Source organism: Synechococcus sp. W60.1 (genome assembly GCF_047461575.1).
Taxonomy (GTDB): domain Bacteria; phylum Cyanobacteriota; class Cyanobacteriia; order Thermostichales; family Thermostichaceae; genus Thermostichus.
In genome coordinates this window covers 1-57671 of sequence record NZ_JANSHL010000012.1, presented here as the reverse complement: position 1 = coordinate 57671, position 57671 = coordinate 1, and the positions used below count along the sequence as shown (strand labels likewise).

General features: G+C 58.9%; 48 protein-coding genes, 2 tRNA genes and 1 pseudogene (1 of these 51 running past the window's edge). 27 read left to right on the top strand and 24 right to left on the bottom strand.

Going from position 1 to position 57671, the window contains the following annotated elements; all coding sequences use genetic code 11:
• The 6 genes from NW805_RS10865 to lysS form a co-directional block, all read left to right on the top strand.
• Window positions 1-257, top strand: partial view of an AMMECR1 domain-containing protein gene (locus NW805_RS10865; protein WP_414422488.1) — the 3' end only. The gene continues 478 nt to the left of window position 1, outside the view; the window shows 257 of its 735 coding nt (coding positions 479-735); the start codon falls outside the window, past its left edge; its stop codon occupies window positions 255-257.
• On the top strand, window positions 247-1011 hold the full coding sequence (locus NW805_RS10860; RefSeq protein WP_414422487.1) for a pantothenate kinase: 765 nt from the start codon (window positions 247-249) through the stop codon (window positions 1009-1011). Before NW805_RS10865 ends, NW805_RS10860 begins: the two co-directional genes overlap by 11 nt.
• Before the next feature lie 53 nt (window positions 1012-1064).
• On the top strand, window positions 1065-2201 hold the full coding sequence (aroC, locus tag NW805_RS10855; RefSeq protein WP_414351901.1) for a chorismate synthase: 1137 nt from the start codon (window positions 1065-1067) through the stop codon (window positions 2199-2201).
• Between the two features lie 12 nt (window positions 2202-2213).
• Window positions 2214-3608 (top strand): DNA repair protein RadA, encoded by a 1395-nt coding sequence (radA, locus tag NW805_RS10850; RefSeq protein WP_414422486.1) that lies wholly within the window; start codon window positions 2214-2216, stop codon window positions 3606-3608.
• Window positions 3609-3970: 362 nt separating this feature from the next.
• A complete protein-coding gene (locus tag NW805_RS10845) occupies window positions 3971-4780 on the top strand; it encodes a Uma2 family endonuclease (protein WP_414381847.1) in 810 nt (269 codons plus the stop codon).
• Window positions 4781-4834: 54 nt separating this feature from the next.
• Window positions 4835-6370: a lysine--tRNA ligase gene (gene lysS, locus NW805_RS10840; protein WP_414422485.1), complete on the top strand. Its 1536-nt coding sequence runs from the start codon at window positions 4835-4837 to the stop codon at window positions 6368-6370.
• 93 nt (window positions 6371-6463) lie between these two features.
• Here the strand turns inward: lysS and NW805_RS10835 are convergent, their stop codons facing one another.
• The 5 genes from NW805_RS10835 to NW805_RS10815 form a co-directional block, all read right to left on the bottom strand.
• On the bottom strand, window positions 6464-10231 hold the full coding sequence (locus NW805_RS10835; protein ID WP_414422484.1) for a tetratricopeptide repeat protein: 3768 nt from the start codon (window positions 10229-10231) through the stop codon (window positions 6464-6466).
• A gap of 157 nt (window positions 10232-10388) precedes the next feature.
• The gene (locus tag NW805_RS10830) at window positions 10389-11981 is read right to left on the bottom strand and encodes a copper resistance CopC/CopD family protein (RefSeq protein ID WP_414422483.1); all 1593 of its coding nucleotides are present in this window, start codon (window positions 11979-11981) and stop codon (window positions 10389-10391) included.
• A 17-nt stretch (window positions 11982-11998) separates the two neighbouring features.
• The gene (locus NW805_RS10825; RefSeq protein WP_414422482.1) at window positions 11999-12562 is read right to left on the bottom strand and encodes a YcnI family protein; all 564 of its coding nucleotides are present in this window, start codon (window positions 12560-12562) and stop codon (window positions 11999-12001) included.
• Between the two features lie 62 nt (window positions 12563-12624).
• Window positions 12625-12972 carry a hypothetical protein gene (locus NW805_RS10820; protein ID WP_414422481.1) on the bottom strand — a complete coding sequence of 116 codons (348 nt, stop codon included), beginning with the start codon at window positions 12970-12972 and terminating at the stop codon, window positions 12625-12627.
• Window positions 12972-13313 (bottom strand): c-type cytochrome, encoded by a 342-nt coding sequence (locus NW805_RS10815; protein WP_414413566.1) that lies wholly within the window; start codon window positions 13311-13313, stop codon window positions 12972-12974. The genes NW805_RS10820 and NW805_RS10815 overlap by 1 nt, the downstream gene beginning before the upstream one ends.
• Before the next feature lie 159 nt (window positions 13314-13472).
• Between NW805_RS10815 and dnaG the strand changes: the two genes are divergently transcribed.
• Window positions 13473-15413: a DNA primase gene (gene dnaG, locus NW805_RS10810; RefSeq protein WP_414422480.1), complete on the top strand. Its 1941-nt coding sequence runs from the start codon at window positions 13473-13475 to the stop codon at window positions 15411-15413.
• A gap of 147 nt (window positions 15414-15560) precedes the next feature.
• Here dnaG and alaS read toward each other — a convergent pair whose 3' ends face one another.
• Window positions 15561-18215: an alanine--tRNA ligase gene (gene alaS, locus NW805_RS10805; RefSeq protein ID WP_414422479.1), complete on the bottom strand. Its 2655-nt coding sequence runs from the start codon at window positions 18213-18215 to the stop codon at window positions 15561-15563.
• Between the two features lie 273 nt (window positions 18216-18488).
• Between alaS and NW805_RS10800 the strand changes: the two genes are divergently transcribed.
• Entirely contained in the window at window positions 18489-20132 is a 1644-nt protein-coding gene (locus tag NW805_RS10800) for a protein kinase domain-containing protein (protein WP_414422478.1), read from the top strand.
• A gap of 240 nt (window positions 20133-20372) precedes the next feature.
• Here the strand turns inward: NW805_RS10800 and NW805_RS10795 are convergent, their stop codons facing one another.
• Entirely contained in the window at window positions 20373-20876 is a 504-nt protein-coding gene (locus NW805_RS10795; protein WP_414381821.1) for a hypothetical protein, read from the bottom strand.
• Between the two features lie 49 nt (window positions 20877-20925).
• Here NW805_RS10795 and NW805_RS10790 point away from each other — a divergent pair.
• Window positions 20926-20999, top strand: a tRNA-Asp gene (locus NW805_RS10790).
• Window positions 21000-21175: 176 nt separating this feature from the next.
• On the opposite strand, the gene NW805_RS10785 is transcribed toward NW805_RS10790, so the two are convergent.
• Window positions 21176-21918, bottom strand: a protein-coding gene (locus NW805_RS10785; protein WP_414421273.1) for an IS5-like element ISSoc13 family transposase whose coding sequence is annotated in 2 segments (ribosomal slippage) — window positions 21176-21600 and window positions 21600-21918 — 744 coding nt in all. Because the reading frame shifts where the segments join, the coding sequence is not laid out codon by codon here.
• A 71-nt stretch (window positions 21919-21989) separates the two neighbouring features.
• Between NW805_RS10785 and NW805_RS10780 the strand changes: the two genes are divergently transcribed.
• From NW805_RS10780 to NW805_RS10770, 3 genes are all read left to right on the top strand, one after another.
• Entirely contained in the window at window positions 21990-23171 is a 1182-nt protein-coding gene (locus NW805_RS10780; protein ID WP_414422477.1) for an aldo/keto reductase, read from the top strand.
• Window positions 23172-23305: 134 nt separating this feature from the next.
• Window positions 23306-23575, top strand: a complete 270-nt coding sequence (locus NW805_RS10775; RefSeq protein ID WP_011433139.1) for a DUF4258 domain-containing protein — start codon at window positions 23306-23308, stop codon at window positions 23573-23575.
• Window positions 23572-23826 carry a DUF2283 domain-containing protein gene (locus NW805_RS10770; protein WP_011433140.1) on the top strand — a complete coding sequence of 85 codons (255 nt, stop codon included), beginning with the start codon at window positions 23572-23574 and terminating at the stop codon, window positions 23824-23826. The genes NW805_RS10775 and NW805_RS10770 overlap by 4 nt, the downstream gene beginning before the upstream one ends.
• Window positions 23827-24124: 298 nt before the next feature.
• On the opposite strand, the gene NW805_RS10765 is transcribed toward NW805_RS10770, so the two are convergent.
• The gene (locus NW805_RS10765; RefSeq protein WP_414342279.1) at window positions 24125-24583 is read right to left on the bottom strand and encodes a gamma-glutamylcyclotransferase family protein; all 459 of its coding nucleotides are present in this window, start codon (window positions 24581-24583) and stop codon (window positions 24125-24127) included.
• Window positions 24584-24672: 89 nt separating this feature from the next.
• Between NW805_RS10765 and NW805_RS10760 the strand changes: the two genes are divergently transcribed.
• Window positions 24673-27021 (top strand): AAA family ATPase, encoded by a 2349-nt coding sequence (locus NW805_RS10760; RefSeq protein ID WP_414422476.1) that lies wholly within the window; start codon window positions 24673-24675, stop codon window positions 27019-27021.
• Window positions 27022-27248: 227 nt separating this feature from the next.
• Here NW805_RS10760 and NW805_RS10755 read toward each other — a convergent pair.
• Window positions 27249-27322: transfer RNA gene (locus NW805_RS10755), tRNA-Pro, on the bottom strand.
• 290 nt (window positions 27323-27612) lie between these two features.
• Between NW805_RS10755 and rpsB the strand changes: the two genes are divergently transcribed.
• The 4 genes and pseudogenes from rpsB (at window position 27613) to queG (ending at window position 31985) form a co-directional block, all read left to right on the top strand.
• Window positions 27613-28407, top strand: coding sequence for a 30S ribosomal protein S2 (gene rpsB / locus NW805_RS10750; RefSeq protein ID WP_414351880.1), 795 nt, complete (start codon window positions 27613-27615; stop codon window positions 28405-28407).
• Between the two features lie 159 nt (window positions 28408-28566).
• Window positions 28567-29211: pseudogene (gene tsf, locus NW805_RS10745) on the top strand (translation elongation factor Ts); the annotation flags it as partial.
• Window positions 29212-29565: 354 nt separating this feature from the next.
• The gene (locus tag NW805_RS10740) at window positions 29566-30981 is read left to right on the top strand and encodes an amidohydrolase (RefSeq protein ID WP_414422475.1); all 1416 of its coding nucleotides are present in this window, start codon (window positions 29566-29568) and stop codon (window positions 30979-30981) included.
• Between the two features lie 2 nt (window positions 30982-30983).
• Complete coding sequence (gene queG / locus NW805_RS10735) at window positions 30984-31985, top strand: tRNA epoxyqueuosine(34) reductase QueG (protein ID WP_414422474.1); 1002 nt, start codon at window positions 30984-30986, stop codon at window positions 31983-31985.
• Window positions 31986-32696: 711 nt separating this feature from the next.
• On the opposite strand, the gene dnaN is transcribed toward queG, so the two are convergent.
• The 4 genes from dnaN to pyk all read right to left on the bottom strand — a co-directional run bounded on the left by dnaN (window position 32697) and on the right by pyk (window position 39474).
• Window positions 32697-34073: a DNA polymerase III subunit beta gene (gene dnaN, locus NW805_RS10730; RefSeq protein ID WP_414422473.1), complete on the bottom strand. Its 1377-nt coding sequence runs from the start codon at window positions 34071-34073 to the stop codon at window positions 32697-32699.
• A 740-nt stretch (window positions 34074-34813) separates the two neighbouring features.
• Window positions 34814-37096, bottom strand: coding sequence for a RelA/SpoT family protein (locus NW805_RS10725; protein ID WP_414422472.1), 2283 nt, complete (start codon window positions 37094-37096; stop codon window positions 34814-34816).
• Window positions 37097-37246: 150 nt separating this feature from the next.
• A complete protein-coding gene (locus NW805_RS10720; protein WP_414422471.1) occupies window positions 37247-37477 on the bottom strand; it encodes a DUF4327 family protein in 231 nt (76 codons plus the stop codon).
• A gap of 137 nt (window positions 37478-37614) precedes the next feature.
• On the bottom strand, window positions 37615-39474 hold the full coding sequence (pyk, locus tag NW805_RS10715; protein WP_414383314.1) for a pyruvate kinase: 1860 nt from the start codon (window positions 39472-39474) through the stop codon (window positions 37615-37617).
• 170 nt (window positions 39475-39644) lie between these two features.
• Between pyk and NW805_RS10710 the strand changes: the two genes are divergently transcribed.
• Window positions 39645-39887 (top strand): hypothetical protein, encoded by a 243-nt coding sequence (locus tag NW805_RS10710; RefSeq protein WP_414422470.1) that lies wholly within the window; start codon window positions 39645-39647, stop codon window positions 39885-39887.
• Between the two features lie 87 nt (window positions 39888-39974).
• On the opposite strand, the gene NW805_RS10705 is transcribed toward NW805_RS10710, so the two are convergent.
• From NW805_RS10705 to NW805_RS10695, 3 genes are all read right to left on the bottom strand, one after another.
• Window positions 39975-40637: a hypothetical protein gene (locus NW805_RS10705; RefSeq protein ID WP_414422469.1), complete on the bottom strand. Its 663-nt coding sequence runs from the start codon at window positions 40635-40637 to the stop codon at window positions 39975-39977.
• Between the two features lie 143 nt (window positions 40638-40780).
• Entirely contained in the window at window positions 40781-41527 is a 747-nt protein-coding gene (locus NW805_RS10700) for a GvpL/GvpF family gas vesicle protein (protein WP_011433160.1), read from the bottom strand.
• Window positions 41505-42626: a sugar phosphate nucleotidyltransferase gene (locus NW805_RS10695; RefSeq protein WP_414329069.1), complete on the bottom strand. Its 1122-nt coding sequence runs from the start codon at window positions 42624-42626 to the stop codon at window positions 41505-41507. Before NW805_RS10695 ends, NW805_RS10700 begins: the two co-directional genes overlap by 23 nt.
• A gap of 284 nt (window positions 42627-42910) precedes the next feature.
• Between NW805_RS10695 and hisG the strand changes: the two genes are divergently transcribed.
• The 4 genes from hisG to NW805_RS10675 all read left to right on the top strand — a co-directional run bounded on the left by hisG (window position 42911) and on the right by NW805_RS10675 (window position 47142).
• Entirely contained in the window at window positions 42911-43618 is a 708-nt protein-coding gene (gene hisG, locus NW805_RS10690; RefSeq protein ID WP_011433162.1) for an ATP phosphoribosyltransferase, read from the top strand.
• Window positions 43619-43726: 108 nt separating this feature from the next.
• Window positions 43727-44521, top strand: a complete 795-nt coding sequence (locus NW805_RS10685) for a photosystem II manganese-stabilizing polypeptide (RefSeq protein WP_414383318.1) — start codon at window positions 43727-43729, stop codon at window positions 44519-44521.
• Window positions 44522-44888: 367 nt separating this feature from the next.
• Complete coding sequence (locus NW805_RS10680) at window positions 44889-46073, top strand: NAD(P)/FAD-dependent oxidoreductase (RefSeq protein WP_414422468.1); 1185 nt, start codon at window positions 44889-44891, stop codon at window positions 46071-46073.
• Window positions 46074-46170: 97 nt separating this feature from the next.
• The gene (locus tag NW805_RS10675; RefSeq protein WP_414416277.1) at window positions 46171-47142 is read left to right on the top strand and encodes a GDP-L-fucose synthase family protein; all 972 of its coding nucleotides are present in this window, start codon (window positions 46171-46173) and stop codon (window positions 47140-47142) included.
• Here NW805_RS10675 and NW805_RS10670 read toward each other — a convergent pair.
• From NW805_RS10670 to NW805_RS10660, 3 genes are all read right to left on the bottom strand, one after another.
• Window positions 47139-47876: a DevA family ABC transporter ATP-binding protein gene (locus NW805_RS10670; protein WP_414383324.1), complete on the bottom strand. Its 738-nt coding sequence runs from the start codon at window positions 47874-47876 to the stop codon at window positions 47139-47141. The genes NW805_RS10675 and NW805_RS10670 overlap by 4 nt on opposite strands.
• A gap of 225 nt (window positions 47877-48101) precedes the next feature.
• On the bottom strand, window positions 48102-49286 hold the full coding sequence (devC, locus tag NW805_RS10665) for an ABC transporter permease DevC (protein WP_011433169.1): 1185 nt from the start codon (window positions 49284-49286) through the stop codon (window positions 48102-48104).
• Window positions 49287-49295: 9 nt separating this feature from the next.
• Complete coding sequence (locus tag NW805_RS10660) at window positions 49296-50447, bottom strand: ABC exporter membrane fusion protein (RefSeq protein WP_414329074.1); 1152 nt, start codon at window positions 50445-50447, stop codon at window positions 49296-49298.
• 343 nt (window positions 50448-50790) lie between these two features.
• Here NW805_RS10660 and murC point away from each other — a divergent pair, with 343 nt between their 5' ends.
• From murC to NW805_RS10645, 3 genes are all read left to right on the top strand, one after another.
• A complete protein-coding gene (murC, locus tag NW805_RS10655) occupies window positions 50791-52227 on the top strand; it encodes a UDP-N-acetylmuramate--L-alanine ligase (RefSeq protein WP_414422500.1) in 1437 nt (478 codons plus the stop codon).
• 29 nt (window positions 52228-52256) lie between these two features.
• Window positions 52257-53243, top strand: coding sequence for a UDP-N-acetylmuramate dehydrogenase (murB, locus tag NW805_RS10650; protein WP_414351862.1), 987 nt, complete (start codon window positions 52257-52259; stop codon window positions 53241-53243).
• Window positions 53244-53347: 104 nt separating this feature from the next.
• The gene (locus NW805_RS10645; protein WP_041436475.1) at window positions 53348-53614 is read left to right on the top strand and encodes a hypothetical protein; all 267 of its coding nucleotides are present in this window, start codon (window positions 53348-53350) and stop codon (window positions 53612-53614) included.
• 58 nt (window positions 53615-53672) lie between these two features.
• Here the strand turns inward: NW805_RS10645 and NW805_RS10640 are convergent, their stop codons facing one another.
• Window positions 53673-54323 carry a cadmium resistance transporter gene (locus NW805_RS10640; protein WP_414422467.1) on the bottom strand — a complete coding sequence of 217 codons (651 nt, stop codon included), beginning with the start codon at window positions 54321-54323 and terminating at the stop codon, window positions 53673-53675.
• 4 nt (window positions 54324-54327) lie between these two features.
• Window positions 54328-54690: a hypothetical protein gene (locus tag NW805_RS10635; RefSeq protein WP_414422466.1), complete on the bottom strand. Its 363-nt coding sequence runs from the start codon at window positions 54688-54690 to the stop codon at window positions 54328-54330.
• A 52-nt stretch (window positions 54691-54742) separates the two neighbouring features.
• On the opposite strand from NW805_RS10635, the gene NW805_RS10630 reads away from it, so the two are divergent.
• Window positions 54743-55552: a DUF3598 family protein gene (locus tag NW805_RS10630; protein ID WP_414422465.1), complete on the top strand. Its 810-nt coding sequence runs from the start codon at window positions 54743-54745 to the stop codon at window positions 55550-55552.
• Here the strand turns inward: NW805_RS10630 and NW805_RS10625 are convergent.
• Both NW805_RS10625 and NW805_RS10620 read right to left on the bottom strand, forming a co-directional pair.
• Window positions 55518-56324, bottom strand: coding sequence for an alpha/beta hydrolase (locus tag NW805_RS10625; RefSeq protein ID WP_414422464.1), 807 nt, complete (start codon window positions 56322-56324; stop codon window positions 55518-55520). The genes NW805_RS10630 and NW805_RS10625 overlap by 35 nt on opposite strands.
• A 44-nt stretch (window positions 56325-56368) precedes the next feature.
• Window positions 56369-56875, bottom strand: a complete 507-nt coding sequence (locus NW805_RS10620) for a ZIP family metal transporter (RefSeq protein ID WP_414422463.1) — start codon at window positions 56873-56875, stop codon at window positions 56369-56371.
• Between NW805_RS10620 and NW805_RS10615 the strand changes: the two genes are divergently transcribed.
• Entirely contained in the window at window positions 56868-57086 is a 219-nt protein-coding gene (locus NW805_RS10615; RefSeq protein ID WP_414422462.1) for a hypothetical protein, read from the top strand. The genes NW805_RS10620 and NW805_RS10615 overlap by 8 nt on opposite strands.
• The last annotated feature ends 585 nt before the right edge of the window (window positions 57087-57671 follow it).

The window sequence follows — 57671 nt, the reverse complement described above, 5'->3', positions numbered from 1 at the left end:
CCATTCAGGTAGCCATTGTGCGGCGGGTGGTGCCCATTGCGTCGGCGGGACGGAGTCCTTTTGCCGCTGTGGAGCAGGTGGATCCCACCCGCATGGGCCTATTTGTCCGCTCTGGAACCCGGGGAGCGGTGTTGCTGCCGGGAGAGGCTTTGACGACAGAATGGCAGCTTGCTACCGCTAAGAGGTTGGCCGGGATCCCTGTCGACCAGCCGGTGGAGCTGTTTCGCGTGGAGGCAGAGCTGCTGCATGAGTTTTGAGGAGGGGGCAGATCTCAGCGCTTCGCACCGCTGTCGTGAATGGCTGGCAGCCGTGCTGGGCAACACTCACGTGCGCTGGGGCTGGTTTGCGGGGGAGACCCTGGTGAAGGTGGAGCAGTTTCCTGCCCACCAGCCCTTGTCCTGGCCGGAGCAGACAGAGCTGTGGCTGGCTCCTGTGGGCTCTGCTCCCCTGCCGCCGGAATCCCCTTGGGTGCATCGATTGGAGCTATCGCAGGTGCCGCTGCGGGATCCCTACCCAGGGCTGGGGCTGGATCGGGCCTTGGCCTTGTGGGCTGCTGGGATCCACTACGGCTGGCCCTGTTTGGTCATCGACGCGGGTACTGCCCTGACCCTCACAGGAGCTGACTCTGAAGGATCCCTGGTGGGAGGGGCCATCTTGCCCGGCCTGGGGTTGCAGGCGCAGGCGTTGGCTGATCACACAGCCCTGCTGCCCAAAGTGCAGTGGGATCCGCAGGATCCCTTGCCCCCTCGCTGGGCCAACGACACCGTGGCTGCCATCCGCAGCGGCATCCTCCACACCCTCTTGGCTGGCTTGCGCGAGTTCATTGCCGACTGGCGTCGCCGCTTTCCCCAAGGCCCCCTGCTGCTGACCGGCGGGGATGGGAAGTGGCTCCACCCTCACTTGGGCCCGCTTGACCCAGAGCTGCGCTGGGATCCCCACCTGGTGTTGCGGGGAATTGCCGGCTGCCGCCAGCTGCACCGCACTGCCCGCCACTCCCCTAGTGCAGAATAGAAAACAGTCTCTCCCAGCCGCCTGCGAGTAACGGCTTCTTGCTTGGGGATCCCATGGCCAACGGCAACTCCTTCGGTGTCCTGTTTTGCGTGACCACCTATGGCGAGTCCCACGGGGGGGCGGTGGGGGTGGTGGTGGATGGCTGCCCGCCGCGGCTGCCCTTGAGCGAGGCCGACATTCAGGCAGAGCTGGATCGGCGGCGTCCTGGCCAGAGCCCCATCACGACGCCCCGCCAGGAAGCGGATCGCTGCCAGATCCTCTCCGGGGTTTTTCAGGGCTTTACGCTGGGCACCCCCATCCACATCCTGGTGCGCAACCAGGATGCCCGCCCCCAGGACTACCAGGAGATGGCCACCACCTTCCGCCCTTCCCATGCCGATGCCACCTACCAGGCCAAGTACGGCATCCGCAACTGGCAGGGGGGCGGACGGGCCTCAGCGCGAGAAACCATTGGCCGGGTGGCTGCCGGGGCCATTGCCAAGAAGATCCTGCGCCTAGCGGCAGGGGTGGAGATCCTGGCCTACGTGCAGCGGGTAAAAGACGTGGAAGCCCAGGTGGATCCCAGCTCGGTAACTGCAGAGCAGGTGGAGGCCAATATCGTCCGCTGCCCCGATCCCCAAGCGGCGGCGGCCATGATCCAAAAAATTGAGGAGGCGGCGCGGGAAGGGGATTCGCTGGGGGGAGTGGTGGAGTGTGTAGCCCGCCGGGTGCCGCGCGGGCTGGGATCGCCGGTGTTTGACAAGCTGGAGGCCGACTTGGCCAAGGCGGTGATGTCCCTGCCAGCCAGCAAGGGGTTTGAGATTGGCTCGGGGTTTGCCGGCACCTACCTGACGGGCAAGCAGCACAACGACGAGTTTTACATGACCCCCGGCGGCTGGCGCACCCGCAGCAACCGCTCCGGCGGCATCCAGGGGGGCATCAGCAACGGCGAAGACATCGTCCTGCGGGTAGCCTTTAAGCCCACTGCCACCATTCGCCAGCCTCAAAACACCGTCACCCTCAATGGGCAAGAGACGGTTTTGGCGGCGCGGGGACGCCACGATCCCTGTGTCTTGCCGCGGGCAGTGCCGATGGTGGAGGCGATGGTGGCCCTGGTCCTCTGCGACCATCTGCTGCGCCACCACGCCCAGTGCGGATCCCTGGTCTTGCCGGAGGTGCCCCTTCCTGTCGCCGCTGCTCCCCAGGCCTAGGAGTCCCCGGCTATGGCCAAGGCCAAAACCGTCTGGGAGTGCAGCCAGTGCGGCGAGCGCTATGCCAAGTTTTTGGGCCGCTGCGACCATTGCGGCGCCTGGAACACCCTGACGGAAGTGGTCGTCGCCCCAGCGGCCAAGTCCCCACGGGCCCAAGCCCTCGCTCCTAGGTCCAACCGCGCCAATGGGATCCCCCAGTCGGCCCTCCCCCTCTCCCAGGTCTCCTCAGATCGCCACCCTCGCCTCTCCTCCGGCTATGGCGAGTTTGACCGGGTGTTGGGAGGTGGCATTGTGCCGGGATCCCTGGTGTTGATTGGCGGGGATCCGGGCATTGGCAAGAGCACCCTGCTGCTGCAGAGCGCTGCCCACCTGGCCAAGAGCGGGCCCATCTTATACGTGTCGGGGGAAGAATCAGCCCAGCAGATCAAGCTACGCGCCGAGCGGCTGGGGGTGGAAAGCGAGCAGCTCTACCTCTTGGCCGAGACCGACCTGGAGGCCATCGTGGCGGAGATCCAGGCTCTGCAACCGCAGGTGGCGGTGATCGACAGCATCCAAGCCATCTTCTGGGGGCAACTCACCTCGGCGCCGGGATCCGTTTCCCAGGTGCGGGAATGCACCGGCCTGTTGATGCGAGTGGCGAAAAAGTTGGGGGTGGCCCTGCTCATTGTGGGCCATGTCACCAAAGATGGATCCCTGGCCGGGCCGAAGGTACTGGAGCATCTGGTGGACACGGTCTTGTATTTCGAGGGAGATCGCTTCCAAAGCCACCGCCTGTTGCGCGCCGTCAAAAACCGCTTTGGGGCAGCCCAGGAAATGGGTGTTTTTGAGATGACCGCCTCTGGCTTGGTGGAGGTGGAGAACCCCTCGCAGCTTTTTTTGAGTAGCCGGGATCAGGCCATGCCCGGAACAGCCACCATCGTTGCCTGCGAGGGCACCCGCCCCTTGGTGGTGGAAGTGCAGGCCCTAGTCAGCCCCACCAGCTACAGCTCCCCCCGCCGCACCTCCACCGGCATTGAAATCAACCGCTTTTTGCAGATCTTGGCTGTGCTGGAAAAACGGGTGGGGATCCCGCTTTCCAAATACGATGCCTACATCGCCTCTGCCGGCGGTATTCAGGTAGCCGAGCCAGCTGCCGACTTGGGGGTAGCAGTGGCCGTGGCCGCCAGCTTCCGGGATCGCCAAGTGGATCCTTTTACAGTCCTGATTGGCGAGGTGGGACTGGGGGGGCAGGTGCGCCCGGTGGCCCAGTTGGAGCAGCGCTTGAAAGAAGCCAGCAAACTGGGGTTTCGCCACGCCATCATCCCCAACAGCCCTGTGTTGTCGGATCACGGCCTGCGCCTGAGTCGGGTGCAGCGGGTGTTGGAAGCCCTGCTGGTGGCTGTGCCCGGTTCCCAGAGCGCAGAGTGAACATCCCCTTGCCTTCCACCCGTCGCCGGCTGCTGGGCTCTGCTGCGCCTATCTCCAAAGGCCAAGCAAGGACTCCGTCCCGCTAACGCGATTGGACTCCGTCCCGCTAACGCGATTGGACTCCGTCCCGCTAACGCGATTGGACTCCGTCCCGCTAACGCGATTGGACTCCGTCCCGCTAACGCGATTGGACTCCGTCCCGCTAACGCGATCGGCATCCGCTGCTTCGGTGGCATGTCCATCATGTTCCCGAAAACTTTTGTTACCCTCGAAAAAGGCTACGCCTGCTGGGCAAACAGCTCAGCAGCCTTAGCTGAGCCCTAGTCCGTAGTTAGCAACACCAGCAAGGGATCCCGGTGAGCATGGTTTCTGCACTCTCCAGCCCAGTCCAGCCCTCGATGCCGGAGGCGGCATTTCCTCTGCCAGAGCCACCGGATATTAGTGACCTGGTCATCGAGGACGATGAGCCTGTGGACAGCATTCACTCGGAGAAGCTGCAGCGCCTGCTCACCGGTGCCCTCTACACCTCATTCCAGCCCAAGGCCAAAGACACCGGGGAACCGATCCCCTTTTTGGCCACGGCCAATGTCGGTCTGTTCTATGCCCTCAAACTGCCTCCCCTGGTGCCCGATGTGATGCTCAGCCTGGAGGTGGCTCCCCCCGCCAGCTTTGAGCGCAAGGAAGATCGCACCTACCTGGTCTGGGAGATGGGTAAGCCGCCGGATGTAGTCATCGAGATTGTCTCCAACCGCAAAGGGGAAGAGCTGGGCCGCAAACTCAAAGACTATGCCCGTGCCGGCGTGAGCTACTATGGGGTCTACGATCCCTTGCGGCAACTAAGGGAACTGCAGGGATCCCCTCTGGCCCTTTTTCAGCGGCGGGGAGGTGAATTTGTCCCCTTCGAGTCCACCTGGCTGGAGGATATCGGGTTGGGCTTGACCCTCTGGCAGGGATCCTTCGAGGGCGTGAACACGGAATGGCTACGCTGGTGTGATCGGGAAGGGGAGGTGTTGCCCACCGGGGAAGAGAAGGCTGCTTTGGAACATCAACGGGCCGAAAGAGAACGCCAACGGGCCGAGGCAGAGTATCAACGCGCCGAAAGAGAACGCCAGCGGGCTGAAGCCCTTCTGGAGCTGCTGCGTTCCCACGGGATCGCGCCGCCGGAAGCCTGAAAAGGGGATCCCGCCCCTGATGGGGCTTTCATTGTCCATTGCCTATCCACTGCCATGTCCACTCTCCCCAGCAGCAGCGAAGTTGCCCAACGGGCCGCCCGCCTGGAAAAAGCCCAACACCTGCGGGAACAAGGGATCCCGCCCTATGCCTATTCTTTTCCTGTTACCCATCTGGCTGCCGAGCTGCAGGAGCAATTTGCCGACCTAGAGCCCGGCGGCGAGCGGGAGGATGTGCAGGTGGCGGTGGCCGGGCGGATCCGGGCGCGGCGGGTCATGGGCAAGCTGGCCTTCTTTACCCTGCAGGATCGCTCTGGCACCATTCAGCTTTATCTAGACAAGAAACGGCTGACGGAGCATATGGGGGAGTTGGCCTTCAAGAACTTGGACAAGCTCATCGACGTGGGCGATTGGCTGGGGGCCAAGGGCTGCCTCAAGCGCACCGAAAAAGGGGAATTGTCGGTGCGGGTGGACGAGTACCAGGTGCTAACCAAGGCGCTGTTGCCGCTGCCGGACAAGTGGCACGGCCTGCGGGATGTGGAGAAACGCTACCGCCAGCGCTACGTCGATCTCATCGTCAACCCTGAGGTCAAGCAGACCTTGCTCGACCGCGCCCAGATCATCCGCTCCCTGCGGCAGACTCTGGAAGAGCGAGGTTTTGCGGAAATTGAGACGCCAGTGTTGCAGGTGATCCCCGGCGGGGCGGAGGCGCGGCCTTTTGTTACCCACCACAACGCCCTGGATCTGGATCTCTACTTGCGCATTGCCACCGAGCTGCACCTGAAGCGGCTGGTGGTGGGCGGGATCGAGCGAGTCTATGAAATTGGGCGGGTCTTTCGCAACGAAGGCATCTCCACCCGCCACAACCCGGAGTTCACCTCTCTAGAGGCCTATCAAGCCTTCGCCGACTACCACACCATGATGGAGCTGACGGAAACCCTGGTCTGCAACGCCGCCCTGGCAGTGCGGGGATCCCTGCAGCTCACCTACCAAGGGGAAGCCATCGACCTCACCCCTCCCTGGCGACGGGTGACGATGCAGGAGCTGGTGGAGGAGGCCACTGGCATTTTCATCGATGTGGAAAAGGGATGCCCTGAAGAGCTCTTGCCGGCCTTGGCCGCCCAAGGGATCCCCGATCTCTCCCCCCAGGACTCCCCTGGCAAGTTGCTGGTCAAAGCCTTTGAGCACTGCTGCGAGAGCCGCCTGCGCCAGCCCACCTTTGTTCTGGACTACCCCCTGGATGTGTGTCCCCTCACCAAGCCCCACCGCAGCAAACCGGGGTTGGCCGAGCGCTTCGAGCTGTTCATCGTTGGGCGGGAGACGGCCAACGCCTACTCAGAGCTCACCGATCCGGTGGATCAGCGGCAGCGGCTGGAGGCCCAGGCAGCCCTGAAGGCAGCCGGAGATGAGGAGGCCCACTTTCTGGATGAAGACTTCCTCACGGCCTTGGAATATGGCCTGCCCCCCACCGGCGGCCTGGGCGTGGGGATCGACCGCTTGGTGATGCTGCTGTGCGACGCTCCCAGCATTCGCGATGTCATTGCCTTTCCGCTGCTGCGGCCCGAGACGGGAGAAGTGGCGGAGGAGGCTTGAGCCGATCCCTCTAACTGTCCATTCAAATCCCATCGATTTCTAAGAGAGGTTGGAGGTGGCCGCGGCGACGGCGCGGAGCCTTTGGGAAGTGTCTCAACCTATTTTGAAATAACTAGCGATAACGTCTTCCAAAAGCCGACCTTCGTACCCTTGCATCTGGAGGGCAGCCTGGAAATCCTGGCAGGCTCTCTGCCAATCCCCAAGGGCAGTCCGGGCCAGGGCGCGGTTGAGGTGGGCCTTGAGGTGGCAGGGATCCCTATCGCTCGCGTCAGCAGTGCAGAGTGTTATGGCTTGGTCGTAGTCGCGGATGGCCGCCGAAAAATCCCCCTGTTGGGCGTAGGCCCAGCCGCGGTTGTTCAAAACCCAGACCCGCTCCTGGGGATCCAGCTCCAGTTGCAGCAGTCGGGTGTAGTCTTCTATCGCTTTGTCCGTCTGTCCCGCGCGCTCCCACAAGAGAGCTCGGCAGAGCAAAGCAGGGCGCTCCTGAGGGTTCAAGGCTAGGGCCCGCGTGTAGTCGGCAATGGCCAGCTCAGGGCGATTGGCCTGCCGGTGCAGATCCCCCCGTTGACGGTAGGCCAGGGCAGCATCGGCCACCCCCCAGTTCTGGTCGAGGCTCAGAGCTTGGTTGAGATCCGCCAATGCCGCCTCTTGATCCCCCAAAGCCAGATGCACCCTTGCCCGCAAAGCAAAAGCCTGAGAAGCCTGCGGTTGCTGCTGGATCAGCGCCGTGAAATCGGCCAACGCCCCAGCCAGATCCCCCCTCTCTTGGCGACACAAGCCCCGATACAACAGGGCTTCGGTGACCAGCACTTCTGGATCCCCTGGGCTGGCCAGCTCCAAGACCCGATCCCAATCGGCTATTGCCCCCTCCAGGTTGTGGCGCAGGCGGCGGATGTGGGCCCGCTTCAGGTGGGCCTCCAGATAGAGCTGCCGGGACTGTTCCCCGTCTTGGGCTTGTTCTTGGATGACTTGGTCGAAGTCGGATTCGGCCTGCTCCAAGGCTACGCCCGCTGCAGGAACGGTGCCGCGCACCGCCAACGCCAACAACAGAGAGCCGCGGGCCAAGCGGGCCATCCTGTGTTGGGGATCCCGCTGCAGCAGACGGTTTAGATCTTGCAAGGCCGCTTCGGTCTGACCCAACTGCTGCAGGGCCTGTGCGCGGTGCCACAGCGCTTCCCTGTGGTCAGGATCCTGCTGCAAAACCCGGCTGAGATCCTGAAGGGCGGCAGCCCAGTTGCCCACCTGTCCATGGGCCATGCCCCGTCCCAGCCAAGCCGTCCAGTCCTGAGGATCCTGCCGCAACACCTCGTCGTAGTCGGCAATGGCCTCTGGCCACCGGCCCAGCTGTCGGCACAACTCAGCTCGCTCTTGGCGCAGATCCCGCCGTTCCGGCTGCAAGCGCACCGCCTCGTTCAACTGCTCCAAGGCCGCCTGCAGATCCCCTGTCTGGATTTGGGCCCGCGCCAGATCTCGGCGGATATCCGCCTCGGCCACTGCCACCCCCAGCGCCAAAGCCTGGTGGTAATCCTGGATGGCCCCCAGCCCATCTCCCAGAGCAGCCCGCACTTGGCCGCGATGGAAATAAGCCAAGCCCGACTGAGGATCCCCTTGCAGAGCTTGGTCGAAATCGGCCAGCGCTCCCTGCCAATCCCCCAACCGTTGCCGTGCCATACCGCGGCGCAGATGGGCATTAACCAGCAGCTCCGGCCCGCGTGGGATCCCAGGCCTCGCCGCCCACTGCAACACCTGCGAGAAGTCCTCACAGGCTGCCGGCCAATCTTCCCGCTCAACATGGAGTTGGCCGCGGTTGAGGTAGAGCTGAGGGTTCTGCGGATCCCGCTCTAGGGCAGCTGTATAATCCCGCAGAGCCGCTAGGGGATCCCCCAACAGCCAATGGATTCGCCCGCGGCTGCTGTAGGCACTGGCATCTTGGGGATCCAAAGCAATGGCCTGGTTCAAGTCGGACAAAGCCGCTTCAATGTTGCCCAAGTCCAGGTGGGCAATGCCCCGGTTGAGGTAGGCTTTGGCCATTTGGGGATCCAGCTCCAGGGCGCGGTTGAAGTCTGCCAGAGCGCCGCCGGGATCCCCCAGCCCCTGGCGAGCCAAGCCCCGGCAGAGATAGGCCCGCGACAGGTTGGGATCCAGGCGGAGAGCCTGTTCACAATCCGCCAGCGCCGACTCCAGGGCGTTGCTGCTCAGGTAGGCCATGGCCCGCTGCAAGTAGAGATCCGCCTGGGCTGCCGCCTCTGCCTCAGGTAGCTCAGTGGCCTCAGCAGACCGTAGGGATAGGGCCTGAGAAAAATCTTCAACGGCCCCTTGGGGATCCCCCAACGCTTGCCGGGCCAGGCCCCGGTGGTAATAGGCTTTGCCGTGGCGAGGATCCAACTGCAGCGCTTGGGTGTAGTCCTCGACGGCCCCTTGCAAATCTGACAACTGGACCCGCGCCACTCCCCGGTTGAAGTAGGCTTCCCCGTCCTGAGGGTCCCGCTTGATCACCTCGGAAAAATCGGCTGCTGCCCCCTGCGCATCTCCCAGATGGCCGCGCACCACGCCGCGGTTGAAATAGGCCCGCACATCTTCCGGGTTGAGCTCAATGGCCCGCGAATAGTCTTCGATGGCCTGCTGCTGCTGATTGAGTTGCCGGTAAGCATTGCCACGGTTGTAGTAGGCCACCGCCCATTGTGGGTTGAGGCCGAGAGCCTGGGTGTAGTCGGCAACAGCTCCCTCGTAGTCCTCCAGCCGGTAGCGGGCAATGCCGCGGTTGAAATAGGCGCGGGCGTCCCCTGCCAGTTGAATGACTTGGGTGTAATCTGCGATGGCCCCTGCCAAGTCCCCACTTTTGTAGCGGGCGCTGCCCCGCTGGCTGTAGGCGCGGCTATTTTGGGGATCCAATTGAATGGCCAACGTACAGTCGGCAATCGCCCCCTGGAAATCCCCTTGGCGGGCTTTCTCCTGTGCGCGGGCCAACAGGCGCGTCACCAAAACCTGATCCACCGCAATATCCCGAAGCGTTGACTCCTGGGGAAAAGGCAACAGGGGCCGCAGCGCCTCCAACACCTCAGCAGCCGATTGGAAACGCTCTTGCCAGTGGGGGCAGATCAGGCGATCCAAAATCTCGGCCAGCTCCTCGCTGACCTGAACCAAATCCCGCCAGAGCAGTTGGCCGGTGCGGGGATCGTCCCGGATCTTATGGGGAGGACGACCGGTGAGGGCTTGGATGGCCAACACCCCCACAGAGTAAAGGTCGCTGCAGGGCTGGGGCTTGCCGTTGAGCTGTTCGGGCGCCATGTAGCCAACCGAGCCAATCACCGTCGCCAACTGAGTTTGGCCGGGGGCATGGCTGACCAACCGCCCCACTTCCTTGACTGCCCCAAAGTCGATCAACACCAACTTGCCATCGGCATCGCGGCGCATCAGGTTGGCCGGCTTGATATCCCGATGGACGATCTGGTGGGCGTGTACATGGCGCAGGATCTCCAAAATATCCCACAACAGTTGCAAAACCTCGGCCTCGCTCAGCGGCTTGCCCGGGATCAGCTCCTGGCTGAGATCATGCCCGGCAACAAACTCTTGCACCAAGTAAAAATCCTGATCCTGCTCGAAGTGGGCCAAAAGGCGGGGCACCTGGTCGAAGTGGTTGAGCCGGTTGAGAACCTTGGCTTCCCGTTCAAAGAGCTTGCGAGCCGTGGCCAGTGTATAAGGATCCGTGGAGAGGGGGCGAAGGCGCTTGACGACGCAGGGGCTATCGAAGGTGTCTTGATCCACCGCCTTGTAGGTTATGCCAAATCCCCCTTCCCCGAGGGGATGGAGAATGCGATAGCGTCCCCTGAGCACACTTCCCGCTCTGATCTTGTCTTCCATGGCCAAGTCAGTCCCTGAGCGGCGCAGCCTTTTGCCACTGCAAGCTGGCTCGATTCTGCCACAGGCGGACGCCCTTGGGCGGAGCAATCCACAGCTCCTATCCAGGGTCTTTTTCTGCTTTTTCTTTTCGCGATCTTCAATGTCTGTAACAATTCAGTCAGAGAGAAACCGCGATCTGACCTCGCCGCTCTTCAAAATCGCTGATCAGCAGTCTCACCTCGATCTGCCATTCCCCCGCCAGGGCTAGGGGCACATTTTCCACCACAAATTGGCCAGGCCCATCCGGCGCTACAGTGCGGCGTAGAGGGGGGATCCCCTGTTCTGGCAGGGAAAACCCAAGGGTCAATTCCTGGGCCGGGACTCCCTTCACCTCAGCCCGAATTTGATTTTCCCCAGGACGGCAGGGCAGAATCTTCAGGTGCAGGCTGCCTTCCGGCCAGTTCAAGCTCTCTTCACAACTGGTCTGCCAACCTGATTCCAGGGGGGATCCCATGCCCTGCCTCCCATGACTGGGGGGAGCCTGGGCCACCAGGAAGCTGGTCAAGCCCAGCACCAGCATCAGCCCCACCAACTCCAGGCGGACGATCCGGCGCAGCGACCGGCCCGCGGCCTGTCCACCTTGCTGTAATCCCGGCACCAGCCGAAACTTGTTGTGGGCGCCCAGCCCCACCATCATCAGCACCAGCAGCAGCTTGGCCCAGAGATACTGGCCGTAGGGATGATCCCAGTCCCAGCCGCGGTGGATCCCACCCATCCCCACCCCCGCCAGGATAAGCCCCGGTACCGCCCAGGTGGCCACGTCAGAAAACCGTTGGATGATGCCTACAGATGGGTAGGGAGCAGATTCCTTGCCCAGCAGGCGCTCCAGCCCCCACAACCCTCCCAACCAGAAAGCTGAACCGGCCAGATGCAGCCCCAGCAGCGCCATTGTCCCCATCGGATGCTCACTGGTGAGAGCATGGCCAATGGGCAAAAAGGAGCCGAGCACCAACACCGACCCCATACCGCTGGCCCAGACGGCACCTCCCTCACAGGCCCAGATCAGGATCCCTAGCCCCACCAGCCGCAGCCCTGTACCCCAACCGTAGGGAGAAAGCATCACACGCAGCAGCTCTCGCCCATTAAAGTAAGGGTAGAGCTGGGCCAAATGCAGACTGAAGGCCACCACGGTCAAGCTGAGGGTGATCCAAGCTGTCGCAAAAGCCCAAGATCCGGCCTCGGCGTTTAACCGCCCCCGCAACAGTCGCCACCAGCCCAGCACCCCCACCACAAAAAGGCTGCCCAAGTAGATCCCCCAGCGCCCCCCCACCCGCGGCCAGTACAAGGGATCCCTTCCTTGAAGCTGGGTCGCCCTCACCGTCTGAACTCGCTCCGGATCCGCTCCCACCAGGAAAACAAACGAACCGCTTACCGGATGAGAATCGGCAGAAATGGCCCGCCAGCTGACAATGTAAACCCCCTCTGGGATCTCCTGGGGCAGATCCCCCTGCGGCGCGTTGCCGGTGCTCACCACGTTTTCCAAAGCTAGCGCCCGTCCGCTGCTACCTAAAACCTGGAGTTGCGTGATCCGCACCGGCTCATTGAAGACCAGCCGCACCTGTGTCGGCGCTTCCTGCAGCACCGCCCCATCCTCTGGGAAGGTGGATAGCAAGCTGGCATGGGCAAAAACGGGCTGGATCCCGGCCACCCACAGCAAGGCGCAGAGGATCCCAGCCCAAATCCCAGCAAAACCCCCCCTAGGATAAGACATGATCCCAACCAGGCCGCCTAGCGGGTACCGTGACCCTGTCCACTGTCTCCACCCGTCAGCTTCAGCAGCGGAGCCGGCTCCGGCAAACTCTTGGGATCCTCGCCAGGCTGAGCCACCTGAATCCAGCGGTACATGCCCTGCTCGCACTCCTGGATTGCCGGGATAGCTACAGTCTCACCAGGGCGATCCGGCAGCTTCACACCAATGCTGAACTCGTCCATGAGCCCGTCTGGCAGCGAGCCGCCGCTCCAGATCACCTCAGAAACCGTTTCAGTGATCATCTTTCCGTGCATCTCGTAGGGAGTTGCCAGGGGCTTTTTCACGGTTTCAACTTTCCAGAGGGGGTGAACCACCGGCTTCACAGAGACAAATCCCTCCGGGATCTGCACGCGCAGACGAACGGTTGGAGATCCATCACATCCGTGGGACACTCGAAAGGTAAGCTTAACAAAGCTGCCCGCCGGGGCCTCTTTGGGATGGACGGTAACATGGGCCCAGGCAGAGGAAAGGGGTAAAAAACTCATTCCCAGGGCCAGCAGAGATTTCTTGGCCAGGGTCAAGTAACTTTGCAGACTGAACATTCGCAGATGCTCCTTACAAGCCTGTAGAGAAAGAGAAAAATGCAGTGTTTGTTGGTCAAAACCTAGGGGTGGTGATGGGATCCGTGGGATTCCGTTATGCTCATGCTGTGCTGTCCCCAACTGGCTAGGCCCATCGACACCAGGCCGGCGCTGGCCAAACCCATCGACACCAGCCCGAAGGAGAGCGCCCCCATAGCCACTAGGCCAATAGAGAGGATGCCGTGGGTCACCACGCCGATGGCCACTACCCCATGGGCAGAAATGCCCACCGCCACCAAGCCATGTGCTCCCACGCCAACCGACAAGATTTTGCGGCGGGATCCCTGTCCTTCACATCCCTGCTCGTGAGGCAGCCGCTCCGCCGGGCTTTCCTGCAGCAAGGCTGGATCTTGAGTCTTCTCTTTGGCCACTAGCCTCTACTCCAGTTGTGCTCAGCGCGATCCAAAACGTAGGCCGCCACCGCCTCGATCTCCTCCGGCTTGAGGATCTTGGCAAAAGCCGGCATGGCTCCTTTGCCGTTTCTCACCTGGGCCTGGATCAGCTCAGGGGTATCCACGTGGTACTCATGAAGAGCCGCCAGAGAAAGGTTTTTCGCTGCCACCAAAGTGTTTCGCCCGTTCAAGTGACAGCCCACGCATTTGGCCTGAAAGACCTTAGCTCCCAAGGCCAAATCCGGCTCGGCAGAAGCCGCTTGCGGGCTCAAAAAGAGGGCAGAGACTGCCAACAAAAGCCCTATAAAAAGGTTGATCATTCGCATTTTCATCTCAGAGATTGACCCAAAACTAGCCTTCGTGCTTTGCACCGCTAACGCGAACAAAGCTGGCTTATTGTCCCAAGCCCGTTGGGCCAGGTCAAAAGACGGCCTGTCGAGCTTCCCCCGGCTACCATAAGGTCAGGATCCCCCGAAGCCATGAGCGGTCTGCCCCCCGATTTCATTCAGTTGGTGCGCCAAAAGGCCGACCTCGTGGAAGTGGTGGCCGAAAAAGTGGTGCTGCGCAAGCAGGGAAAGAACTTCGTTGGGCTTTGCCCTTTCCACAACGACCACAAACCCAGTTTTCAGGTCAGCCCCAGCAAGCAGATCTACAAGTGCTTCTCCTGCGGGGCAGGGGGAGATGTGCTGCGCTTTGTCATGCAGACCGAGCATCTCTCCTTTGCCGAGGCCGTGCGCCACTTGGCCCGGCGATACCACATCCCTCTGCCCACTCGCCACACCGAGACACAGCCCTTGGGATCCCTCTATGAGCGGGAACTCTCCCACCGGGAAAAGCTGCTGGAGATTTTGGCCATGGCCGCCGATTTTTATCGGCATGCCCTCCGATCCCAGCTAGGATCCGCCGCCCGCCAGTACCTGCACAGCCGCCACCTGAGCGAAGAAACTTTGCAAAAATTTCAAATCGGCTTTGCTCCCCCCAGCTGGCAATCTCTCTACGAATACTTGGTCAACCACAAGCGCCAACCGGTCAAACTTTTAGAAGAGGCTGGATTGCTGGTTCCCCGCCAGCAAGGATCCGGCCACTACGACCGCTTTCGCAACCGGATCATGCTGCCCATTTTCGATGTGCAGGGGCGGGTGATCGGGTTTGCCGGCAGAGCCTTGGGGGAGTCAGGACAGCCCAAGTACCTCAACTCTCCAGAAACAGAGCTCTTCAACAAAAGCCAGGTGGTCTATGGCCTCAACTTTGCCCGCGATGCCATTGCCAAAGCCGATCAAGTCCTGGTGGTGGAAGGCTACTTCGATGTCATCGCCCTGCATCAGGCGGGGGTTGCCTATGCCGTAGCCGCTATGGGCACCGCTTTGACGCCCCACCAGGTGAAGATCCTGCTGCGCTACACCCAATCGAAGCGACTGATTCTCAATTTTGATGCGGATCGGGCCGGTTTGAACGCCGCCAACCGAGCCATTGAAGCCGTTGAAGAACAAGCGCGGCGCGGAGAAATTGAGCTGCGCATTCTCACCCTTCCTGAGGGCAAAGATGCCGACGAATTTTTGCGGGAGCACAGGGGCTCCGCCCCGCTGACACCAGCGGTTTCTGAACTGCAAACCCTGATTGAGCAGGCCCCCCTGTGGCTGGATTGGCGAATTGAACAGGTGTTGGCCGGTCGGGATCTGAGCCGGGCCACCGATTTTCAGCAGGCCCGTCAAGCCCTTGTGCAACTGCTGGCCGGTTTGGGTGGACAATGGCGCTCTTTGTATTTGCACAAAGTGGCAGAATTGCTCAGTCGGGGCAATGGTCGCCTCAGTCGAGATTTGGAAGAAGACCTGCGCCGAGCCGTGCGGCAGTACCGCTGGGCCAAACCCCAGCAATCTTCCCTCAATAAGGGATCCAAACTCTTGCAATCTGAGTCCCATCTTTTGCAGATCTTTCTGCATTTTGGCGAGTATCGCCACGAAATTCGCCAAACTTTGCTGGAGCGGGAGCTGCAATTTAGCTTTCGCCCCCACCGGGAGCTGTGGCAGCGGATCTTGGAGCTGATCTCGGCTCAGCCGGAGCTGGAAGACCGGGGAGAGACTTTGCTGACGGCTTTGCGCACCCTCTGTGCCCAAGATGAGCAGCTCAACGAGCGCCTCAGCCATCTGCTCTGGTTGGACGAAAATACCCGCGTAGCCCTGATGCGTCCACGGATGGTGGTGCGGGCCGCCATTGCCAACATGGAGCTGGAAATTCGCCAGAAGCGCTACCGCTACTGGACCCAACTGTGGGATCAAGCCTTTTCCGAAGGCAACACTGCCCTGGCCGCCCAGTACCAGGCCAGCATCCAGCAGGAATACCAGGCGATTCAGGCGCTGCAGCGGCAGGTGCAACTGAGCCTGGAAGACATGTCGGAAACCCCACTGGCCGAAGATTTATAGTCATTTCGATTCAAACTAGGACACTAAACCCATAACCCCATACGCGGCCAGAAGGCTTCTCTCTATAGCCCGAGTGTCTCACCCTAAACTGAACAGACTGTAGTGGCTGATGGACGGCCTGTTGCTGCTCAAAAGGGCTTCGCTCCCCTAGCGCGAGATCAGCTCCGCTTGCAACCGCTCCCGGGCCACCTGCAAAGCCTCTGCCAATTTCTCCGGCTGTTTGCCCCCAGCTTGGGCCAAGTTGGGCCGTCCGCCGCCGCCCCCTCCGGTGAGTTTGGCAATCTCGCCGATGAAGGATCCCGCCTTCAGGCCAAGTTGCTGCACAGCAGGGCTAAAGGCAGCCACCAGGCTGACCTTACCGGCTTCCGGCACCGATCCCAGCACCACTGCCCCTTCCCCCAGCTTGTGGAGCAGATGCTCGGCAGCGGTTTTGAGGGCCTCAGGGGTGGTGGATCCCAGTTCTGCCACCAACACCTTGAGATCTGCGCCGGCAACCGCTTGGGCCAGCAAACGTTCGGCCTGCACCAAGGCCAACTGGCTGCGCACCTCCTCCAGCTCCTTCTGAGCAGCTTTCAGCTCCGCCTGTAGGGCAGCAACCCGCTCCGGCAGTTCCTGGGGCTTGGCTTTGAATTGGGCGCTCAGCTCCCGCACCACCCTGTCCCGCTCGTTCAGGTATTCCAGTACAGCCGGCCCGGCCACGGCCTCGATGCGACGGATCCCGGCAGCCACCCCGGTCTCGGCGATGATCTTGAACAGGCCGATCTCGGCGGTGTTGTTGACATGGGTGCCACCGCACAGCTCCATCGACACCCCCGGAAAGTCGATTACCCGCACCTCGGCGCCGTATTTTTCCCCGAACATGGCCACGGCACCTCTGGCTTTGGCCTCGGCCAAGGGCATGATCGCCACCTGAGCAGCATGGGCCTCGGCAATCCAGGTGTTCACCAAGTTCTCGATCTGTTCCAGCTCCTCAGGGGTGACTGGCCGGGATAGGGTGAAATCAAAGCGCAGCCGGTCAAAGGCCACCAGGGATCCCGCCTGACCAATCGAGGGATCGACAATTCTTTTCAGGGCCGCCTGCAGCAGGTGGGTGGCGGTGTGGTGGGCTTGGGCGCGCCGCCGACAGGCCAGGTCAATCTGGGCTTGGACGGGATCCCCCACCCGCAGGATCCCGCGTTCCACACGGCCAAAGTGAACGAACAGATCCCCTTGCTTTTGCACATCTTCAATCCGCACCAGCAGGCCGTCCCCAGAAAGGTAGCCCCGGTCGCCAATTTGCCCGCCGGACTCGGCGTAGAAGGGCGTGCGATCCAAAACGATCTGCACCGCTTGCCCTGCCTCCACTTGGGGCACCGATTTCCCCTCGACCAACAGGGCCTCGACCACGCCGCGGGCGGAAGATTGGCTGTACCCCAAAAACTCCGTTTGGCTGAGGAAATCCGCCAACTCGTCCAGGGATCCCTGGGCTGTGAGGTCGATGGTTTGGTGGGCGGCGCGGGCCCGCTGCCGCTGTTTCTCCATCTCTTGCTCAAAGCCCTCCAGATCCACGCTGAAGCCGTGTTCCTGGGCAATTTCTTGGGTTAGCTCCAGCGGAAAACCGTAGGTATCGAAGAGCTTGAAGGCGTCGGCGCCGGAGATCTGCTTTGGCGAGCTGCTGTCACGGCGGGAAGATTCGACGGCAGTAAACAAATCCAGCAGCAGCCGTTCCCCCCGCTCCAGGGTTTTGAGAAACTGCTCTTCCTCCCGTTGCAGCTCGGTCTTGATCAGGGTTTCTCGCTCCCGCACCTGAGGATAGGCAGCCTCGGCCAACTGAATCGCGGTCTCGATTACCGGGATGGTGAAGGGCTCGCCAATCCCCAGCAATCGCCCGTGGCGCACCATTCGCCGGATCAGCCGCCGCAGCACATAGCCCCGATCCACATTGGAAGGAAGCACCCCATCGGCAATCAAATGCATCACTGCCCGCGCGTGATCCCCGATCACCTTCAGGGAGATTTGCTGCTCCGGGTCGGCCTTGGAGTAGTTCAGCCCGGCGATCCCAGCCGCCGTCTGAATGATGGGAAAGATCAAGTCTGTCTCGTAGTTGTTGGGCACCCCCTGCAACACCTGGGCCAACCGCTCCAACCCCAGGCCGGTGTCGATGTTTTGCTTGGCCAGCGGCATCAGGTGACCTTCGCTATCCCGGTTCAGCTCCATGAACACCAGGTTGTAGATCTCCAGAAAGCGGGAGTCATCCTCCAAATCGATCCGCTCATCCCCCAGCTCCGGCTTGAAGTCGTAGTAAATCTCAGAACAAGGGCCACAGGGGCCGGTGGGGCCGGCAGCCCAGAAATTATCCGCCTCTCCCATGCGCTGGATGCGGTGGGCCGGGATCCCTATCTCATCTCGCCAGAGGGCAAAAGCCTCCTCATCTTCGCGAAAGACGCTCACCACCAGCCGTTCCGGGGGCAGGCCGAACACCTCCGTCACCAGCTCCCAGGCCCAGGCGATGGCCTCCTTTTTGAAGTAGTCGCCAAAGCTGAAGTTGCCCAGCATCTCGAAGAAGGTGTGGTGGCGCGCCGTTCGGCCCACGTTCTCGATGTCGTTGGTGCGCACACATTTCTGGGCCGTTGTAACCCGTGGGTACTCCGGATCCCGTTGCCCCAGGAAAATGGGCTTAAAGGGCAACATGCCAGCAATGGTCAGCAGCACCGTTGGATCTTCTGGCACCAAGGAGGCGCTGGGCAACACCTGGTGGCCCCGCTGAGCGTAGAAGTCCAGAAAAGTTTGCCGAATGGCGGCACCGGAAAGCGCTGGAAACATGACAGGCGAAGATGGCTGTATTCATCAATTCTAAGTTTTCCATCCAGCCCTTGCTGCCCTCGCTTCGTTTCACCCAACCCCATCCGCCGAAAACCTAAGCGATTTGTCCGATGAACCTCAGGGCGGGCAGACGCTAAGATCAGCTTATTTGAGGCAGTTGTGCAAGATTTGTTTCTTCTTGGTCTAACCTGTATGTATCTCTCACAACTTGCCTGCCGACTTCTTGGCTCCGTCTCGGTTGTCCGGATCGCCAGCCGGTAACCCCAAACTGGTATGCCCACTTGCTACTGCCTTAACCCTGCCTGTTTGCACCCGGAAAACCCGGCGGATGCCTCTACCTGTGCCTCTTGTGGCCATCTCCTCCTGCTGCGCAATCGCTACCGGGCCTTCAAGCGCATCGGCCAGGGGGGATTTGGCTCTACCTTTTTGGCGCGGGATGAGGACATGCCCTCCAAACCTTGGCGGGTGATCAAGCAGTTGCGCCCGGTCGAGGGATCCCCGCAACTGGCCAAGCTGGCGGAGGAGCTCTTCAATCGCGAGGCCCAAGTGTTGGAGCGCCTGGGCGAACATTCGCAGATCCCCAAGCTCTACGCCCACTTTCAGGAAGGCGGCAAGTTCTACTTGGTGCAGGAATTTATCCAGGGCACCACCCTCTCCCAAGAAATGCGTCGCAATGGGCCCTTTTCCGAAGAACAAACCCGGCAGGTGATGCAGGAGGTGCTGCTGATCCTCAGCTATGTCCACAGCCACAACACGGTTCACCGAGACATTAAACCCGCCAACCTGATTCGTCGCAAAGAAGATGGCCGATTGGTGCTGATCGACTTTGGGGCCGTCAAGCAGCTCGGCCCGGGCCAGGATTCGGCAGAAGAGGCGACGGCCATTCGCTCGCTGGGCTTTTCTCCCCCAGAGCAAGTAGCCGGCCAGGCGGTCGGTCCCTCTAGCGATCTCTATGCTTTGGCGGCTACCTGCATCAACTTGATGACGTTGGAATCTCCGGCCAAGTTTTATAACCATGAAACGGGGCAGTGGGATTGGTCGGATGAACTGCAGCTTAGCCCTGAATTCGACGCCATTTTGCACCGCATGTTGCAGCCGGCCATCAATCAGCGCTTTGCCACCGCCACCGAGGTCTTGCGGGCGCTGCAAGGGATCCCGGTGGAAGAAGCACCGATTGTGTTGCCCAACTCCCCCCTGTCTGCCAATCCCAGCACATCGGTGATCTCCGGCTACTGGGCCAAGCGCCGCTCGGGTGGTTTCGTGCCCACACCCCTCCCTCCGTCCACCGCAGGGGGAATGACAGCCAGCAGCCCGGTATCCATCCCCTCTGAGTGGGGGAGCACCACCGGTTTCACCCAACTGGGCCGAGCCAGTAGCATCACAGGCGGCGGACGGATCAAGCCGGCCACCCCACCGCGGATCCCCTCCATGGCGGGAGCGGATCTGCGGGGAAAGTCCTTTGCCAACCAAAACCTAGCCGGCTATGATTTGCGCCAGGCCGATCTGCGGGGGGCCGATTTCTCAGGGGCCAACTTGCAGGGGGCGGATCTGCGCGGGATCCTCTTCAACACCCCTCAACCCCATTGGCTACGGGTTTTGAGCCAACTGTCTGGATCGGCCAAAACATTGGGAGGGATCCTGACAGGCTTGGGGGGGCTGCTGGGCTCAGGGATCCTGGCCTTTTTGCTTGTCCGCCTGACCACGGGCAATTTGGTTTATGCGTTAGGAGCGGCTGGGATCGCCTTGGTGGTGGCCAGCTCGGTGATCTGGTCGATGGCCGGTGGGGTTCGTTTGGCTCGATACCCAGAAGAAAAGAGCAAGCGCTTTACCAACTTTTGCAAAGCGGATCTGCGGGGGGCGCGGATGGACGAGAAGCTACGGAAGTTTGCCCGTCGGCAGGGAGCCATTTTGAGCTGACGCAGGGCGGACTGCGGATCTGGCGGATCTGGAATTTTGCGTTGCGATCTTTAACTTTATAGATCTTTAAGATCTTTAATAGTTTTATAGTTGTTTCAGGTTAGGATGAGACGTCTGGGCTACTGATCGCGCCGGCGGGACGGAGTCCTTAGAAAAGCCTTCTGGCCCTCCGCATTCAACGCTTTGTCCTAGTTTGAATCGAAATGACCACAAAACCATAAAAGAGAAAAGTTCAAGAGCTCAAGCCATTGAAGGGGGTGGAGAGGCCCATCTGCGAAGCGATTGATTGACCTGTTCCATCAAAGCTCGGCAGGCTACGGTTTTGCCCTGTTGCCGATCCCCAGCTTGGTCGTAAAAGACAATACCATCGGCCCGAGAAAGGCCCAACGCCAAGAACAACAGCTCCAAGACCCCAAAAGAAGCGGTCTCCAGCTCCGGCGATCGCTCCTTGAGCTCTGCCAGTGTGGTGTGGGCATCTTCCAGGTGGCCGAAGGCCGGGATCCACAGATGAGTCGTCGGCTGGGATCCCTCTGAGGATGAGTCGCCAGCAGCAGGATCCTCGACCACCCGCACCGTCAGCCAGCCGCCATCGGGGTAGCGCAAGGTGGTGTATTGCAGGTGATCCAGGTGTTGGGCCACCTGAGTGAGCACATCCGCCACCTGTTGCATCGCCGCCGTTGGGATCCCATTTTGCGGAGCGGTATCCACAAGGGTTGCGGCCTGTGCTGCCAGACTAACCACCATGATTGACAACAATCCTCGTCCACATCCAGAATAGATATTCGCAGCGATTGGGGCTGTAGTTCAATTGGTTAGAGCACCGCCCTGTCACGGCGGAAGTTGCGGGTTCGAGCCCCGTCAGCCCCGTACTCCTAAAACACTCTAGCTTAGTCGCTCCCCTGCAGCCCTCACATTTCCAGACTGATCTGATTTCTTGATTTCTGACGGTGACTGCTGCACAATGCGGCCGGCTCAGGGTTCAAGTTTCGGCGGTGGGGTATGGAAAGCCCGCCCTAAAATGGGGCTTAGGTTGTGTTGATCTTTCATTTGAGCCAAAAGAGAGCACTGACGAGATAGAGAAAACTCAAGAAGTTCCTGGCCAATTTGTCAAAACGAGAACATAGATGCCGGTACTGCTTTAACTTATGAAAAAAGCATTCGATTAAATGCCTCTCTTTATACAGATGCTTGTCATAATGCCGCTGCGTCTTTCTATTCCTTTTAGGCGGAATAACCGCTTGAGCTTCCCCTATCTTCTTAATCAACTTATCCGCATCATATCCTTTATCCCCAATTACTTTGGTATCCTTTCTCTGCCAGCCCTCTATCAATTCTTCCCCTTGAGTAATATCGCTCTTTTCTCCGCCAGTTATTCTCAATTCCAGCGGATTTCCCAACCCATCTACACTCACATGAATCTTGGTGCTGTATCCGCCTCGGCTTCTCCCCAAAGCTTGCTCCCCTTTTTTCCGGCAGCACAGGAGTGCGCTCGAACCGTGGTTGAATCAATAATGAGATGCTCTAAATCAGGGTCGTCAATAAAATACTTGAACATCCGTTCCCACACTCCAAAACGACTCCACCGGTGGAATCTTTGATAGATGGTGTACCATTTGCCATATCCTTCTGGGAGGTAGCGCCAAGGAGCACCGGAACGGGCTATCCAAAGAACTGCTTCAATAAACTGTTTGCAGTTTGCTTCTTTCCCAATGTTAACTCTCTCTTCTGTCTGTAAAAAAGCCAATATCTTCTGCCATTTGTTTTCATCTAAAAAAACCAACTTCATCCTCTTTCCTCTATAAATTACTCTCTCTATCCTAACATAAGATCAACACGACCTAGTCCAGGGGAAAAACCATGCAGTATCGCAGATTTGGGCGTACCGAGCTGCCTATGCCTGTGCTGAGCTGTGGTGGCATGCGCTATCAACACAGTTGGCAAGATACTCCTTGGTCAGGGATCCCAGCGGCAAGCCAGCAGAACCTGGAGGCGACGATTCGCCGGGCCTTGGAGGTGGGCATCAACCACATCGAAACTGCCCGCGGCTATGGCACTTCTGAAATGCAGTTGGGCCGCATTTTGCCGCTCTTTCCCCGGCAAGATCTGATTGTGCAGACGAAAATTGGCCCCAGCGCCGACCCGCAGCAGTTCCTGGCCAAGTTCGAGCAATCGATGAGCTACTTGAACCTCGATTATGTGGATCTGCTGGCCATCCACGGGTTGAATACCTGGGAAGACTTGGAGCACAGCCTGCGTCCAGGGGGGTGTCTGGAGGTGTGTCAGCGCCTGGTACGGCAGGGGCGGGTGCGTTTTGTCGGCTTCTCCACCCATGGGCCGACGGAGTTGATCGTGGAAGCCATACAGTCAGGGGGCTTCGATTACGTCAACCTGCACTGGTATTTTGTCAACCAGACCAACTGGCCTGCCATTGAGGCCGCCGCTCAGCAGGATATGGGGGTATTCATCATCAGTCCCTCGGATAAGGGGGGCAAGCTTTACGATCCGCCCGCCAAGCTGGTGCAGTTGTGCCAACCCCTCAGCCCGATGGTCTTCAACGACCTGTTCTGTCTGTCCCATCCCCAGGTTCACACCCTCAGCATTGGGGCAGCTCGACCCAGCGATTTTGATGAGCACCTGCGGGCGGTGGAGCTGTTGGATCGGGCTGATGAGCTGTTGCCGCCGATCCTGGCCCGCCTAGAGCAAGCTTTGATCGAGCAGGTGGGGGAACACTACGCCAAAACTTGGCACCAGGGCCTGCCTCGCTACGACCAAACCCCCGGACAAGTGAATATCCCGTTCATTCTGCTGCTGCGCAATTTGGTCTTGGCCTATGACTTGGTGGACTATGCCAAGAGCCGTTACAACCTGTTGGGCAATGCCGGCAGTTGGCTCCCCGGCCAGCGGGCAGACAAAGTGGATGCCGAAGCCCTGCGACCTTATCTTATCCACAGCCCCCACCGCGACCGGATCCCGGCTTTGTTGCAAGAAGCCCATCGCCTGCTCTCTGGAGCTGAGGTGAAGCGCCTATCTCAGAGCTAGCTTGCTCAGGGATCCCCCCGTTTGACGGTCGAGATCCGGTGGAGAAGATGATATGGCAAGGTTTACTCTTTAACCGCAGGAAAAAAAGAGTTGTCAGCTCCCGCCAGCGGCTCCTTATCTCATTTGGGTAGCTCGTGTTAGAGTCTGAGCACTTTCGGCTATCTGAGCATGCGTTGAGACGGCTGCAGCAGCGACAAGAGATCGCAAGCCAGTGGATCGAGAGAGTTCTGAGCTGCCCTGACTACGTACAAGTGGATCCCAAAGATCCTCAGCTCAAGCAAGCCTATGGTCGAATTCCGGAGTACGGCAATCGCCTCCTGAAGATTGTTTACGATGAATCAACGGATCCTTGGACAGTGGTGACTATCTTTTTTGATCGAACAATGGGGAAAAAGCTGCCATGAGACCTTTCATCGAGTTTGATCCTGATGTGGATGCTGGATATATTCGTTTGACAACAGCTCAAGTCCAAAGCTCAGAGGAGATTGCCCCTGGGGTTGTTTTGGATTTCGACAAGGAAAATCAACTGGTTGGAGTTGAGGTTCTCTCTGTTCATCGACAAATGGATAGCGACATTAAAATGCTTCCGCAAGAGATTCAAGACTACATCGTTTTATTGAGAAACTCCGTGTTGCAAGAACAGTTACTGAGTTAGATGAGAGTCTGGCAACACTAGCCCCACCGCATCTGTAGACGCAAGAGGAGTACCATTGCGATGGCCAGCCTTTTACTGTGGCCTGTTTGGCATGGTTGTAGGTGATTGAGATAACAGTCGCCGACCTTTCGGATTGCCAACGGATGTGCCGTCACTTTTATCGGATAGGCCGCACTCTCTTGGATCTGGACGCTGCCAAAACCGTTCGGGATCAACCCACCTGGTTTGAGACTCCATCTTAAGGTCAGGGGCAGGAACCTGTTTGCCAGCAGCCTCAATCCCCTTGGACAGAGTGCTCTCAGCCACCCAACCCCATCGCTTCAATTTGATGAATGTAGTCGGGGGGAAGCCCATGCTCTCGTGCCCCCTTCAAGATTCCTTGAAGATATCCCTCGCTTGGGATCAATGAATCATCAATGAATGAATCTCCCGCCACGTAAGTCATTGCTTCGATCACTTCACCCTCATCGCTTCGAACCTGAACCTGCTGGCGACGGTAATGACCTCCCGGAATTCCTTCATACCGATCCATCCTCTCCAGCCTGTCCGAGCTGCACAGATAGGCAACTCCCCACACAACCCCAGAGGGATCCCGGACAATGTTGGCCTTGCCGGTTCCATCGTTGCCGCGCTTGTTGAACGTCAGGCGGTATCCCTGCAAACGAGCACGCCTAGCTTCCTTGAAATCAACAGCACGGTGTCCCATCTGCTGGGCATCTAGGTTACTTCCGTATGCAAAATACCACTGCTCACTCATCTCTAGTTCCCTTGGTGTCGGGTGAACCCGCCTACCCAGAATTACACTGAGATATTGAGCACATTAGCATCACGGGATCCCGCCCCTCCATGAGCTACTTGGTTATCGACACCGAGGGCAACCCCAACCTGGAAGAGATCGCCCTTATCGACAGCAGCGGCAAGCTTATTTACCATGCCTACACCCAAGAATACTCGACCCACCACCCCCAGCCCAAACCTTTGGCCCAAATCGTTGCTGACCTGCGGCGCTTGGCACAAGGCAAGACTCTTGTTTTCCACCATGCAGATCACGACCTAAAAATCCTTAAACAAGCCTTTGACCAAGTTAACCAAGATTGGCTTCCTAACCCCATCTTCTGTACTTGGTCAGCCGCCAAGCAATGTTTTCCCAACCTTGCCGGTTACAGCCTAGAGTATCTCAGCAAACATCTCGGGATCCAACTGGAGAGCGGTTACTTCAACTCCAAACTGGCCCACGACGCCAGCTACGATGCCCTCTTTACCTACCACCTCTATCGCCACCTCACCCACGCTCAGCTCAAAGCTCAGAATATTCCCAACCCCTTTGCCAGCAGTAGAGTTGACAATCCCTTTCAGAGTTACCCCGACGAGGCTACCATCTATCAGTCTCAGTACCAGCAACTCACAGCCGTTCTCCAGGACATTCAACGGGATCCCAACCACCAGAGCCGGGGCGTTGTCCTACTGGGGGAACCTGGATCCGGCAAGACTCACCTAATCATGCGGGTGGCCCAAAACCTGCTGCGCCACAACCGTCTCCTGTTTATCCCTCAGCCCACCCATCCCGACAACATCTATCACCACATCTACAGCCACACCCTGGAATCCCTGCGAGAACAAGTTGATGCTCGTCACCATACTCAGCTTGATTATCTCGTTGCCAAAAGCTTTGTGGAAATCTTGAAAACTTCCCACCAAACTTCAAAAAATGAGGAGCTTCTCTCTATTCTCACTGCGGATCCCCTTAATCTCTTTCATCGCCTAGGAGCAGAAGGCAGCGAGCGTCGTCGTCAGCAATGGCAAGCCATTGAAAAACTGGTTCTGCGCTGGTGGGCAGAGCAAAACTTCCTTACCGGTTCCACCGAAAACATTCTCAAGGGCATCATCAAATACTGCAGCTACAGGGATCCCAACCGCCGTCATCAGATCATCCGCTGGCTCAGCGGTACCGACCTGGATCCCGAGGATACCGGCTTGATTGGGTTGCCCCCCTGGAGTGCAGATCTCGACCGCAACACCTTTGCTCTAGAAGGAATGAAAGTCATCGGTAGGCTCTCGCTGCTTGACCGACCTCTCATTATTGTCTTTGACCAATTGGAAGCTTTGGGCCGAGAAGAAAATCGAGATATCCTCCTCAACTTGGGCGATGCCCTGAAAGAGCTTTTTACCCGTATCCCCAACAGTCTGTTTATCCTCAATCTGTTCCCCGACCGTTGGCAACATTTCCAAACCCAATTTGACCGGGCCACCGTTGATCGTCTCTCCCAAACCGTTCTCTCTCTGGATCCCCCACCTGCTCCCCAGCTTCAAACCCTTCTGCAAACCCGTCTGCCCTCAGGGATCCACCTCCAAGCTCTCTTTACCGCCGATGACCTCAGCGATATCCTCAGCCAACCCTCCATCCGCGCCATTCTCAACCGAGCCTCAGCCTACTACCGCCACTACATCAACGGGATCCCTCTCCCTCCCCAGGTGCAAGTTGTACCCACTGCCAGCAATCTAGCCGCCCGTGTCCAGCGGCTCGAAACTGAGCTGCAAACCCTCAAACAACTGCTCATCCCCCTTCTTCCTGCCCAGAGTCTCCTTGCTGTAGCTCCGCCTCTCCAGCCACCCAGCCTCTCTGAGGATCCTGCCGAAGTCTTGGAACCCTACCTCCGTGATACCGAGGCCCAGCTTCGTGCCAGCTATCCCCAAGAGGCGATTATGGACAGCACAGCCGATATCGGCAAATTGCGCACCATCGGCAATGCCCTACAAGGGATCCATCCTGTCCCCATGAGCACCCTGAAGCTGGGCAAACGCAAACTTCCAGATCACCTCTATTTCTCCGCCCAGAAGCGGGTGATCGCCTTTATCCAAGTGGATCCCGGCAGCATGTGTGGACAGCTCAATAACTTCAACCAATTGGTGATTGCTCACCCTGAGCTTCAGTTTCTTTTGCTACGGGATGCCCGCCTTAAGCCTCCTTCCAAAAAGGCTACCGCCACCAAAGCGGCCTTGGCCGCCCTCAACAACAGCCCCAATGGCAAGTATGCTCTGCTCACCCAAGACGACCGCATCCATCTGGAGCTTATGCACAGGATGATCACCGACATCCAAAACCGCGACCTGGAAATCGACCTGACCCAAGCCGTTCGGTATTATCTTGACCACAGGGATCCCCCCCTTATTGCCTGGATCCTGGGCCGTGATTAAGCGCTCCAGATCCGTCGAAACCCCATGTTGTTCAAGGTCGGCTCCGCATCGGGATCCAGCACCGTAAAACCGGGATCCCATATTGTCCGGCCAAGCTTGTGACCTGATTCTTAAGGCTGCCGATCAACGGAGCCAATGGCAAGGGATTGACAGCGGAGCCAAAGTACCTCAAAGTTTCCGGCATAGTGGGCTTTGTCCGGCTCAAGCCCTCCCCTGATTACTCAGTATCGGAGCGGCGGGATTTGAACCCACGACCCCCACTACCCCAAAGTGGTGCGCTACCAAGCTGCGCTACGCCCCGACGCACTTACGGGTAGAAGCCCATGAAGTGCCTAGCTAGTTTAGCATCGGATCGCCGCCAGAGTTAACCCCAAGCTGCGGGATCCTGCGAAAAACGTGCTAGCCTGGTTGAGCTGTTAAAAAATCACACGCCTGAACCACCGGGTGTCCTAACAGCCCTTTCGCGGTTTGCTGCAACAGCTCCTGAGTTCCTTGCCAATGGGGGTAGAGCGCTCTGTGCAGGTAACCGGCGGGAAGGCCGTAACTGGGATCCGTTCGGGCGGAGGCTAACCCGTAGGAGAGGAAAAACTCATGAGCGTAGTCAGTTTGCCTCAACTGTTGGAGGCAGGGGTTCACTTCGGCCACAAGGCCAGCCGCTGGAACCCGAAAATGCGGCCCTACATTTTTACCGAGCGGAACGGCATCCACATTATCGATTTGGTGCAGACGGCCCGCTATCTGAACGAAGCCTACGAGTATGTGCGGGATGCTGCTGACAGGGGTTGGCGCTTCCTGTTTGTGGGCACCAAACGGCAAGCTGCCGGGATTATCGCTCAAGAGGCTCGTCGCTGTGGCAGCTACTACGTCAACCAGCGCTGGTTGGGGGGTATGCTCACCAACTGGGCCACCATCAAAACCCGCATCGACCGCCTCAAAGAAATTGAGGAGATGGAGAGCAGTGGCCTTCTGGATCGCCTGCCCAAACAAGAGGCCAGCCGTCTGCGGCGAGAGTTGGCCAGGTTGGAAAAGTACTTAGGCGGCATTAAAACCATGCGCAAGCTCCCCGATGCGGTGATCATCGTCGATCAGCGGCGGGAGGCCAACGCCGTTCAGGAATGTATCAAGCTGAACATCCCGATCATCTCACTCCTGGACACCAACTGCGACCCCGATCTCAGCGATATCTTCATTCCCTCTAACGACGATGCCATCCGAGCGATTAAGCTGATTGTAGGCAAGCTGGCGGATGCCATCTACGAAGGGCGGCATGGGCAGCTCGACACCGTTGAAGAGGATGAGTACGACTACGAAGGGGCCATGGATCTGGACGACGACATGCTGGAGGATATGGAGGACGAAGAAGAAGGAGAAGCCGACGAAGGCTAGAGCAAGGGCAGGGATCCCGTGCAATCCGGACGCCTCCCTGCCTATTCCCCATTCAGAAGCCTGTATTCTAGAAATCTAGGTTTACAATTCTACCGAAGCCCGCTCATTCTCACTCATATCCCGCCACATTCTTCCCGTTCTTTCATTCGAGGAGCCCTCATGAGCATTGATGCCAAACTGGTCAAAGAGCTGCGCGAAAAGACGGGCGCAGGCATGATGGACTGCAAAAAAGCCCTGGAAGATTCCGGTGGCGATATGGAGAAAGCCATCACCTGGCTGCGACAGAAAGGGTTGGCAGGGGCAGCCAAAAAGGCCAGTCGCGTCGCGGCAGAGGGGGCAGTTGACAGCTACATCCACTTCGGCAATCGAATTGGGGTGTTGGTAGAGGTGAACTGCGAGACGGACTTCGTGGCCCGCAACGAAGATTTCAAGAAATTGGTGCAAGACATCGCCAAGCAGATTGCCGCCTGCCAAAACGTAGAATACGTCAGCGTTGACCAGATCCCTGCTGAAGTGGTGGAGCGGGAAAAAGCCATTGAAATGGGCAAAGAAGATCTGGCCAATAAGCCGGAGAACATACGCGAGAAGATCGTGCAAGGTCGCATCGAAAAGCGCCTGAAAGAGTTATCCCTGTTGGATCAACCCTTTATTAAAGATTCCTCGATCACGGTGGAGGAATTGGTCAAGCAGCACATTGCCAAACTGGGGGAAAACATTCGGGTGCGGCGGTTTGTGCGCTTTGTCCTGGGAGAGGGGATCGAGAAAGAAGAAGTGGATTTTGCTGCTGAGGTTGCCGCTCAAGCCGGTCTCAAGCCGGCAGAGGCCCCCAAAGTGGAAGAGACTCCACCCGCTCCTCCTGAAGAACCTGCACCAGAACCGGCCCCTGCTGCCGAGAGCAAGCCGGCCAAAAAAGGCTCCGCCAAGAAAAAGAAATAGCCGGTCAAGGCTGAGCTGTAGGGCCATGTCGGCGGTGCAGAGGCGTTGAAACTGCGTTATGGAGAGTGTGGGCACCTCTATGTCGGCAGTTCTATAACCACTACGCTTGGGTATCCCTTGGGGGAAAGGCTAGGTTATGCATGCAAATGTTCTGATCCTCCCGCCTTGGCAGGGTTAACTCCAGCACGCTAAGGTAGCAGGCGGCCTTTTTGGATCCCGGGCATGAGTTTTATCTTGCGCAATGCGTTAATTCCCACCGCCACCGGCTACGAAACCGCAGATGTGCGAATCGAGGGGGAACGGATTGCTGCCATAGGCAGAGGGTTACCCGCAACGGGCGCAGACAGCCTGGAACTGGATGCCAGTAACCAACTCTTGCTGCCGGGCTTTGTCAATGCCCACACCCATTCTTCCGAAATGTGGCAACGAGGGATCATACCGCCCTATCCGCTGGAGCTGTGGCTGGCACAACTGCACGAGTATGCGCCGCCGGATCCGGAAAAAATCTATCTCAGCGCGCTGGGGACGGCGGTGGAAACCCTGCTGACGGGGGGCACCTCGGTGGTGGATCATCTGGCGTTGATCCCAGGCCAAGAGTTGGCCACCATTGAGGCGGCGGTACGGGCCTACCGAGAAGTCGGGATCCGCGCCTTCGTGGGCCCCTTGATCCAGGATCAGGCTCTCTCTCGGGGGTTGCCCAGCAGCTCCTCTTGGGATCGGGAGCCGGAAACCTATCCCCTCTCCACAGCAGAGGTGCTGGCCATTGTGGAAGAGGCGGTGCAGCGCTTTCACCGGCCAGAAGAGGGCATTACCCTCATGGTGGCTCCCACAGGGATCCAACTGTGCTCAGACGAGCTGTTCAAGGGCTGTGCGGAGTTAAGCCAGAAGTATGACCTACCCCGCCACGCCCACCTGTTGGAAACCCGCGCCCAGCAGATGTTGGCCCAGGAAAAGTACGGCTGTAGTGCTGTGGAGCATCTGGAGCGCTTGGGCTACCTAGACCGGAAAACTTCCTTGGCCCACTGCGTCTGGCTCAGCGATGCCGATATTGAAATCCTGGCCCGTACCGGCTCTACGGTTGTTCACAACCCCTTGAGCAACCTGCGCCTAGGCAGCGGCATTGCCCCCATCTTGAAATACCGCCGGGCAGGGGTGAACGTGGCCTTTGGCTGCGATGGATCCGCCAGCAACGATTCCCAGGATCTCCTGGAGGCCATCAAAATCGGCACCATCCTGCACAACATCACCGATCCCGACTACCGCCACTGGATTTCTCCCCGCGAGAGCATCGAGATGGCAGCCCGAGGTGGGGCCATTGGCCTGGGGCTAGGGGAGGAGCTGGGATCCCTGGAGGTAGGCAAGCAGGCAGATCTGGTGCTTTATGATCTCACCCCGCTGTCGCTGCTACCGCGCACGGATCCCATTGGGCTGCTGGTGTTGGGCCGGCCTACCCAGGCAGTCCACAGCGTCTGGGTGCGAGGAAAACAGGTGGTGGCCGACGGAGCTGTAACGACGGTGGATGTGGCTAATCTGCGACAGGAGTTGTTTGCTTGTAGCTCCTGGGATCCCTCCCGCCGCTCCCAGCAGGTGGCACAGCTGGAGGCCCGCTACCGCCGCGTGATGGGTTTGCCGGCATAGCCATGGCAGGAATCCCTGCGGGTTCAGAGGTCGACTGGGCCAGAGCCACTGCGCAGGTGAAACGACAGGCCCTGGCCCTGGGTTTTGACAAAGTCGGCATTGCCAGCATAGAGGATCCCCCCGACTTGCGGGGTCTGCAAGCTTGGCTGGCTGCGGGCATGGCCGCCGACATGACCTGGATGGCCGATCCCCGGCGAATGGATCCAGAGCGGGTGCTGCCAGGGGTGCAATCTCTGGTCTGTGTGGCCTTGAATTACTACACTCCCATCCGCCACAGCCAGGATCCCGGCAAGGGCAAGATCTCCCGCTACGCTTGGGGTCGAGATTATCACCGCGTGTTGGGACGGCGGCTCAAACAACTCCACCTCTGGATGCAAGCCCAGTTCCCAAATCATACGGGTCGATTCTACGTGGATACCGGCCCGGTTGCGGAAAAGCCCTGGGCCATGCAGGCGGGCTTGGGTTGGATCGGCAAAAACAGCCTGTTGCTCACCCGCGAGTACGGCTCCTGGGTGTTTCTGGGAGTGATCCTGACCACCCTGCCGTTGCTCCCTGACCAGCCCCACACCGCTCACTGCGGCACCTGTACCCGCTGCCTAGAGGCTTGCCCCACGCAGGCCATCGTCAGCCCAGGGGTGGTGGATTCCCGCCGCTGCGTTGCCTACCACACTCTAGAAAGCCACGCCGAGCGGATCCCTGCAGAAATTGCCCAGAACCTGCACAACTGGGTGGCCGGCTGTGACATCTGCCAGGAGGTCTGCCCTTGGAACCAACGCTTTGCCCAACCCAGCCGGATCCCGGATTTTCAGCCCTACTCTTGGAATGTTGCCCCTGATCTCCAGGAGCTGGCCCGGATCGATGATCGGGAATTCGACCACAAGTTTCCGGCCTCTGCCCTGCGCCGGCTCAAGGCCCACCGCCTGCGCCGCAACGCCCAAGCAGCCCTGGAAGGCAATTCCAGCTCTGCAGCTGGCAGCAACGATTTGGAAGCCCCCTCTACTTAACTTGGATACGCTTTCCTAGCAGGATCTTGCGGCCTCGAGGCCGGCGCCAGAAAATGGTGGAGCTATTGTCTCTGGGCCAGGGACGCAAGCTAACATACATGCCCTACCCTCTTTCTGAGGCCACAGTGCTGGGCCGCCATGGTCTTGCTCTCGTGGGAGCGGTTTTGCGCAAAGGACGTGTGGACTTGGTGCAGGAGTTTACCCACCGCTTTGTTTGAGCTGGATCGACTCAAACACAGTAGCCCCACCTAAAACACGGTCATTTCAAGCTAGATTAGGACACTGATACATTCACGCTGAACTCTCCTGAACATGGTTCAGGAAAGAAGCAATCGCATCCTGCCTATCTCTGAGCAGGAAGGCGGTATCCCGCAAAGCCCTGAGGAATACCCCCCGAGCGCTTTCCCCCTTCACTTCCCGGCAACCGTTGCGGTGGACTCAAGGATCAGAGGGAAACTTGGTCTACTATATCCCTCTCAATGACTTTTGCCAAACCGCCTAAAGCTCAGTAAATTCAGCAAAGTTCAGGGTTTTGGGGGTTAGAGGCATGCTCCCTGAACGCTCGGCGCCGCTTCCGCGACCATCCCTGGCTCCTTTCCCTCTGGGAGAGGGGGCAATGCAAACAACTGTAGATTTGTACAAACAACTGTAGATTTGTACTGAGATGACCTTGAGAGTTTTGGACTAGAGCTGGGTGGAGCTCTCCTAAGACTAGGTAGCCCGTAGCTGCACCGGCATAACCAAATAACAGAGCCGCATTGCCCCAAGGGGCTTCCAGATGGCCGGCTGCGTGGCGCCGTTTAGCTCCAGGCTCACCTGCTGCGTATGAAACACCCTGAGGGCATCCAGCAGGTAACGCACATTGAAGGCCAGCTCCAGGTCAGGACCAGACATCTGCACTGGCAACGATTCCTCGCCACTGCCCACATCGGGCGCCTCGGTGCTGATGCGCAGGGTTTGGGTTGCGGCAGAAAGATTGAACTTGACGATGTCGTTTCTTTGGGCAGCAAGTACTCCCACCCGCTCCAGCGACTCCATCAAGGGCCGACGCTCCAGGGTTACCTGCCGCTCAAATTGCTTGGGAATTAGGCGGTTGTAGTCGGGATATTGGCCCTCCAAGAGACGGCTGGTAATCCGCTGTTGGCACTGGGTTTTGCCGGCGCGAGGGGGCAGGACAAACTGCACCTGGGATCGGTCAAACCGCAATTCCACCGTAGAGGCCGCGGTCTGGGTGCCGAGGATGCGCTCCACCTCTCGCAAAGTGCGAGCGGGAATGGTGAAATCCAACCCTATTTCCCCATGGGCCGAAGCAACCGGGATCCCTTCGGCCTCCACCTGCACCATCGCCAGACGATGCCCATCGGTGGCTGCAAACTCCAGGCAAGGGGGATCCCCTGGCAAGAGCTTGACATGCACTCCTGTGAGCACCTGCTTGGTCTCATCTCCAGAGGCCGCAAAAAGGGTTTGGCCGATCCCCTGCAACAGGCTCTCGATGGGCAGCTCCAGGGCCTGAGCTGTTGGGCTTTCCTCCCCCACAAAATCGCCATCTGCGTCGGCGGTGCGGAGCGATATTTCCGGTAGGGTGGGGTACTCTTCAGCCGACATGCTGCGCACTTGGTACTGGCCGGCTGCCGACATGAGAATCACAGGGGCACTCTCCTGGGCTTGGCTGCTCGCGTCAAGAGTCACTGGGCCGCTGGGCAGACGGCTAACGATGTCGCTGAGCAGCTTGGCCGGCAGGGTGGTGCGACCGGATCCCCTGACCTGAGCCTCGAACTCGCTGCGAATGCACAAGTTCAAGTCAAAGGCGGTCAAAGCAACCCGCTGAGTTTCCGCGTCGGCCTCCACCAACACATTGGCCAAAACGGGCAGGGCGGGGCGGCTGGCCACAGCCCGTCCAACGGAAGTGAGGTGGTGGCTGAGATCGGCTTGCTCGCAGGTGAAGCTGAAACCCTCCGGAGACGAGTCCACGGCCCCGTCAAGGTATCCCTCCCCACGCTGAGGAGCTACAGTCTTACTGCTGCGCAACACTGCCGCAAATGACTCGGCCTCGAGTTCTCGATCCACAGGACGTTGAGCTTGCACCATGGGGGGCACTTGAGGGCTGCACACGCAGATCCTACACCGACTGCCCCGGTTGGATCCCTCCCCTTGCGGTCGAGTTTTGGAAAATTTGCCTCGCGCGTAGGACAGATCTGAAATTTCGATCCCTGCCTAATTTAATTTTTTGATCTAGTAGTAGTAGGGGCTGTGGAAACTGTGGAAAGTGATCGTCAACACCTTGCGCCATGAGCTTTTGAGCTTATTCCCCACCTGTGGAAAAACTGTGGATAACTTGGCCACTTTTCCACAGAGTATTTATACCTGTTAATAACTTGGGGGGTTTTTCCACAGGTTTTCCACAAATTTTTCAGGTTTTTCCACAGGTTTTCCACAGGCTAATGTTGTGATTTCCTGACAAATTCATAAAAATTAACACACAGTCAGTGTAGGATCCCGTAATGTAGTGAGTCCTCCCCCTAGATATGGCTGAGGATTCCACCGGAGCTGGGGCGGGCTTCGCTGGATTTCCACAGGTTTTCCACAGGCTGTCGAAGAAAGCCTGGGATATTGCTCTGGGCTTGTCGGCCTTGCCTGGCCACCTGTGAGCTGACACGGAATTTTTGGCAAGACCCCAGAGGAGCGGGAAAGCGCTCTGCGCACCAGAAGCAGCAAAGGAGGTCAGGATGAGGATGGGACAGCGCCTGACCCAAAATTGGGCTGCTGCAGGAGCGAGTCGCAATAGGGATGCGGTCTAGAGTCCGTACCCGCGAAGGGCCAGGCGTAGGTCAACGGGATCCGTTTTGGTGATGGCGGGAGCGCAGCACGATCACGTCAGAAAGCTGGCGCAGTTGACTTTGAACCTGGGTGAGCTGTTTTTTATCACGTACATCGATACAGAGATCGATCAAGGCGGTGCGGTTGGCAAAAGTTTGTACCTTGGCATTGCGAACATTGATACCTTGATCCGATAGGCGGGAAAGGATGTCCCGCAGCACCCCGACGCGGTCGATAACCTCCAGATGCAGTTCTACCGGGTAGATCTGGGTGCTCTGCCGCAGTTGCTCTTCGTTCCATCGTACCGGCACCAGCCGTTCCCCCGAAACCTGGGCTACCCTTGGGCAATCCCGGTGATGGATGCTGATCCCCTTAAAGCGGGTGACTACGCCCAAAATCGGATCCCCCGGCAGCGGGTTACAACACTTGGCCAACTGGTGTTTCAGACCCTCTACCCCCAGAATGGGAGATTGGGATTTGATAGAACTGGGAGCCGCAGAAGCCCGTGGCAACAACAGCTTGGATCCCTCAAGCGATTCCTCCTCTGTGGGAGCAGATACTGCCGGCCTGCTGACCTCCTGCAGCCGATGGATCACCAGCGTGGGGGTTGTCTCACCATAACCCAGAGCGGCTAACAAATCCTCTACACTGGCGTAGTTGAGCTTTTCGGCTACCTTCTGCATCCGCTCTGATTTGAGCAGGGCATCAAAGCCCGTTTTGCCCAGCTCCCGCTCCAGCAAATGCCGGCCCCGCGCGATGTTTTGCTCGCGATTGGAGCGCTTAAACCATTGGCGAATGCGATTGCGGGCAGAGCTGGTGGCAACGAAATTGATCCAGTCCAGGCTGGGATGGGCATTCTTGTGGGTAATGATCTGCACGATGTCGCCGTTGCGCAGGCGGGTATCCAGGGGCACGATCTTGTTGTTTACCCGCGCTCCTGCACAGTGATCCCCAATTTCGGAGTGGATGCGATAGGCGAAGTCCACCGGACAGGATCCCTGGGGCAGGGCCAGCAAGTCCCCCTTGGGCGTGAAAACGTAAACCTCGCTCTCAAACAGATTCTCGCGAAGGGTGTCCAGATACTCTTTGTCGTCTTTGAGGTCGTTTTGCCACTCCAAGAGCTGCCGCAGCCAGGTGAAGCGCTCCTCGTCCGCCTTGACGGTGGTGCTGCCGGCCTCCTTGTACTTCCAGTGGGCGGCGATCCCGTACTCAGCCACGCGGTGCATCTCTTCGGTACGAATCTGCACCTCCACCGGTCGTCCCTGCAGGCCGATCACTGCCGTGTGCAAAGATTGGTAGCGATTGGCCTTGGGCAAGCCAATGTAGTCTTTGAAACGCCCGGGGATGGGGCGAAAGCAGTTGTGAACGACTGCCAGCACCCGATAGCACTCGCTGTTGGTATGTACGATTACCCGAACTGCTGAGAGATCGTAAATCTCGTGAAATTCTTTGCGCTGCTGCTGCATCTTGCGATAGATGCTGTACAAATGTTTGGGCCGCCCGCTGATCTCGAAATGTTCCAGCCCCGCTTGAAGAAGGTTCTGCCGCAGCTCTTCAATAAAAGCTTGAATCTCTGCCTCTCGCTCGGCGCGCTTGGCATTGACCAATTCCTGGATCTTCCGGTAAGCTTCGTAGTCCAGATACTTAAAAGCCAGGTCCTCCAGTTCCCATTTGAAATGCCAGATCCCCAGCCGGTTGGCCAAAGGGGCGAAAATTTCCATTGTTTCGGCTGCAATCTGCCGTTGCTTGCTGGGGGAGAGATACTGCAGGGTGCGCATGTTGTGCAAGCGATCCGCCAGCTTGACCACGATGACTCGAATGTCTTTGGCCATGGCCACAAACATGCGGCGGAAATTTTCCGCTTGCTGCTCGGTTTTGCTGGAGAAATTGAACTTGGAGAGTTTGGTAACCCCCTCTACCAGTAGGCGAACTTCAGAGCCAAATTCGGCTTCCAGGGCCTCTAGAGTAACTTCTGTATCTTCGACAACATCGTGCAAAAGGCCGGCTGCCACTGTCACCGCATCCCCCCCCAGCTCCCGCAGGAGAGTAGCCACGGCTACCGGATGGGCAATGTAGGGATCCCCCGATTTGCGTTTTTGGCCCTGATGCAAACAATAGGAAAACTCAAAGGCACGGCGCAGCAGATCGGCTTCTTCAGCCGTGTAAGGCCGCAGCCCATCGCCGGGATCCTCGGCACCGGAAAGCAGAGCACGCAGCCACCCTGGCACCTCAAAACCGAGGCTATTCAGGTCGAGACCTCCATCTGAGGTGGCAATGACAGCCGTCTGACCCATGCGAACCCGGCGAAAAGGGATGTTTGATTACTGACTATAGTTCATCCAGCTTAACCGCCGACAGATCAAGAGGGAAAAAACGGGTGGAATAGAAAGAAGCATTGGCTGTCTGCCAACGCCGACCGCTTGCCATCCTCGGCAGATCGAGGCTTAGTCTTCGCCCCACTCCTCGCAGTCGCCGATTAAATCGCAGAGAGGATCCGAGGGGCAGTAGTCTTGCAGCTCCAGCTCTTGGGCAATCGCCTGCCACTCCCGCTGCGGGAAGAAGGGTTGCAGGTGGGCAATGGCTTCGGAGCGGCGTAAGACCCCCTGCTGAATGAGGCGACGAGCTTCCTCCTGGATGGCCTCAACCGCATAGTGGGTGGCTTGTAAAGTGGGCATAGCTTAACCTACACGTGGGATGAATGGGACGCACCGAGGGGTCGGGAAAATCTTGCCCTGTCACCCCCATCATAGAACTGGGTCTCGTTTCGTAGCAAGAGATACAAGTTTGTATTGCAGGCAACCTTAAGGCCCGCTTAAAAGCCTAAGCCATCGGCTCCCGCAGTCACTATGCCTTTTTCTGGGTTCAGAGTGACGATGGATCCATCCCGGATTAAGCGGGTGGCATCCTTGACCCCCACCAGCACCGGCACCCCCAGCCGCAGGCCAATGACCGCCGCATGAGAGGAAGCTCCCTCTTCCTCGGTAATCACCCCGGCTGCCTGTTTGATGGCCTCCACATAGTTGGCGTCGGTGGATTGGGCAACCAAAATGTCTCCGGCGGTGATTTTGCCGGCATCGAGGCTGGATCTCAAGATGCGGGCCGGGCCGCTGACAATGCCTTTGCCAAACCCTTTGCCTTGAGCCACCACCGCTTTCACCACATCCACCTTGATCAGGTCGGTGGATCCCGCAACGCCTGGCAGGGTTCCTGCACTGAGCACCACCAAGTCGCCATCCTTGAGCAAGCCATCTTCCTGAGCCAAGCTGATGGCCGCTTGAAAGGTCTGGCGGGTGGTGGCCAAATCCATAACCAACAGCGGATGTACCCCCCAAACCAACTGCAGCCGCCGTGCCACTTCCACATGGGGGGTTACGGCTAGGATGGGAGTGCGGGGGCGAAACTTAGAGACATTGCGAGCGGTAGCCCCCGTTTTGGTCAGGGTCATCACGGCTACGGCATCCAACTCCTGGGCGATCTCCCCCACGGCGCGGCTAATCGAGTCGGTGATCAGGGTTTTGGGCCGCATCCCGGCAGGACTGTTGCCGTTGTTTTGGCTCAGCTCCTGCATGGCAAGGGTGCGAAGGCGTTGTCGTCGGTCGGCGGAGGTCAGGTCAAAGTAATCGCGCTCGGTGCGCACGGCAATGCGGGCCATGGTGGCAACGGCCTCGACAGGGTATTTGCCCACAGCCGTCTCGTTGGAGAGCATGACGGCATCGGTGCCATCCAAAATGGCGTTGGCCACATCGGAGATCTCGGCACGGGTGGGCCGGGGGCTGTGCACCATGCTGTCCAGCATTTGGGTGGCCGTAATCACCGGGATCCCCAGGGAGTTGGCCAGGGCGATCACCCGCTTCTGCAGGATCGGCACCTCTTCCGCAGGCAGCTCTACCCCCAGATCTCCCCGCGCCACCATCACACCGTCGCTGAGGGCCAAAATCTGGGGCAGCTGTTCAATGGCCTCGTGTTTCTCGATCTTGACGATGATGGGTACCCGCTTGTCGGCTGAGCCGGAAGAAGGCCGTTTGGCAGAGGCGATGAGCTCCCGCAGCTCCAGCACATCAGAGGGATCCCGCACAAAGCTGAGGGCCACCCAATCCACCCCTTGGTTGAGGCCGAAGTAGAGATCTTCTTTATCCTTTGGGGTCACGGCGCGGATGCTCAGGCGCACACCGGGGAAATTGACCCCCTTGTTGTTGGAGAGGGTACCCCCGACAATGGTGCGGCAGAAGAGTTCGCCCGCTTCCGGATCCACGGCTTCCACCCGCATCTCCACTCGACCATCGTCGATGAGGATCGTCGCTCCTTCGGGCACTTCCTGGGCCAGCTTGTCGTAGGTGACCCAACTGCGCTCTTGGGATCCCAAGACGGGTTTACTGGTCAACACAAAGGGATCCCCAGCCTTGAGGGTGATCGAGCCTTCGGCGAACTTGCCCAAGCGGATTTTCGGCCCCTGCAGGTCTTGCAAAATGGCGACCTGGATGCCCAGATCCATCGCGGTTTGGCGGATCAGGCGAATGCTGCGGCGGTGTAGCTCGTGATCCCCATGGGAGAAGTTCAGGCGAAGGGTGGTTGCCCCTTGCAGGATCATCTCCCTGAGAATGGCTGGATTTGAGCTGGCAGGGCCGATGGTGGCAACAATTTTGGTGCGTCGAAAAGAATCCCTCAAATGCATGTCCACTGTTCCCAAGGGAGAGCAGCCCAGATCCTTCCCCCACATAGGGATCTCTCTGATTACGATAACCCGTTATGTCTTTTTTGAGGCACCGCTTTTTTAAAATCCCCAGCGAGAGAGGATGGGAAAATAGGCAAAGCAGAGTGTAGAGATCCATCTGGAGTCGAGCGATGCCGGTTGCCCCCGAATACGCCTTCCCCTTCGAGCACCATCAGAAGTTCTCTCTGGATAACCCCACTATCTCCAGCCCAGGGGTTTCCAAGCGGGAATACATAGCCAGCAGAGTACTGCAGGGTATCGTGAGCAATCCCCAGACTCCTGTTGGCGATTTGTCTCCTGAGCAACGACAGGCTTTGGTCTATACGGCGGTGTTGTTGGCAGATGATTTGTTGGCCGCTCTCAGCGCCCAGTAGATCAGCACCCAGTAGAGAGGCCACCCTCTGCGGTTGAGGTTTAGGCTGAGGTTAGCTGCTTGCGGCAGCGGGCCGTAGGCTCTGCTACTACATACGCCGCAGCCGTTGAGTCAACTCTTCCCCCAAGCGCATCCATTCTGCCATCCCTTCGGGACTCACCTGTCGGTCATTCTGCCAGAGAATGAGGTGGGCGCCAGCTCCTTCGGCACAATAGTTGGGATGTTGCTCCAAAAAACTGAGGACGCCGGGATGAAAACGTAGCCGAACTTGAGCTTCATCCTGTCCTCGCAAGAGATAGCTCCGAGAAAACTTAGGGTGGCTCTCGAAGTTGATATCTTGCATGCCAAAAGCTTTGGCGATGCCGTGGAAAAAGGCATTTTCGGGGTGCAGCCGAAAACGCGGCAGATGAAGATCCTCGTGATAGGCGTAGAAGACGGACTGGCGATAAGTGCTGGAACTCTTGCCACTGCCGCGGGTGTATTGGTAATCAAAAACGGTAATCTCAGTGCCATCGATCAGCCGCTTGGACATCGAATTATAGAAACGCCGCCCATGGCTTCGTTCAAACAGTCCAAAGCCTGCTTGCAACAAGCGAGATCGAATCTCTTCAGGCAACTGGGCAGAAAAGCGCATTCCTAGCTGTGCAGCTACCCGCTCCAGAGCTTCTCGACGTTTCTTTTCGTGGTAAAGGGCTAGAGCCAAGATCCCGGCAGCCAGAGCTAAAAACAAGATAAAAATAAGCAACCCCATACTGTCTCCCTCGGCTTACAGACTGCAGCGCCCATCCCCACAATACCTGAGCGGATCCCCAAAAGGATCCCTGCCTTCGACCATTCAGCCGAGCGGTCTCCTCTTGTCTTTTGTAGAGAAGTGACCCAATACAGCTGAGTGTGTCAAAGTTTGACGAAATTGTAGGGAGCGGTGAAGTTGTTGTAGCGAATGCGCAGCCGCCCCTGGAAGGTCTGGTCTAGCTCCTCTACTTTTTGGGCAAAAACCGGCTCATCTTCCCAATTGATCAAAAACGAGCCGTTGTAGGCCATGTTTTCGGTGAGCAGATCTCCTTCTACGCGGTCGCTGGCCAAGGGGCTGAGGGCTGCTGTAAAGGTCTGGGCAATGCGCTGACGTCGCTGCTCTAAGAGCTGCTCCAGAGCCCGTCCGATCTCGACTACCGCGTCCAGCCCCAGAGGAGCGCCGGCCATTTCGTCTCGCCGAGCTTTGAGGGCAGGGTTTTCCTCTAGCCCCAGCTTGAGCTCCTGCTCGGGATCCCAGAAGACTTTGACTCCCACCTCCCGCTTGCCCTCCAGGCGCTCCAGCAGAGCCAGCAGATCCGCCAAGCGGGGCTGCACCAAGTCCCGTTCCACCTGCTCCCAGCCGCTCACCACCAGGCCAAATTGCAGAGGCAGCAGAGCCCGGTGTCCCTCGTTCATCACTTTTTCCAGCACGGCCTCATGGGCGAGCAAGTTGGCCCGGCTGGCCAGGTAGCGCTCCTGTCGAGCCTGGGAGTACAAGAAGGCCAGGGATCCCAGCCCATGAACCTGCACCGGCTGCTTGTCCAGCCCCACCACACTCAGATGACGCGGGCCAGGGGCAGCGACGATCCCGTAGAGGTAGAGGGCGCTATGGGGATTTGCCGTTGGCATTGCTGCGGGCATCTCCGATCAGCCACGTGAGGTTGGACTCTTCGGTGTCGATGGCATTGCCATCCGAGGAAATGCAGTAGCGACCCATCACCATCTGGTGGCGTAGGGTCACGCCTGCCGCAATCTGGGTGTAGTTAAAAATCAAGCTGCCATCCAGCGTACACCCTTCATTCAACACACATCCGTAGCCAATTGCCGTGGGGCCGATGAGTTTGACCCCGTCCGCCAAATAGCTGCTGGCCCCGATGTAGACCGGTGGCTCGATGTGGATGCGATCCCAGTTGGCGCGGATGTTGATCCCCGTCCATACGCCGGGTTGAATCTGGATCCCAGGCACCTTGACTCCCTTGATCTCGCCGCGCAGCACTTTTTGCACCGCCAGCCAGTAGTCGTGGGTGCGGCCAATGTCCACCCACTGAAAGTCAGCCGTGATCCCATAAAAGGGGGCACCCGCTTTCACCAAGGCCGGGAAGAGATCGCTGCCGATGTCGTAGGGGCAGCCAGGGGGAATGTAGTCGAACACTTCCGGCTCGAAAACATAGATGCCGGTGTTGATGGTGTGGCCGAGGGCCTCTTCCCGCCTAGGCTTTTCTTGGAAAGCAGTGATGCGACCCGTCTCGTCGGTGACTACCACCCCATAGCTGGAGACCTGGCTGGGATCCACCTGCCGCAGGACCACAGTGGCCAGCGCTCCCTTGGATTTGTGGAAGTTGACGATCTGCGTGAGGTTCAGGTCGATCAGGGCATCCCCACAGAGCACCACAAAGGTACTGTCGAAAAATCCGGAGAAATCCTGGATCTTGCGCATACCGCCAGCGGAGCCCAGAGGTTCGGCCACCGGCTGGCCGTTCTCAAAATGGCCTTCGAAGGAAAAGCCGATGTGAACCCCCCATTGCTGCCCATCTCGAAAGTAGTCTTCGATTTGGTGGGCCAAGTGGCTGGTGTTGACCATGATCTGGTCGAAGCCGTGTTCCCGCAGCAGCTCCACCAAAAATTCCATGACAGGCTTGTGCAAAATGGGGATCATCGGCTTCGGCATCATGTAGGTGATGGGCCGTACCCGCGTGCCTTTGCCTGCTGCCAGGATCATGGCTTTCATGCCGTCATCACTCCTCCGGGCTAACCGTGCTCTGACTTTATCATCCCAGGATCGGCATTCCAGAGAACCGGCGGGGCTTTCAAGAGGCCGGGGAATCGCTGCTGGGATTCCGATCCCCTACAATCAAGGGGGCTTGCTCTTCTGGGCATTTCGCCAAGGGTTTCCCCTGAGCCCCTCGTTTTGCCCCGTCTCTCCTGAGAGTTCCACCCGGCAGACGGGGATCCCAACATTCTTAATATCGATTGCTCCCAGCTCAAGTTCAGAACTCAGATCGGCAGAGGAAGATGCTGGATGGCCGTCCCGACAGCCCACCCATCACGATTGCCCTGGCCAAGGGGGCCTTGCTGCCTGAGGCCATTCAATGCCTGCAGCAGGTGGGGATCGATTTTAGTCGTTTTTTGGATCCCGGCAATCGCCTGCTGCGGATTGAATCCCCCACCCGGCTGAACGGACAACGCTACGAAGCGCTGCTGGTGCGCACTCACGATGTGCCGGTGTACGTGGAGTACGGGCAGGCGCAGTTGGGCATTGTCGGCTACGACGTCTTGCGGGAGCGCTATGCCGGCACCGAAGCGCGGGTGGCCCACCTGTTGGATCTCCAATTTGGCCACTGTCGCATGTCGGTGGCCCTTCCCCAAGATAGCCCCTACCACTCGGCAGCTCAGTTGCCTGCTCATGCCCGCGTGGCTTCTAAGTTTGTCGGCTGCGCCCGGGAGTATTTTGACCGCCTGGATTTGCCGGTGGAGCTTATCTCTCTCTATGGTTCGGTGGAGTTGGCCCCCCTCACCGGCATGGCCGATGCCATCGTCGACTTGGTAGCCACAGGGCGCACCCTGAGGGAAAACGGCCTGATTGAGCGAGACTGCCTATTCGAGAGTACAGCTCGCCTGATTGCCCATCCCATCAGCTACCGTGTCAACCAACAGCCTATCCGCGAGTTGATCACCCAGATTCGGGAACGCTGGCTGGGATCCCTGTTGGTGGGTGGCTAATTTTGAGGCACTTCCTCTGAGGGGGATCACGATTGCGTACAATGGGGGCATTCGGGCTTATTTCCCCCAGCAGCGTTCAGATTCAAAAAAGGTTTTTCGAGGTTGATTATGCGGTACCGTCCACTGCTCGCCATCCTGTTGGCGCTTTGTTTGAGCGTCTTTGCTGTTCCGGCTAAGGCTGCCAAGGCGCCGCTGACCTATGACCAGATCCGCAACACCGGCAAGGCCGCCATTTGCCCTTCGGTCTCGGACAACGCCCGGGGCCGTATCGAAGTGCCTAGGGGGGGATCCCTGAAGCTGACGGATGTCTGCTTCCAGCCGGTGCAAATTGAGGTGGAAGAGGAAAAGCGGAACGGCGAGAAAGAGTTCATCAAGGCCAAAAACATCATGATCTCAGCGGCCACTCTGGGGCCGATTAAAGCTGAGGTGACTCCCAAAGACGGTGCGCTGGAGCTCAAAGTGGTGGATGGGATCACCTTTCAGCCGACCACTGGCCAAATGCCCCGCCGCGAGCTGGTGCCGTTTCTGTTTAGCGTGAAAGACTTGGTCGCCACTGCCCAGGGCTCCGCCATTGACCCTTCGACCGATTTTGAAGGGGAGTTCTTGGTGCCCGGCTATCACAGCAGCACCTTCCTCGACCCGCGCGGGCGGGGATCCAACACCGGCTACGACACTGCGGTAGGTCTACAGGCTGCCAAAGATGATTTTGCCACCAACCGCAAGGTGGACGAGGTTTCCCAGGGGAAAATGTCCCTGCGGATTGCTCGCGTGGATGCCAGCACTGGCGAAATGGCGGGATCCTTTGTTAGCATTCAGCCTTCCAGCACCGAGCAAGGGGCGATGGAACCCCACACTGTTCGCATTCAAGGCCTGTTTTACGCCCGCCTGGCGGGAGAGTCTTGAAAGCGCCTGAGGGCAGAGAATAACCCGCCTCAAACCAGGATGGGCAGGGATCCCGGAGATCTCCGCCCGTTTCTGTTGGCTATGTTCTCTGTCCAGGTTGGCCCCTTTTGCCTGTTGGGGAAGTGTGCAGCGATAAAGTCTGGGCCAGATGCCGCCACAGGTTCATTTGCAGATGGCCGATGCCACTAACCTGCCTTTTATGTTGACTCTGGACCCAAGGGGACTCTCAATCTGGACTCAAGGAAGCCCTTTGTGAGTTCCGCTTCAGCCAGTACCGCCACCAGTGCGGATCAGAGTTCTGCTGCGCTCGCTACCCCAAACTGAGCCTCTTTGCCGCAAGATGAGGTTCAGGGCAAAGAGGGAAGTGATGGCCAACTACGACTGGATTCTGATCGGCGGTGGGATTACCGGGGCAGCCCTAAGCTATGAACTGGCCCGCCAGGGGGGATCCGTTCTGCTGATGGAGAAAGATGGAGTGCTGAACGGAGCAACCCGCTACAGCTACGGGGGCTTGGCCCATTGGGCGGGCAAAACGCCGCTGCTCAAAGCTCTGGGGGAAGAAGGGATCCAACGCTACCGCACCCTGTCAGAAGAGCTGGGGGCAGATATTCAATTTCGCGAGCTGGATCTGCTCATGCCCATTGCCCCCGGCTACGATGCAGAGGCCGTTGAGGCGGATCTGGCCGACTGTCGCATCCCACCCCGGCGGATTTCGGTGGCGGCAGCCTGCGAGCTGGAGCCGCTGCTGGATCCGGCCGCTCTGGAAGTAGTCCTCTGGGCTCGGCATGGCCACATCAACCCCTTGTTGACGGCGCTGGCCTTTCAAAAAGCCTTTCAACGATTGGGGGGATCCCTCTTGATCGCAACAGCAACGGCCCTGCGGCGGCAGGGAGCGCGCATCACGGGCGTAGAGTCCGGAGCCGACTGCTACGGAGCAGGCCAGGTGGTGGTGTGCGCCGGCGGCTGGACACGGGCTCTGTTGCGCCAAGCGGGAATCCGGGTGCCCATCTACTACACCCATGCCGAATCCCTGGAGCTGGAGCCCTCGGATTTGCAATTGAAAGCGTTGGTGATGAGCGTGCCCGTGCAACGCTTGGAACTGGAACGACAAGCCGCCCATCCCGATCGGGATCCCCTTTGGGACGAGCCAGGGCACGAGCTTTGCCCGCCGATTCTGGATGCCGGGATCCTGCAATTTGTAGATGGCAGCATTCGCATGGGCCAGATCAGCCGGGTATTGACGGATCCCCATGCCGAGGTGGATGCAGCCGCCAGCGAAGCCCAGATCCGGGCACAAGCCGGTCGCTACCTGCCCAAGTTGGCCCACCTGCCCGGACGGTGGTATCGCTGCTTGGTGGCCTTCAGCGCTGATCACCAGCCTCTGGTGGGATCCCTGCCCGGCTGGGAAGGCTTACAACTGTTTTCCGGCTTCAGCAACCCCCTGCCCATCGTGCCCGCTTTGGCCCGTCGCTTCGCCCAACAAGCCTATGGACAAGCGGATGAATGGATCCCTGCTCTGTCGCCGGCGCGGTTTGCCCAGGTTTTGAGTTGATGCCTTGCCTATTCTCGATGACCATCGCCAACAAGTCTGGAATACGGCTATCCCGTCTGCAGCATAATGAAAGCCGGAAGTTCTCTGCGTCGGATCTATGCCCAACAGCTTGCCCAGCTCCGTCGATCTCAGCCAGAAGCGCATTTTGCTCACAGGGGGCAGCGGCTTTTTGGGCAAACATGTGCTGCAACAGTTGCAGGTGCTGGGGGTAAAGCCGGAGCAGGTGCGCATCCCGCGCTCCCGCACCCAGGATCTGCGCCGTTGGGAAGTCTGCCAAGAGGTGGTGCAAGGGCAAGATATCGTCATCCATTTGGCCGCCCACGTGGGTGGCATCGGCCTCAACCAAGCCAAGCCGGCAGAACTCTTCTACGACAACCTCATCATGGGATCCCAGCTCATCCACGCCGCCTACCTGGCCGGGGTGGAGAAGTTTGTCTGCGTGGGCACCATCTGCGCCTATCCCAAGTTCACCCCCGTTCCCTTCAAGGAAGAGGATCTCTGGAACGGCTACCCAGAGGAGACCAACGCCCCCTACGGCATCGCCAAGAAAGCCCTGCTGGTGCAGCTGCAGGCCTACCGGCAGCAGTACGGCTTCAACGGCATCTACCTCCTGCCGGTGAACCTCTACGGCCCCATGGACAACTTCGACCCCGAAAGCTCCCACGTCATCCCAGCCTTGATCCGCAAAGTGCACGAAGCGCAGCAACGGGGCCAAAACTACGTCGAAGTGTGGGGGGATGGCAGCCCCACCCGCGAGTTTTTCTACGCTGAAGATGCGGCCCGCGGCATTGTCATGGCCACCCAGCTCTACAACGGGGCGGATCCCTTGAACCTGGGCACCGGTGAAGAGATCTCCATCCGGGATCTGATTGCCCTCATCTGCGAGCTGATGGAGTTCCGGGGAGAGATCCGCTGGCAAACGGACAAGCCCAATGGCCAACCCCGCCGCTGTCTGGATGTCTCCAAGGCCCGAGAGAGGATGGGTTTTGTGGCCAAAGTCGGCTTGCGGGAAGGGCTGCAGCGCACCATCGACTGGTACCGCCGCCACGCCTGCTCTGGGCAAAGCTAGGCAACCCCTTGGCTCTCCAGCCGGCCATCCTCCATGTGCAGCACCCGATCCGCGATGTCCAGGATGCGGTTGTCGTGGGTCACCATGAGGATGGTGCAGCCCTGCTCCCGCGCCAACTTCTCCATCAGGGTCACCACCTCGCGGCCCGACTTACTATCTAGGGCTGCCGTGGGCTCGTCCGCCAGCACCAGCTTGGGATGGCTAACCAAGGCGCGGGCAATGGCCACCCGCTGCTTTTGTCCGCCGGAAAGCTGTTCCGGGTAGTAGTGGACGCGATCCCCCAGGCCCACCGCCGCCAGCATTGCTTCCGCTCGCTGCTGGGCTTCCTGAGGAGAGAGGCCGTTGTGCAGCTCCAGGGCCATGCGCACGTTTTGGGCTGCCGTCAGGGATCGCAGCAGGTTATGGGCCTGGAAAATGTACCCGACCTGGCGGCGGATTTGAATGAGAGTACTGGGCTGAGCTCCCCGCAGCTCCTGTCCCAACACCCGCAAGCTGCCCTCCTGCACCGAGCGCAAGGCCCCCAGCAGCGTCAGCAGGGTGGTTTTGCCGGAGCCGGAAGGGCCAGTCAGCAGCACGATCTCCCCTGGCTGCAGGGCAAAGCTAATGTCGAAGAGAATCTGCTTGCGCAGGGATCCCTCGCCGAAATAGTGGTTTACACCTTCGGCTTTCACCACTGGCTCAACGGCATTCTGGGCAGAAGCAAGGGCAGCTTGATCGAGAAGAGGAGTCAGCATAGGAAACTCAAAATCTCAAAACTTTGCGTTGACAACTCATTGACCACTTAGGCCGTCATTTGGAGCGTTGAGATAAGACCATTTAGAAACCTTTGGCCGGAGAGCGTTGATGAGGATCCCAGAAGTTTTTAGACAGCCTAGCTCAAACCCTTCACCATCCATCCGATCCCCTTTGGCAGACTATTGACTTACCAACGCCCCGGCGCCCTGCCCACAGCCAAAACTCTAGAAAATGTCGGCAGGATCGGCTGCCCGCAGCCGTCGCACGGCAATCGCTCCTGAGATGAAACACATGCTCACCGCCAGCCCCAGCACCAGCACTGCCCGGTTGAAGGTCATGGCAATAGGCAGCAACGTGGCATTGGCCGTCAAATCGTAGAGCAAAACCGACAGGGCAAAGGCAGGAATGTACCCCAAGCCGGCCAGCAGGAGCGCCTCCTGAAATACCACCCCCAGCAGGTAGGTATCGGTATAGCCCATGGCTTTGAGAGTGGCATATTCCGCCAGGTGATCCGACACATCGGTGTAGAGAATTTGATAGACAATCACAATGCCGACAATAAAGCCCATGCCCACCCCCAGGCCGAAAATAAAGCCGATGGCTGTGCCCTCTTCCCAGTAGGTTTGCTCCATATCGATAAACTCCGCCCGTGAGAGCACCCGCACATCTTCCGGCAGCAAAGCCCGCATCTGCCGCACCAAGGGATCCGGATCCACACCCGGCTGGAGTTGCACCACGCCGATATCCACTAGGCCGCGCCCCCGCTGCGGAAAAATGCGCAGGAAATTGAGATCGCTGGTGAGAATGGTGCCGTCGGCTCCAAAGGTGGCCCCCATCTCAAACAGGCCCCCCACCTGGACGCGGCGGTTTCCCACCTCAGTAACCACCTCTCGCCCGGACTCAAACCACTCTGGGATGGGGCCAAACTCGCTGCGGGAGCGGCGGTCAAAAAGCACCACGTCCGCCTTTTTGATCTCTTCCAGCTTGTCCGGCGTCAGTTCCGGCAAGTCCAACAGATCAGCCGAGGGATCCACTCCTACCACAAAAATGCTGCGGGTACGGCGGGTCTCTGGGTTTTTCCAGAGGGCAAAGCCCACATAGACAGGCGAGATGGCCCGCACCCCCTCAAAGCCCAAAGCCTGATAGAGTCGCCGCTGGGAGAAGGTGTTCATGGCAATCAGGGCGTTGGACTGAGGGCTGACCAGGAAGATCTCTCCCTTCAGGGCCACGTGGAAGCGGATGGCACTTTCCAGCAGGCTGTCTTGGAAGCCCAACTGCATGAACATCAAGATGCAAGCAAAGGCAATGCCCGCCAGGGCCACCAGCAGGCGGATCTTCTCCCGCGTCAACTGCAGCCAGGCCAACGGGATCCGATGGGCGATAAAAGCCACACTGAACAGGCTGTACATGGGCTGAGCCTACCCCTCGACATCGATGGCCACATTCACCTGCAGGTTGGTCAGGCCAGCCACGCGGGCGCTGCTCTCCGGATCCAGGCGGATATACACCTCTACCACACGGGCATCCACATCGGCAGCTGGGTCGGTGTTGAGCACATCTTTCTTGCCAATCTGCAGGCCTACCCGCTCCACTCGGCCCTGCAGGGTTTCTGGCAGAGCGCGGTTGCTAATGGTGGCCTGCTGGCCTGGCCGAACCCGCAAGATGTCTGTTTCGTAGACCTCGGCCACCACCATCATTTGGTCAGTGTTGCCCAGCTCGAGAATGCCCTCGCCGGCGGGGATGACCTCTCCAGGGCGGGTGTGGATCTTGAGCACCTGTCCAGCACGGGGAGCGCGGATGAGGGTGCGCTCTAGGCGAGCTTCTGCCAGTTCCAGATTGCGGGCCAGGGATCCCAGTTGGACTTGGGCTTGGGCCAGACTCAGTCCCGCCTCGGCAGCTTGGACTTGGGCTTGGGCATTGAGCAGATCCCGCTCACGGGCCAGGCGCAGTTGGCTCAGGGTGGCTTCGGCAGCCCGCAAGTCCTCCTGTCGTTGCCGCACCAGCAGCCGGCGTTGATCCAGCTCTTGTTGCGAGATTGCTCCTTCCTGCCAGAGCTCCTGAAAGCGGGCCAGATTGGCCTCGGCATCGGCCAGTTCTGCCCGGATACGTTCCACCACCGCTTCCTGGGAGCGGATTTGCATCTGTTGCGGCTCGTCCAGACGGCTGAGGCGGGTGCGTGCCTCTTGGATTTGGGCCTGACTGAAACGGGTCTCGGCCTGCAACCGGGCGCGGGCCTCTTGAAGTTGGGCGGCAGCGTACTCTCGCTCCGCCAACCGCTCGGCGTAGCTTTCCAAGCGGGCCAGCACTTGGCCTGCCACCACGCGATCCCCCTCGGCCACCAGCAGCTCTCCCAGCCGTTCTCCGGGGGAACCGGCAATGCGCAGCACTTCCCCCTCCGGCTCCAGGCGACCCAAAGCACCAACTTGCGGAGGCAGCCGCATTTCCACCGTTGCCTCTGCACTTCCCGATACCGACTGTGTGGCTCCCTGTTGGCTCAATCCCAGCCATGCCAGACCCGCACAACCAAGCAGCCCGACTCCTGCCAGCGACCAAAGCGCTCGTGGGTTCATGGCCTTTTACCCGCTGTGGCTTTGCAGACGACAAACGCCGCCTCTTTTTCTTAAATATTCTTAAATAAGTGTAAAGTTTTTGGGATGAAAATGTCCAGCTGTATTCTGTGTTGCTTGTGCTCACCGTATTTTCACCCCCTGTGGGTTCCCCAAGGTGCCGGCAGATCACGGCAACCGGTGGGGCGCAGCCTACCTAGCTCTGGGGATTCCTGATATGATGTGGCCTGTTCGAACCTGTTTGTAGTCAGCAGAACGCAGTCCTTTTTTTGGAGTGTGGCGGTTTTAGGAGTGGGGTGGAGTTGCGATGGTGGAAACAGTTGGAGGAGGGGATCCCATCCCGCCGTTGCCGGTTCCGTCTCAGCCTCTGCCCCTGCATTTGGATCCCCTAGATCCCTTGCTTTCCACCTATCACTTTGTGGGCATTGGTGGAGTGGGGATGTCGGCCCTGGCCTATATCCTGGCTAAACAAGGGTTTCGCGTTTCCGGATCCGACATTGTCGCCAATGGCCGTACCCGCCGCCTGGAAGCTTTGGGGGTGCGCTTCTTTCAGGGCCACAGCTTGGAGGGGTTGGTCGGGGATCCCCAAGTGGTCTATTCCAGCGCCATTCGCCCCACCAATCCAGAATTGGCTGCTGCCCTGGGCAAGGGATTGACGGTTTGGCACCGGGCAGACTTGTTGGCGGCTCTGTTTAACCGTCGCTCTGGCATTGGGGTGGCCGGCACTCACGGCAAAACCACCACCAGCAGCATGATCGGCTATGTGTTGCTCTCGGCGGGCTGGGATCCCACCTTGATTATCGGCGGGGAAGTGGATGCCTGGGATGGCAATGCCCGTCTGGGCAAGGGGGAGTATTGGGTGGCCGAGGTGGATGAGTCGGATGGATCCTTGGTGCGGCTCTATCCCAAGATTGGGGTGATCACCAACATTGAGCTGGATCACCCCGATCATTATGCCGATTTGGGGCAGGTGATCCGGGCTTTTCAACAGTATGGGCAGCAGAGCCAAACGCTGGTGGCCTGCCTGGACTGTCCCAACGTGGCGGCCCACCTGAGGGTGGATGTGGGCTACAGCCTGACCGGTCATCCCCAAGCCCAGTACCAAGCCCGTCAGATCCTCTACACTGCCAGTTTCACCTGCGCCGAGATTTGGGAAAGGGGATCCCTCCTCGGACAGCTTCGCCTACAGGTGTTGGGATCCCACAACCTCAGCAATGCCCTGGCGGCGGTCGCCGTGGGGCGGCAGTTGGGCTTGGAGTTTGCGGTGATTGCCTCGGCTCTGGCCGAGTTTCGAGGGGTGCAGCGGCGATTTGAAGTCAAAGGCGAGGTGGAAGAAGTCACCTTTATCGACGACTATGCCCATCATCCCAGCGAGATTCGAGCCACCCTGCAGGCAGCCCGTCTGCAACAGCGGCGGGTGGTGGCCGTGTTTCAGCCTCATCGCCACAGCCGTTTGGCTGCCTTGTTCCAGGATTTTGCCCGCTGCTTTGGGGAGGCGGACGTGGTGGTGATCGTGCCTACGTATGGAGCGGGAGAGCCGGCGCCTGAGCGTTCCGACAGCTTGCGTTTGGCCGTGGCGGTGGCGGAGCACCATCCCCATGTGCGCTATGTGTCGTCTTTGCCGCAATTGCCGGAGGTGTTGCCGTCCGTCCTGCAGCCTGGAGATCTCGCCGTTTTTTTGGGCGCAGGGGACCTAAATCAGCAGATAATCGCTACGATGCGGGCATATGCGGCTCAGGTGAGGGAACAGCCTGGGCAAGCCAAAAATCCAAACTTCAGCTGAAAAGATAGCTGCTTCTGAGGTATTGAATCATGACGACGGCTCCGGTGGTGCCTCAGCGGGACGGTTCCTGTGAGTCTGAGGCGGCAAGTCTTACCGCTGAAGACAGGCTTCTCCCCCGCGGGCCGGCGGCTCTGCTATCTGGACGAATTCAATCGGGGATCCCGTTGGCTCCTCTGACCACCTTTCGTGTGGGCGGCAAGGCCGAGTGGTATTGTGAGCCCCGTAGCCACCTGGAGCTGCAGCAGTGTTTGGCTTGGGCGCGAGCAGAAGGGATCCCCACGACGCTGCTGGGGGCAGGTAGCAATCTGCTCATCAGCGATGCGGGGTTGAAGGGGCTGGTGATCGGTACCCGCCGTCTGCGCGGGATCCAACTGCTGGAAGGGGGGAGAATTTGGGCCGCTGCCGGAGAGCCTTTGGTCAATCTGGCGCGGGCAGCCGCCAAGCAAGGCTGGAGCGGTTTGGAGTGGGCCATCGGGATCCCGGGCACCCTGGGGGGAGCCGTGGTGATGAATGCGGGTGCCCACGGACGCGCCATGGCGGATGTGCTGGTGGAAGTGCAGATCTTGGACGAGGAACAAGAGCCCTGCCGCCTAGAACCTGCCGATCTGCAATTTGGCTATCGCCGCTCTCGCCTACAGGACTCCCCCTGGACGGTGACAGGAGCGACGCTGCAGTTGATCCCAAGCAGGGATCCGTCCCAGGTGCAGTGGGAAACCCAGCGCTACCTCAACCAACGCCTAAGCTCTCAGCCCTATCATTTGCCCAGTTGTGGCAGCGTCTTTCGCAACCCAGAGTCTCACCCTGCCGGCTGGCTAATCGAGCAGGTCGGCTTGAAGGGGTACCGCATCGGTGGGGCCCAAATTTCAGAGCGCCATGCCAACTTCATCCTCAATTGCCATCAGGCGAGTGCCAAGGACATTTACCGCTTGATTCGCTTGGCCCAGGAAAAGGTCTATCAGCAATGGTCGGTGCTTTTGGAGCCGGAAGTGCGCATTCTGGGATCCTTTGAGGATTAGAGGAGCATTGGGCAGACAATTTGGACTGTTTTCTTTTGGTGATTTTGATGATTCTGCTCTTAAACTGTTCTTACCGCCTTTTGTAGATGTTCGCCTATCGGCTTATGAGTCAAGATGTAGCCACTTTACGTCGTTTAATTCGACGGCTCAATCAGTCCCACACCACTGCGGAAGAACGCCGCTATTTGGTGGAGATCGGCAGCCTGGCTGCTTTGCTCACCCCAGAAGAGGCTGCCGCTTTGGCCCAAGATCCCAAGCAACTCACCGCCGAGCAGCACTATCGCATTTGGGACTGGGTGCATCGCTGGGAACGGGAGCACCGCCACGAAGATCTGGACTGGGATCCCTCTCTAGACCGACACAACGACTAAGCCTCGAGAGAACTCCATCCTGCTCTTGCGATCGGGAGCTCAGCTGAGATCTTGGGATCTAAGACAGAAGCCATCTCCAAGTCTCATTTTTGAACAGGATCCACACCCCCAAACCCACCAGAATCCAGGGCACCCAGTGTTCTGTCCGTTCCGTTAAAACCTTCGCCACTGCAGGCTGCATCGTCAGTTTTTGAGCCATTGCAAACCACAATCCCTTCATCAGAAAAAAGATTGTGGCAAAGAGGGCCAACTGGAGAGGGGTGCTGCCGGCAAACAAAGGAACGTACAGGCTGACATTATCTCCACCATTGGCAAAGGTGAGGAGCATGGACATCAGGGCTGGTGGGGGCAAAAAAACTGACCAAGCCTTTTGGGTTGGGCGCTCTTGCAGTTCTTCCAGCTCTTCTTCCAGGGCTTCTTCCAGCTCAGGTTGCCACAATTTCCAACCGCCTACCGCAATCGGGATCAACCCCAGCAGCCCAATCGCAGGTGGCGGCAACAGCAGGCCCCCCAGGTATCCCAGAGAGCTGAGCAGGATCAACCCTGCCAAGCCCAAGTAGCCTCCCAGCCAAATGTGCCAGCCCTTCCACAGGGGTTGCAGCTGCGCCTGGGCAAACAACAGAACCAGCAAGAAAAAGTCGTCGATATGGGTGGCAACAAAAGCGAGGATCCCTTCGACTAAAGTTGCCCAGAAAATTGCCAGCGGCATAGGGTTAAGAAATGGGGAAGATGGCGCTGATATCGACGAGGTGAAACTGAAGCAGCCCAACAATTGCCGAAGTATAGGCGGTAGAAGAAGCCAGCCCAGTCATGAGATCACGTTTCACATTGCGAGGTTTTTCGCTTCTCTCGACGACGTCCGTAGCGCCAAATTGCATCATGAGAATGCCCATCAAGTTGGAGAGCCAGTACCCCACGAGGGTTCCGCCCAAAAACCACTGTGGCTGCCACAGGCTACAAAGGTAGCCAAACCCATAGGCAATCGGCAGGTTGAAAAACAAGTCATTCCACCAGGAAAGGGGAGACAGCATAAACCCCAAAATCAGTAAAATGCCACCTCGGAGCTTCTTCCCCATAGGTCTTGCTCTCCAGCGTTACGTCCTCACAATCTTAGCTTCACATTGCTTCATGAAAACCCAAAAACAATGTCTGGCTCTCCACCTGGGAGTGTGGCACGGCCTCTTCTCCAACTATCGACCCACCGCCGGCGGCTGGGAGCTGGGGGGCCAAAAGCGCAGCCTCATCACCTTTGAGGCCTTGGCTCCATCCTCTTCTTCAGGAAGTCCGGCGGCAGGGAGCGCGATCCGCCAAACCAACACCTACTACCCCCTACAGGGATCCCCCACTCCCGAAAGCTCCCAGAGCTGGGTCTACCAGGATTTCTCGCCGGGATTGCGCTTTTTCCCCGATGGATCTTTTTCCAATGGGCGGCTGCAGCTGGCGCCGTTTAGTGATTTTGCCGTCGAGCAGGGCTTTCTCTGGGGGGATCGCAAGGCGCGGCTGGTGCAACAGTGGGATGCCCAAGGTCGTCTGGTAGAGGTAACCGCGATCCTGGAGCGGCGCGGCCAAGCTTTGGATCCCGTTGCAGACTGTGCACCCCTGAGCAGAGAGCAGCTGAGAGCCTGCCTCCAGGGGAGATGGCAGGGGATCGCCCAGAGCTTTGCGGTTGCCGAGGGCCGGTTTGCCGAAACCGAGGTGGACTGCTCGGGGGCAGAGTGGTTGAGCAACTGGGATCCCTTGCCTGGGGGGCTGTGGATTGGCGGGCCGGATCCCTTGCCCATCCCTACCGCCCACCGGGATCGCAGCTTTTCGGTGAGCCTGAGCTGGTTTCCGCAGTCGGAAGACTGCCATTGTCTCTTGCGTTTGAGCCGGGACTACGATGCCCGCGGTGCTTGGCAAGGGGTTACGCTGATCCGGGCGCAGAAGGATCCTGGTTGAGGAAGGCGCAAACCTGGGCAAACACCGTTTCCCGCTCGCAGTCCAAAGTGAGGATGTGGTCGGAGTGCTCCAGCCAAGACAAGATCTTCTCCTCGGATCCCAGCTCTTGATAGAGCCACATTGCCTGTTCAGGATCCACTACTGTATCTTGGCGAGATTGCAGGATCAGGGTGGGAACCCGGATGCCGGCCACTTCCCCCTTGACCCGCTCGATGAGCTCGAGGGCGCTGCGCACCGCCGACAGATTAAAGCTGCGGAAATAGGCCGTTCTTTCTGCCAAGGCTCGAGCGTCCCCATCCCGAATCGGCAAGCTGAGGCGGGGCACCTCCTTCAATAGCCAACCCAGGCTGTTCAGGTACTGCTCAGGGCGAAAAAGATAGTACCAGCGGTGGCGAATGGCGAAAAACGGCGCCAGCAGCACCAATTTGTAAACAGGATGGGCAAAAGCCAGGTGCAAAGCCAGCAGACAGCCGGTGGAAAAGCCCACCAAGGAAACGCGCGGGTACTCCTGCCGCAAAGCCAGGTAATGCTCCAAAGCCCGCCCGTACCACTCCGTCCAGCGGGAAGGGGGCATGTGGGCAGACCGGCGGTCGTGTAAGCGATGCGGAGCACTGTCATGGCCGGGATAGTTAAATCCCTGCACCGTCAGGCCAGCCGCCAACAGCCGCTCTGCCAGCCATTGCAACTCGTAAACACCGCCCCCCAATCCATGTAGCAGCAGACAGGCGTGTTCCCCTGCTCCTCGCCACAAAAAGGGTTCGTTACTCAACATAAAAAAAAATAAAACTCCGTTCCACTTCGCGACGGGATCCCTTGCTAGCCCAAGGTGATATCCAGCAACATCATCACCACAAACCCACTGATGACCCCAAAGGTGCCCTCCCGCTCCAACCCCTGCCGGTGCGACTCAGGGATGATCTCATCGGAAATGACAAACAACATCGCCCCCGCCGCAAAAGCCATGCCCCAGGGTAGTAGGGGCTGCGCCAGAGAGACCACCGTTGCTCCCAGGATCCCGCCGATGGGCTCCACCAGTCCGGTCAGCAGGGCGATGCCAAAAGCGAACAGCCGCGAGTACCCCTGGCCCACCAGTGACAAAGCCACCACCAGCCCTTCTGGCATGTTCTGCAAGCCGATCCCCAACGCCAACGCCAACCCATCGCCGACTTGGCCGGTAGCGAAACCCACTCCCACCGCCAGTCCTTCCGGGAAATTGTGCAGGGCGATGGCAATGATGAACAGCCAAATCCGTTTCAAATGGGCGCGGTTCTCCCCTTCCACCCCTTTGAATAAAGTGCTCGTGGGGAAAAAAGCGGTGGGCACTCTCCAGGAAGATCGCCCCCAACAACAGGCCTGCCACCATCACCACAGCCGCCCCAAATGGGGAATACCCCAGCGCTATGGCTGCCTCGGTGCCCGGCACCAGCAGGGAAAAAGAGGTGGCCGCCAACATCACCCCACCCCCAAACCCCAGCAGGATCCCTTGCGCCCTTTCCGAGAGCGAGGGGAGAAACAGAGCGGGCAAGGCCCCTAACCCGGTTGCCAACCCGGCGATCAAGCTGGCCAGGGATCCCATCCCAATTGGATGCACAAGCCAATCTCCACAAAGGCCGAATGCTTTTCAATTCTCCTCCCTTTCCAACGTTGTGTGAACATTGCTGGCTCGAGCGGCATAGGCGAGGTTCTGAAAGTTGGCTTGGAGCGCCAGATTTTGTGTTTATGAGCAAGGTACACAAGAGCAAGTCTGAAGGCTCTATTCCCCAGTTGGAGCTTGCCATCTGAGGCAAGGTTTATTCCCAACAGTGGTAGATTGCGTGGGCGCAGAAGCATCCTAAGCAGCAATTTGACCAGGCTATACTTTAGTAAGGCGGGTCGACAAAAACTAAAGAAAACTAAAGTCAAGTCTGGTGATGAGGAGTGAAAAAGCGATGCAGAAAAAAGCAGTTACAAACCTTTTGGCTTTGAGTCTAGGGGCGGCCTGTCTGGGGCTGACCGGCTGCTTTCGCGGCAGAAGCGGTTGGACGATAGTGCCTACGCTGACTCCACCACCTACGCCGACTCCGACACCTACGCCGACTCCGACACCTACGCCGACTCCGACACCTACGCCGACTCCGAC

Excerpts from the sequence above, each read along its gene's own strand:
- NW805_RS10860 (WP_414422487.1), top strand. The coding sequence starts at position 247 with ATGAGTTTTGAGGAGGGGGCAGATCTCAGCGCTTCGCACCGCTGTCGT.
- aroC (WP_414351901.1), top strand. The coding sequence starts at position 1,065 with ATGGCCAACGGCAACTCCTTCGGTGTCCTGTTTTGCGTGACCACCTAT.
- radA (WP_414422486.1), top strand. The coding sequence starts at position 2,214 with ATGGCCAAGGCCAAAACCGTCTGGGAGTGCAGCCAGTGCGGCGAGCGC.
- NW805_RS10845 (WP_414381847.1), top strand. The coding sequence starts at position 3,971 with ATGGTTTCTGCACTCTCCAGCCCAGTCCAGCCCTCGATGCCGGAGGCG.
- lysS (WP_414422485.1), top strand. The coding sequence starts at position 4,835 with ATGTCCACTCTCCCCAGCAGCAGCGAAGTTGCCCAACGGGCCGCCCGC.
- NW805_RS10835 (WP_414422484.1), bottom strand. The coding sequence starts at position 10,231 with ATGGAAGACAAGATCAGAGCGGGAAGTGTGCTCAGGGGACGCTATCGC.
- NW805_RS10830 (WP_414422483.1), bottom strand. The coding sequence starts at position 11,981 with ATGTCTTATCCTAGGGGGGGTTTTGCTGGGATTTGGGCTGGGATCCTC.
- NW805_RS10825 (WP_414422482.1), bottom strand. The coding sequence starts at position 12,562 with ATGTTCAGTCTGCAAAGTTACTTGACCCTGGCCAAGAAATCTCTGCTG.
- NW805_RS10815 (WP_414413566.1), bottom strand. The coding sequence starts at position 13,313 with ATGATCAACCTTTTTATAGGGCTTTTGTTGGCAGTCTCTGCCCTCTTT.
- dnaG (WP_414422480.1), top strand. The coding sequence starts at position 13,473 with ATGAGCGGTCTGCCCCCCGATTTCATTCAGTTGGTGCGCCAAAAGGCC.
- alaS (WP_414422479.1), bottom strand. The coding sequence starts at position 18,215 with ATGTTTCCAGCGCTTTCCGGTGCCGCCATTCGGCAAACTTTTCTGGAC.
- NW805_RS10800 (WP_414422478.1), top strand. The coding sequence starts at position 18,489 with ATGCCCACTTGCTACTGCCTTAACCCTGCCTGTTTGCACCCGGAAAAC.
- NW805_RS10795 (WP_414381821.1), bottom strand. The coding sequence starts at position 20,876 with ATGGTGGTTAGTCTGGCAGCACAGGCCGCAACCCTTGTGGATACCGCT.
- NW805_RS10780 (WP_414422477.1), top strand. The coding sequence starts at position 21,990 with ATGCAGTATCGCAGATTTGGGCGTACCGAGCTGCCTATGCCTGTGCTG.
- NW805_RS10770 (WP_011433140.1), top strand. The coding sequence starts at position 23,572 with ATGAGACCTTTCATCGAGTTTGATCCTGATGTGGATGCTGGATATATT.
- NW805_RS10765 (WP_414342279.1), bottom strand. The coding sequence starts at position 24,583 with ATGAGTGAGCAGTGGTATTTTGCATACGGAAGTAACCTAGATGCCCAG.
- NW805_RS10760 (WP_414422476.1), top strand. The coding sequence starts at position 24,673 with ATGAGCTACTTGGTTATCGACACCGAGGGCAACCCCAACCTGGAAGAG.
- rpsB (WP_414351880.1), top strand. The coding sequence starts at position 27,613 with ATGAGCGTAGTCAGTTTGCCTCAACTGTTGGAGGCAGGGGTTCACTTC.
- NW805_RS10740 (WP_414422475.1), top strand. The coding sequence starts at position 29,566 with ATGAGTTTTATCTTGCGCAATGCGTTAATTCCCACCGCCACCGGCTAC.
- queG (WP_414422474.1), top strand. The coding sequence starts at position 30,984 with ATGGCAGGAATCCCTGCGGGTTCAGAGGTCGACTGGGCCAGAGCCACT.
- dnaN (WP_414422473.1), bottom strand. The coding sequence starts at position 34,073 with ATGGTGCAAGCTCAACGTCCTGTGGATCGAGAACTCGAGGCCGAGTCA.
- NW805_RS10725 (WP_414422472.1), bottom strand. The coding sequence starts at position 37,096 with ATGGGTCAGACGGCTGTCATTGCCACCTCAGATGGAGGTCTCGACCTG.
- NW805_RS10720 (WP_414422471.1), bottom strand. The coding sequence starts at position 37,477 with ATGCCCACTTTACAAGCCACCCACTATGCGGTTGAGGCCATCCAGGAG.
- pyk (WP_414383314.1), bottom strand. The coding sequence starts at position 39,474 with ATGCATTTGAGGGATTCTTTTCGACGCACCAAAATTGTTGCCACCATC.
- NW805_RS10710 (WP_414422470.1), top strand. The coding sequence starts at position 39,645 with ATGCCGGTTGCCCCCGAATACGCCTTCCCCTTCGAGCACCATCAGAAG.
- NW805_RS10705 (WP_414422469.1), bottom strand. The coding sequence starts at position 40,637 with ATGGGGTTGCTTATTTTTATCTTGTTTTTAGCTCTGGCTGCCGGGATC.
- NW805_RS10700 (WP_011433160.1), bottom strand. The coding sequence starts at position 41,527 with ATGCCAACGGCAAATCCCCATAGCGCCCTCTACCTCTACGGGATCGTC.
- NW805_RS10695 (WP_414329069.1), bottom strand. The coding sequence starts at position 42,626 with ATGAAAGCCATGATCCTGGCAGCAGGCAAAGGCACGCGGGTACGGCCC.
- hisG (WP_011433162.1), top strand. The coding sequence starts at position 42,911 with ATGCTGGATGGCCGTCCCGACAGCCCACCCATCACGATTGCCCTGGCC.
- NW805_RS10685 (WP_414383318.1), top strand. The coding sequence starts at position 43,727 with ATGCGGTACCGTCCACTGCTCGCCATCCTGTTGGCGCTTTGTTTGAGC.
- NW805_RS10680 (WP_414422468.1), top strand. The coding sequence starts at position 44,889 with ATGGCCAACTACGACTGGATTCTGATCGGCGGTGGGATTACCGGGGCA.
- NW805_RS10675 (WP_414416277.1), top strand. The coding sequence starts at position 46,171 with ATGCCCAACAGCTTGCCCAGCTCCGTCGATCTCAGCCAGAAGCGCATT.
- NW805_RS10670 (WP_414383324.1), bottom strand. The coding sequence starts at position 47,876 with ATGCTGACTCCTCTTCTCGATCAAGCTGCCCTTGCTTCTGCCCAGAAT.
- devC (WP_011433169.1), bottom strand. The coding sequence starts at position 49,286 with ATGTACAGCCTGTTCAGTGTGGCTTTTATCGCCCATCGGATCCCGTTG.
- NW805_RS10660 (WP_414329074.1), bottom strand. The coding sequence starts at position 50,447 with ATGAACCCACGAGCGCTTTGGTCGCTGGCAGGAGTCGGGCTGCTTGGT.
- murB (WP_414351862.1), top strand. The coding sequence starts at position 52,257 with ATGACGACGGCTCCGGTGGTGCCTCAGCGGGACGGTTCCTGTGAGTCT.
- NW805_RS10645 (WP_041436475.1), top strand. The coding sequence starts at position 53,348 with ATGAGTCAAGATGTAGCCACTTTACGTCGTTTAATTCGACGGCTCAAT.
- NW805_RS10640 (WP_414422467.1), bottom strand. The coding sequence starts at position 54,323 with ATGCCGCTGGCAATTTTCTGGGCAACTTTAGTCGAAGGGATCCTCGCT.
- NW805_RS10635 (WP_414422466.1), bottom strand. The coding sequence starts at position 54,690 with ATGGGGAAGAAGCTCCGAGGTGGCATTTTACTGATTTTGGGGTTTATG.
- NW805_RS10630 (WP_414422465.1), top strand. The coding sequence starts at position 54,743 with ATGAAAACCCAAAAACAATGTCTGGCTCTCCACCTGGGAGTGTGGCAC.
- NW805_RS10625 (WP_414422464.1), bottom strand. The coding sequence starts at position 56,324 with ATGTTGAGTAACGAACCCTTTTTGTGGCGAGGAGCAGGGGAACACGCC.